This window comes from Streptomyces sp. NBC_01716, from assembly GCF_036248275.1.
Lineage (GTDB): Bacteria > Actinomycetota > Actinomycetes > Streptomycetales > Streptomycetaceae > Streptomyces.
Window position 1 is genome coordinate 4,301,751 of record NZ_CP109181.1, and the last position, 57,671, is coordinate 4,359,421.

Sequence of the window (57,671 nt, forward strand, 5' to 3'; positions counted from 1 at the left end):
AGAAGGGCGCTGTCGCCGCCATCGAACCGGGCACCGGCAAGATCCTCGCGCTGGCGTCCACCCCCTCGTACGACCCCTCGACGTTCGCCGGCAACTCCCTCGACTCGGACACCCCGGCGTGGGAGAAGCTCAAGGACGATCCCGACAAGCCGCTGCTGAACCGCGCGCTGCGCGAGACGTATCCGCCCGGCTCCACCTTCAAGGTCCTCACGGCCGCCGCCGCCCTGGAGCACGGTGTCGTCGACGACATCGACGCGAAGACCGAGTCCCCGCTCCCATGGATCATGCCGGGGACGACGACGCCTCTGGAGAACGAGGGCAACATCCCCTGCAAGAACGCGACGCTCAGGGAAGCGCTGCGGGTCTCCTGCAACACCGTCTTCGGCAAGCTCGGCTTCAACGTCGGCAAGGAGAACATGCTGGAGACCGCGAAGAAATTCGGCTTCAACGAAGAACAGTTCGTTCCGGTCCGCGCCAACGCCTCGATCTTCCCCGAGGAATTGAACGATTCGCAGACCGCGCTCTCCTCCATCGGGCAGTTCGACACCCGTACCACCCCGCTCCAGATGGCCATGGTCGTCTCCGCCATCGCCAACGACGGCAAGCTGATGAAGCCGTACATGATCGACCAGCTCGAAGCCCCGAACCTGGACGTCATCAAGAAGACCGAGCCCGAGGAGATGGGCCAGCCCGTCAGCCAGGAGCACGCGCAGATGCTCCAGGAGATGATGGAGACGGTGGTCAACGAGGGCACCGGTACGAACGCCAAGATCCCCGACGTCACGGTCGGCGGAAAGACCGGCACCGCGCAGCACGGCGAGAACAACAGCAAGAACCCGTACGCCTGGTTCATCTCCTACGCCAAGGGCGAGAACGGGTCGCCGGTGGCGGTCGCCGTCGTGGTCGAGGACAGCGACGCGGTCCGCGACGACATCTCCGGTGGCGGTCTCGCCGCCCCGATCGCCAAGGACGTCATGAAGGCCGTGATCGACAGCAAGAAGTAGTCAGGACATTCCGTAATGGCCCGGACAGTTGTCGAAGCTGTCCGGGCCATTGTCGGACCCGGCGGGGAACCGCCGGCGGAAACCGGAGAAGTTTCCCTCTACACCGAACTCGGCTGGAGGTGACGGCGGAATGCCGGCGGAATCGGAATTCGGACGGCAATGTCCCACCGGTGACTTACCTCACCGCCGAGGCCAGGTGCGTTAACGACCGATATGTGGCCATTCAAGTACCAGTCCTGTATCAGCTACCAGGGACGGTCGGACCGGATGCGGCGTGCCCGGTAGCGTATGCGCGAACAGCACACCGCCGGACCGCACACCGGTGCGGTCGGGACAGACGGAGAGGGCTGGAACAGTATGGAAGAGCCGCGTCGCCTCGGCGGCCGGTACGAGCTGGGCTCGGTGCTCGGCCGTGGTGGCATGGCCGAGGTGTACCTCGCGCACGACACCCGGCTCGGCCGCACCGTCGCTGTGAAGACGCTGCGGGCCGACCTCGCCCGCGACCCGTCCTTCCAAGCCCGGTTCCGCCGAGAGGCCCAGTCGGCCGCCTCGCTCAACCACCCCGCGATCGTCGCTGTCTACGACACGGGTGAGGACTACGTCGACGGGGTGTCCATCCCGTACATCGTGATGGAGTACGTCGACGGGTCCACTCTGCGCGAGCTGCTGCACTCCGGACGCAGACTTCTGCCCGAGCGCACGCTGGAGATGACCGTAGGGATCCTCCAGGCGCTGGAGTACTCGCACCGGGCCCAGATCGTCCACCGCGACATCAAGCCGGCCAACGTCATGCTGACGCGCACCGGCCAGGTCAAGGTCATGGACTTCGGCATCGCCCGCGCCATGGGCGACTCCGGCATGACGATGACCCAGACCTCCGCGGTCATCGGCACCGCGCAGTACCTCTCCCCCGAGCAGGCCAAGGGCGAGCAGGTCGACGCGCGCTCCGACCTGTACTCCACCGGCTGTCTGCTCTACGAGCTGCTGACCGTGCGCCCGCCCTTCATCGGTGACTCACCGGTCGCCGTGGCGTACCAGCACGTACGGGAGGAGCCGCAGCCGCCGAGCAACTTCGACCCCGAGATCACGCCCGAGATGGACGCGATCGTGCTGAAGGCCCTCGTCAAGGACCCGGACTACCGGTACCAGTCCGCCGACGAGATGCGCGCCGACATCGAGGCCTGCCTCGACGGCCAGCCCGTCGCGGCGACGGCGGCGATGGGCTCGGTCAGTTACGCGGGCGGCTACGGCGGCTCCGACGACCAGCCCACCACGGCCCTGCGCACCGCCCCGCCCGGCGGCGGCCAGACGTCGATGATGCCGCCGGTCAACCCCGACGACGGCGGTTACGGCAACTACGACGACCGTCCCGACCGGCGCCGGCAGAAGAAGTCCAACACCTCGACGATCCTGCTGATCCTCGCCGGCGTCCTGGTGCTCGCGGGCGCCATCCTGATCGGCAAGGCGGTCTTCGGCGGCGACAACAGCGGCTCCCAGCAGGTCACCGTGCCGCAGCTCGTGGGGGAGACGCTGGAGGAGGCGAAGGGGCTGGCGAGCAACGCGTCGGTCGAAGTCGCCCAGTCCGGGACGGACCGGTGCGACCAGCCCAAGGGCGCAATCTGCTCCCAGCAGCCGGCGTCCGGCCAGAAGATGGAGCAGGGCGACACCATCCAGGTCGTCGTCTCCGAGGGCGCGCCGAAGGTCCAGGTGCCCGACGTCGCCGACGAGACCGTCGAGGACGCCACCAAGACCCTTCAGGAAGCCGACTTCAAGGTCGAGACCAAGCAGGTCGAGAGCGACCAGGACCCCGGCACCGTCGTCAGCCAGAAGCCGTCCGGCGGCTCGGAGGCGGAGAAGGGCGCGACGGTCACGCTCTCCGTCGCCAAGCAGGCGCAGGTCCAGGTGCCACCGGTCACGGACCAGGCGTTCGACGCGGCGAAGAGCCAGCTCGAAACGCTCGGCTTCACGGTCGCGCGTACCGACGTGGACTCCGAGAAGCCCGCGAACACGGTCGTCGGCCAGAGCCCGGAGGGCAACACCAAGGCGCCCAAGGGCAGTCAGGTCACGCTCCAGGTCTCGAAGGGGCCGCAGCAGCCGGAGAAGGTGCAGATCCCCGGCGACCTCGCGGGCAAGACTGTCGCCGAGGCGAAGGCCCAGCTGGAGGCTCTCGGCCTGGCCGTCGCACTGGCGCCGAACTCGCCGGACGACCCCAACGCACGGGTGGTCGCGACCAACCCGGGCGGCAACCAGCCGGTCGACAAGGGCAGCACGGTGACGCTGTTCGTGGCACCGACGGGCGGCAACAACGGAGGCGGCGACAACGGAGGCGGAGGATTCATCGGCGGTCAAGGTGGATTCGGCGGCTGAGGCCGTCCCCTCCTAAGGAGGTGAAGAAGCCCCGGCATCCTCTTGAGGATGCCGGGGCTTCTTCGTGTTCCCGGTGACCCGGTGCCCGCTGCGGTGGCTCAGCGGTGGTTCAGCGGTGGTTCAGCGCAGTTCGTCCGGCTTCGTGCGGTCCGCGTCGACCTTCTCCGTGCGCTCCAGCTCGGCCCAGACGATGTAGCGGTAGTCGGACGTGTAGATGGGCGTGCACGTCGTGAGCGTCAGATAGCGGCCGGGCTTCTTCTTGCCCGACTCCTTGGGGACCGGCCCCAGCACGTCCACGTTGTACTTGGAGGTCTGCGGGAGGTCCTTGAAGACCTTGTAGACGTACCAGGTGTCCTTCGTCTCGAAGACGATCACGTCACCGGTCTTGAGCTTGTGGATGTTGTGGAACTTCGCGCCGTGCCCGTCGCGGTGCGCGGCCAGCGAGAAGTTCCCCTCCTTGGCTGAGGGCAGCGCGGACTTGACCGGGTCGGTGTAGTAGCCGGCGACGCCGTTGTTGAGGGACTTGAGGTCGGTGCCCTTCTTTACGAGGACCTCGCCGTTCTTCATCGCGGGCACGTGCAGGAAGCCGATCCCGTTCTTGACGTCGAGGGCACCGGGGCCGCCGCGCCCTTCGGCCCAGTGATCGCGTACCTCGTTGCCCTGTTTCGTGGCCTCGCGGTCGGCGAGCACGTTCGTCCACCACAGCGAGTAGACGACGAAGAGACCGAGCACCAGGCCCGCGGTGATGAGGAGTTCACCGAAGACGCTGACGACGGAGGCGGTACGGCTCCGGGGACGCACCCGGGGCGCGGGCGGAACGGGCTCGGGCTCCGAAGGCCCGGCCGCGGGCTCCGACGCCGCGGGCTCCGATGCCGCCGGCTCCGGCTCAGAAGGCCCAAGCTCCGGATCGGCCACCCCAGTTGTCGCGGATGTATCGATTTTCCCGGCCTCTTCGGGTGTGCTCGCGTCCCCGCCGTCGTGCTCTCTCGCCGCTGCCACAGCACCCGTCCCCTGGTCCCTGTCTCCGTCGCGATCCGGCCGGCCGGGTTCAGCCGACGAGAGCGTCAGGCTTTCCCTTACCGCGTGGCCGTTCCTCAACCATCTTGCCCCACACGATCATTCGATACGTACTGGTGAATTCCGGCGTGCAGGTCGTCAACGTGATGTATCGCCCCGGCTCCGCGAACCCGGAGCCGGGCGGCACCGGGCCGATGACGCCCACGTTCGACGGCGCGGTCTGCGGGAGGATGCTCGCCATGTCGTACGTGTAGTACGCGTCCTGCGTCTCCACGATGATCTTGTCGCCGGGCTCCAGGCGGTTGATGTAACGGAACGGCTCACCATGGGTGTTGCGGTGTCCCGCGACCGCGAAGTTCCCCTGCTTGTCGGAGGGCATGGCCGTCTTGAGCCTGCCCTCCGAGTAGTGGCCGACCATGCCCCGGTCCAGGACCTTCGCCTTGTCGATGCCCTCGGCGATCGGCACGACCACGTCCAGCTTGGGGATGTGCATGATCGCGAAACCCTGGCCGGGCTCGAAGACCCCGGGCTGACGGCCCTTCGCCCAGCCGTCCTGGATCTTGTCCGTCTGCTTGCCCGCGTACAGATCGGCCTGGATGTTCGTCCACCACAGCTGGTACGTCACGAACAGCAGCATCAGGACACCGAGGCTGATGAAGATCTCGCCGACCGCGCGGCTGAGAATCACCCCCGGGCTGTCCTTGAGAGCGCGGGCGGCACGCCGCGCCTCGACGCGGGAGAGCGGCCTGCCGGACGCTGAGGCCCCCGGGAGCCCCGCGGGGCTCCCGGCGCCCCCCGGGCGCCTGTGGCCGCCTCCACGGCCGCCCTTGGCCGCCTTACGCCGCTCGGCGCGGCCCCCGGTGGCGGATTCGGACCGCACCGGCGGGTCCTGGCCGGATTCGGAGACGGTGGGCAGGAGCGCCGTGGCTTCCCCGGCGACCTCGGCCGCCTCCGTACGGAGGCCGGTGGCCGGGTCGCCCTGGACAGGAACGTACGGCGCACCGGGATCGGGCTCCGGTACGGAAGGGGGCATCGGTCCCGGCTCCGGTACGGGAGCGGGCGCCGGCACCTGTGGGGGAATGGGCACCGCCACCGGTTCCGGCGCGACCTGCGACGCCCAGTCCTGCCCGTACCCGGCGGGCGCCTCCGTCGCGTACGGATACGGCCCGTACCCCGACCACTCCCGCTCCGCCGGCGGCTGCCCCGATATCCCGTCCCCCGCCGCCCAGGGACCGGCGGGCGGCGCGGCGGGCGGCGGCACGGGAGCCTGCCCGGGAAGCGGATCGTTCAGCGGATCCGCGAGTCCGTCCACCGCCGCCTCGAACGCGGCGGCTTCCTCGTACGGTTCACGCTGCCCGTACGAGGCGCCGTATCCCGCGTCGTGCTCGGGGCGGAGTGCGGTCACGCGACCGCCTTGCCCACCACCGGCGCCAGGCCCGCCGACCGGCCTACGGCGCCCGGATCACCGCACTGCGCGAGCCAGTTGGCCAGCATCAGATGGCCGTGCTCGGTCAGTACGGACTCGGGGTGGAACTGCACGCCCTCGACGGGCAGTTCACGGTGGCGCACGCCCATGATGATGCCGTCGGCCGTACGCGCGGTGACCTCCAGCTCGTCCGGCAGGTCTGCGGGCTCGGCCGCGAGCGAGTGGTAGCGGGTGGCCGTGAAGGGCGAGGGCAGCCCGGCGAACACGCCCTTGCCCTCGTGCGTGACCAGCGAGGTCTTGCCGTGCAGCAGTTCGGGGGCGCGGCCGACCACGCCGCCGTACGCCACCGCCATCGACTGCATGCCGAGGCAGACCCCGAAGACGGGAACACCGGTGGCCGCGCAGTGGCGCACCATGTCGACGCAGACACCGGCCTGTTCGGGCGCGCCGGGACCGGGGGAGAGCATCACCCCGTCGAAGCCGTCCTGGGCGTGCGCCGTGGACACCTCGTCGTTGCGCAGCACTTCGCACTCCGCGCCGAGCTGGTACAGGTACTGGACGATGTTGAAGACGAAGCTGTCGTAGTTGTCCACGACCAGGACGCGGGCGCCGCTCATGTCCTGCCTCCCGCGCCGGTCACCGTCGCGTCCCCGAACGGGAGGATCGGCTCCGCCCAGGGGAAGACGTACTGGAACAGCACAAAGACGACCGCCAGCGCCAGCACGAGCGCGACGACCGCACGCACCCACACGTTGCCCGGCAGATGCCGCCAGATCCAGCCGTACATGCTGTCCCTTCCGTTCCGTACCCGTTCCCCGCCCCGCGCCGCCGCAACGGCGTGCGCGAACCAGACTAAGGGGCCGGGGGGTCACGTGGGCGGCGCATGGGCCAGGTGTGCCGTGGGCCTCTTTCTTCTGGAGGAGGGCCGGGCGGACCGAACCGCTCCGCCCGGCTACTTCACGGGCTCCGCGTAGTGGAGATCCACCGCGCCCGTGTAGCCGGGGAGCGTCGTCCCGCCGTGCTCGTCGACCTTCCAGCCGAGCCCGTACGCCTGTACGTACAGCTGGTAGTTCTGGATCGCGGGCGAATCGTCCAGCGCCTTCCGCAGCCTGCCCTGGTCCCCCACGGCCGTGATCTTGTACGGGGGTGAGTAGACCCGGCCCTGGAGGATCAGGGTGTTGCCGACGCAGCGCACCGCGCTGGTGGAGATCAGCCGCTGGTCCATGACCTGGATCCCGCGCGCGCCGCCCTGCCAGAGGGCGTTGACGACGGCCTGGAGATCCTGCTGGTGGATGACGAGGTCGTTGGGCTGCGGTTCGGGGTAGCCCGGATTGGCCGTGGCGTCCGGCGGGGCGTCGTCCAGGGTGACGGTGAGGGCCCGGCCCGAGACCTTCTTGGTCCCCGCCGCGTCCTCCAGTTCACGCAGTTCGGCGTCCTCCGCCTTCGTGGAGCCGTCGTCGCGGTTGGCGAGCCTGTCGACGTCCTTCCGTACGGCCCCGGTCGACTCCTCCAGCTCGCCGTTCTTGTCGCTGCGCTCCTGGATCAGGTCCGAGAGCTTGAGCAGGGAGTCGTCCGTACGGAGGTTGGTGCCCTTCGCCGTGTTGAAGCTCGTGACGAAGATGAGGCCCGCGAGGGCGAAGACACCCGCCGTGAGCAGCCGGACCGGCCGCCAGACCCTTCGGCGGACCGGCCCTTCGGGGGAGTCGGCAGAATTGCTCAACGTACCCTTATCTCCTTAGGCGCCACGGAAGCACTACGCTAACGGACGCCCGGGGGAGCCAGTGTTCCCCCTGCTCCTCACCCCGGCACACCGTTTCAGTTACCTGCGCGGTCACGCAGCGCATCGACAGGAGAGTCCCTCGTGCCGAAGTCACGTATCCGCAAGAAGGCCGATTTCACTCCGCCCCCCGCGGCGAAGCAGTCGACCACGATAAACCTGTCCAACCGGAGCTGGGTGGCGCCGGTCATGCTCGCCCTGTTCCTCATCGGGCTGGCCTGGATCGTCGTCTTCTATGTGACCGAGGGATCGCTGCCGATCGACGCCTTCGGCAACTGGAACATCGTGGTCGGCTTCGGTTTCATCGCCGCCGGCTTCGGTGTCTCCACGCAGTGGAAGTAGCGACGGCCGCCGGCGTCAAGCTCTGCCCAGAGACTTATCCACAGTGCTGTCCACAGCCGGGGGAAAAGGTCTGACGATCTGTGGATAACTCCACGGCAGGTTGACGCCGGTGTGACCGGCTCACCCGCTTCGGCCGATGTGATGAAGCGTCTCGCCCCTTGTCCCTGCTGGGAAAACCCAGATCAGCGACAAGGGGCACTGATGTTCCCCACAGAATGCACAAGATCCGACACACGCTGTGGACAACTGTGTGCTTCAGGGTCTCCGACGGCCCTCGGGGCCGCGGGATCCCGGGCTCCCCAGGGGCTCAGGTGAGCTGAGTCGTTCTGATCACGATGACCGCCACGGTCGCGAGCAGCACCACCGCGCAGGTGCCCCACTGGACCAGCGCCCTGTGCTCACGCGGCGCGTGCACGAAGCCCACCGCGATCGCCGTGCCCGCGACCAGACCGCCGAGGTGCGCCTCCCAGGCGATCCCGGACCAGGTGAACGTGAAGAGCAGGTTCAGCGCGAGCAGCGCGAGGACCGGCCTCATGTCGTAGTTCATCCGGCGCATCAGAACGGCCGTGGCGCCGAGGAGACCGAAGATGGCACCCGAGGCACCGAGCGACGGCTGGTTCGGCGCGGCGATCAGATAGGTCAGGGCGCTGCCGGCCAGACCGGAGATCAGATACAGCGCGACGAAGCGCACGCGTCCGAGCGCGGCCTCCAGCGGGCCGCCGAGCCACCACAGCCCCAGCATGTTGAACGCGATGTGCCACACGGCCTGGTGCAGGAACATCGCCGTGAACAGCCGGTACCACTGCCCGTCCGCGACACCGACGATCTCGCCGATCTCCGGGTTGAAGGCGTGCCCGATGAGATCCAGCTCACCGACGACGCGCTGTTCGGCGGCGAGGACGGCGACGAAGACCGCGAGGTTCAGCCCCAGCAGGATCTTCGTGATCAGCCGGGGGTCGGCCGAGATGGTGCCGCCGGTGATCGTGCGCGGGCGGGTGGAGGTCGGGGACATGCCCGATCCGTTCCCCTCCCGTACGCAGTTCGGACACTGGAATCCGACGGAGGCGCTGATCATGCAGTCCGTGCAGATGGGGCGCTCGCAGCGGGTACAGCGGATGCCCGTCTCACGGTCCGGGTGCCGGTAACAGTGGGGTGTCGCGTCGGCGGCGGGCCGCTCCTGGCCCCCGGGCTGCTGGTCCATCTGTCCCCTCGGTACTCGTTGCGGCGGAAGGGCGCACAGCACACCGCCCTCCCCGTCCGGTATGTAACCACTACGGACGGGCAGGGCGGGAGGTTCCCCGAACGGGAATCCGAGACCTGGGACGGGTCTCAGCGGGACTCGACGAGAACCGACTCGATCCGGACTTCTTCCACCGGGCGGTCGGTGCGCGGGTTGGTCTTGGTGGCTCCGATGGAGTCCACGACCTTCTTGCTCGCCTCGTCGGTGACCTCACCGAAGATGGTGTGCTTGCGGGTCAGCCACGCGGTGGGGGCGAGGGTGACGAAGAACTGCGAGCCGTTGGTGCCCGGTCCCGCGTTCGCCATGGCCAGGAGGTAGGGCCTGTCGAAGGAGAGGTCCGGGTGGAACTCGTCCTCGAACTCGTAGCCCGGTCCGCCGGTGCCGTTGCCCAGGGGGTCCCCGCCCTGGATCATGAAACCGCTGATGACCCGGTGGAAGACGGTGCCGTCGTACAGCTGGTCACTGGACTTCTTACCGGTCGCCGGGTTGGTCCATTCACGCTCGCCCTTGGCGAGCTCCACAAAGTTCTTGACCGTCTTCGGCGCGTGGTTCGGCAGGAGCCGGATCTCGATATCGCCGTGGTTGGTCTTCAGGGTGGCGTAAAGCTGCTCGGCCACGATCTGCCTTCCGTGAGTCTGCTCTGACCCTGTCGATCCTCGCACGGACGGTGGTCGCGCCGCCCGCCCCCACCCGGATGCCCGCACCGCATGCCGGTCCGGCGGGCGGCAGGCATGATTTCGAGCTGGATGGACAGGCGGAACTTTGTCCAAATAACGGGGGAAACCCCAAGCCCCTGACCGCCACCGAGGAGGAGGATCCTGTGACCCGCATGGACAGCGTGCGCGCCGCTACCGATTCGGCGAGGGAGAGCGTGCTGCACGCCGCGGAAGCGGTGGCGCCCTACGCCGACACGGCCAAGGAACAGGCCGCGTTGTACGCCGAAGAGGCCCGCGTCCGGCTCGCACCCAAGGTGTCGAAAGCCGCGAAGCAGGCTCGTGTTCAGTACGGCGTGTATGTGGCGCCGCGTGTGCCGCCGAACCTCGACATGGCCGCACAGCGTGCCGCCGCGCGGACGCGCAAGGCGGCGCGTCAGGCAGCCGGCTACACGGTGCCGCGCGTCGAGCACGCGGTCTCCGTCGCACAGCCGGTGGCCGGGGAGGCGGCGGCACGTTCCGCTGCCGCCATCGCCGCGCTGCGCGGTCAGATCACGGTGAAGGAGGTCCAGAAGCTTGTGAGGAAGCATGAGCGGCGGGCCAGGTGCGGACGGCTCGCCAAGGGCCTGGTGGTCCTCGGTGTGCTGACCGGTGGCGCTGTCGCCGCGTGGAAGTGGTGGGACAAGCAGGCGAATCCCGACTGGTTGGTGGAGCCGCCCGCCGCTACCGAGGTCTCCGCGCACAACTCGTCGCTGTCGTCCGTCGACGGCAGCCAGGGTGCGCTGGACCCGGAGGTACAGGCGAAGCAGGCCAAGAACAAAGGGGCGAAGGATCGCGACGACCGCAAGTGAGTGACGGGCGGCCGGTGATCCGCGGGGTGGTGATCGGTAAGGCGGTGGTTCTGGTGTCGCGCGTGGTGTGAGCACCGCGTGTGGCACCGGTCTCGTGTGTGTCACAGGTGACACGGATACCGCTGATGACGCTGCTGATGCGGGCGGCGCGGATGGCGCTGCTGACGGTCATGACGCAGGTGCTGCGGGTGGCTCTGGTGAAGCGGGTCACGCGGGTCACGCGGGCGCCGAGTGCGCCGCGGATGCCAGGAGTCCTGAGGGAATCCCGGTTCCTCACGCCGCCGCCGAAAGCGCCGCGTCGGCGGCCGACTTGTTGTCACGCGCGACATCGGCGTCCGTACGGGTGTCGACGGGCATCCGGCGGACCGAAGGTGACGAACCGTGCGCTTCCGCGCGGATACGCTGCTCGATGGTCGGCGGCCGGGACGTGTCCGCCGGCCGCGCGCTCTGCGGCAGTGCCCGTTGCACCGCGGGTGCCGTCACACCTCCGACCCGCGCGACGCCTTCGCCCCGCGTCACGCCACCGCCCCGCTCCTCGGCGGCGACCGGCGGCTGACCACCCTTCGCGGGCTGCTCGGCGGGCTGCTGTACGGCGGCGTCCGCCGCCGCAGCGGGGGCGGTCAGCCCCAGGGTGGTGAGTACCGCGAAGAACGCGGTCAGGAAGGCTGTCCACAGATTCTTGACCTTGAAGGCGGCCATGGCCCCTCGCTTTCAGGTTGCGCTCGGGTTGAGCGATCTACATACCTTCCTCATGATGTGTACGCATCTTGGGAATCGAGGGACCAACGCCGCCACTGCGCAGTTCTTCTGATGAACACCACCCGTACGGTGCAACGGGCGCCGTCAATCGTTTCTCATGCCCGGTCAGGCGGCCTTCGGGCGCCCCCTCATCACCTTGAACAGGCTGGTGAAGCTGTCGTCCGCGTGGCCCTCCGCGACGCCTCGCCTGAACAGTTCCAGGACCGCCGCGGGCAGGGCGGTGTCGACCCCGGCCGCCTCGGTGGTGTGCACGACGTGCTCGATGCTGGCCACCCCCATGGCGAGTCTGTCGACATCGCCGGGAAACTCGCCGATGTCGATCCGGGGCGTGTAGAACTCGAAGAACCGGGACATCCCGCGCGTGCTCTCCGACGCGTACGGCAGGATCTCGGCGGCCGGGATGCCGTTGGCGTCGGCGATAGCCAGGGCGTGCACCCAGCCGAGCATCGAGGTCCAGAACAGGTCCATCCCGATCTGGTAGTACAGCGCGGCCAGCCCCTGGTCCTCGCCCCGGTAGTCGGTGGTGGTCAGCACCTCCAGGGTCGGCGCCAGTTCCTCGAAGAGGTCGCGCGGGCCGCTGTAGTATGTGAAGACCTCCCGCGTGCCGATACCGGAGGGCGGCGTGTTCACCCCGCCGGTCAGCTGCCGTGCGCCATGCCCCTCGAACCAGAGCGCGGCGGCCCGTGCCCGCTCGGGGGTGTCCGAGGTCAGATTCACGACCACCCGTCCCGGCAGGCTCGCCGCGGCCGGTTCGAGGATCGCGTACATCGCGTCGTAGTCGGTCAGGCTGAGCACGACCGGCCCGCCGGCTGCGAGGGCCTGACCGACCGAGGGGGCCAGGGTCGCGCCCCTGGCCACCAACTCCTCGGCCTTGCCCGCGCCGCGGTTCCAGAGGGTCACCTCGTACCCCTTGTCGAGGTACGCGCCCGCCATCGCCCGCCCCATGGGTCCGAGCCCGATCACCGTCACCGCGGGCGCACCCGTGCCCGTACTCGCATGCGTAGTCATCACGTGCCCCACTCCCACTAGAACGAACGCTCTATCCAGTGGAGAACGTAGCACGCCGCTAGAGCGAGCGTTCTATTCAGTAGACTTGCCGCTGTGAGGACGGCGGAGCAGGACCCCACGAAGGAAAGCGAACGCCCGGTCGGCACGCGCGAGAGGATCGTCCGGGCGGCCTCGCTGCTGATGCAGCGCCAGGGCTACGACGGCACGGGGATCAAACAGATCTCGACCGAGGCCGGGGCCACACTCGGGTCGGTCTACCACTTCTTCCCCGGGGGCAAGCAGCAGCTGGCCGTCGCCGCGATTGGGCACGGCGAGCGCGAGTTCGCCGACGAGCTACGCCTCACCCTCGACGGCGCGGCCGACCCGGCCCAGGCGGTGATCGACTGCGCCTACCGCCTGGCGGAGGGGCTGCGCGAGTCCGACTGGGTCGAGGGCTGCCCGGTCACCTCCACCGCCCTCGGCACGGCGGGGCGCGCCCCCGACATCCAGGAGGCCGCGGCTGCCGCGTTCGCGAACTGGCGCGACCTGGTGTATGCGCGACTTCGCCGCGCCGAAATCGCGGAGGACGACGCCCGCGATCTGGCCCATACCGTGATCAGCACCCTCGAAGGCGCCGAACTGGCCTCCCAGGTCTCCAGAAGTGATCGCCCCCTGCTGACAGCCGGCCGTCACCTCGCCCAACTGATCAACCTCTACGGCCCGACGACGGATTCCTGAGGGCACGTCGGACCATCCGGGTGAGCGACGTCCTCAAGCCGCCCTCAAGCCGCCCTCAAGCGGCGGTCGAGCCGGAGTCGAGCCATGATCCAGCGGGCGTCCAGCGGCGCCTGAGCCGGAGTCGAGGTGCGGAAGGGAGAGTCGGGACCGAGGGCACGGCAGCCCCGGGGGCCGTGATTCCGCACGGGCGCCCGCCACCGGCTCAAGGGGGACTCCCGTGGAACAGCAGGCGAAGCTGACTCCGCAGATGAAGCATTACGAGGATTTCGCGGGCGCGGACATCCGCTGGATGCCGTACGTCATGTTCTACAACCGGACCGACTACCGGTCTCCCGCGATCAACACCGACTCCGCCGGCTTCCGGATAACGGAGACCGACAAGGGCCCTGTATCGCTCGGCGAACCCCTCCCCGAAGGGGAGGTGAGCCTGATCCTCGGCGCCTCCACCGCCTTCGGATTCGGTGCGACCGCCGACGCCCACACCATCCCCTCACTGCTCTCGCAGGGCGAGGGCACGGTGCCATGGCTCAATCTCGCGGCCCCGGCGTTCAACTCCACCCAGGAACTGATCGTCTTCCTGATGCACCGGCACAGCCTGCCCCGGGTCCGGGACATCGTCGTCTTCTCCGGGCTCAACAATCTGGTGGTCTCCGGGCTCCCCGGCGCGGACGAGGGGTACGGGCAGTTCTTCTTCTCCGGGCCGTTCTTCCGTCAGCTGGGCATCATGACCGACCAGTTCGAGAAGCCCGGCCAACAGCCCGGGAAGCTCGCGCGGGCCGCCCGGCGTATCGGGCTCGGCGGCGGGGCGGACAAGGCGAAGGACACCGACAAGCCGGTGCTGGCCGACCCGGACGCGCGGATCGAGGTCGCGCTCCGCAACGCGCTCCGCGATCTCGACACCCTCCAGTACCTGGCCGTGCCGACCGGGGCGCGCGTGCGGTACGTGCTCCAGCCCACCGCGTCCTGGTGCGGAAAGTCCCTCACCGCCGAGGAGAAGCTCCTCATCGAGGAGAACTACACGGAACGCGGCGGGGTGTGGGATCTCTTCCGGCAGATCCTCGAACCCTCGGTGCACGCCGTCTACTCGCAGGCGCTGGCGGACGCGTGCAAGACGCGCGGAATCGACTTTCTCGACCTCAACGCCGCCTTCAAGGTGGCGCCGAGCAGGGACTCCTGGCTGTTCACCGACCAGCCGCACCTCAACGACGACGGAAACCGCGTGGCGGTGGACATCATGAACGCCGAACTGGGTCTCAACGGGCCGGCGTGACAGAGACCACGGGAATGAGGTGATCAGCCGTGCTCAAGAAACTCCTGGCGCTCTTCCGGCGACGCAAGAAGAAGCCTCGCAAGGACAACACCATCTACCCGATGTTCTGAGCGGAAGGAACGCGAACGCCATGTACCGCGCCCTGTATCTGCGAGCGCTGGCCCCCGAGGGCCCGCTGCCACTGTCCGCCCGGGACGTGGAACTCGTACGGGCCGCTCTGTCGGCACCTGATACGAACGGCGCGGCGGGCGACGCGGCCGGCGCGGGCGAGCAGACGGGCGCGAGCGGGCATGGGGACGACGCCGCTCTTCCGGATCTGATGGAGACGGTCCGGCGGTGGAGCGGCGAGGAGGCGGACCGGTTCGCCTTGGTGCTCGAAGGGCCGGAGGCCGTACGCGGCGTGCTGCGCGACTGCGCGCCGCTGGCCCTCTCCGCCGGTGCCTGGCTCCAGTGGATCCCCAGTCCGGGCAACTCCGAGACCGAACCGGTCCTCAGGGTGCTCACCCTCTACGCCTCCGATGTCGGCGCCGGGCTGCCGCTCTCGGATCGCGGCAGCGCGTACCGTGCCCTGCTCCGTCGGCACCGGATCGCCGAGGAGCAGCCGGGGGTACGGCTGGCGAGCAGTGAGTACGTCGAGACCGCCGGCTTCCGGCTGATCGCGCTGCTGCTCGCGATGAGCAGGCTGCCCGGCGAGTTCCTGCCGGAGATCCTCGGGGCGGACCTCTGTCTGCGGGCGGTGGGGACGCCGCCCGCGGTCGCGGCCGTGCTCGGGTCGGGCGGTGCCGAGGGCGACGACCTGGAGAGCCTGGACATGGGCGGGGCCCGGCCGGGCGCCGCGCCCACCGCACGGGAGTTGTCGCTGGCCGCCGCCCGCGCGTACATCGAGGAACGGTCCGCCCTGGCGGGCCCGGCGGGCGGCCAGGAGGCGGAGCGCCGGCTGCGGCTCGGCTTCCACTGGGCCGCGCGCGAAGTGCGCTCCTGGAGCGCCCGGCTGCTCGACGAGACGTCGCTGGCCCGCCACCCGGACCACGGCGTCTGGCGGCTGATCTGCCGCCGGGCCCGTCAGGCGGCCGTCTACCACTCCGACTACGAACTCGACGGCCGTCCGCTCTCCGACTGGTTCGCCGACGTGGACGCCGGGCCCGGGCCTTTCCTCACCGCGCTGGCCCGGAGCAGGCTCGTACGCCCGGGGAAACCGGACTCAAGTCCTCTGCTGGGTGGGCTCGTAGCGCCCGACGGGCCGATGTTCCGGATCTTCACGGAGGAAGACATCGCGGTGCTCCGCCGGTGGATCGCGCATCTGCCGCCGGAAGGCGCGGAGCCGCATCCGGAGGACGGTCTTCCGCCCGCCCACCACGAGGCACTGCGCGAGGCGCAGCGCGCCTGGCATGCCCAGGACGCGGACCTTGACACCGGCCTCGACCCCGCACGGGACGCCGGTGAGGATGCCGGTCGCGCGGATCCGGAAGCCGGGTCCACCACTTCTCCGGTGCGTCCCGGACGCCGCCGTACCTCCGCCGCACGCTCCCGCCCCACGGCCCGCGGCGCTTACCGAAGCCTCCTCAGCCGTGCCGATTCCCCGGCCCTGCGCGAATTCGCGTACTCCTACGCGACCCGCTGGTTGGCCCGTTCCCGTTACGCACCGCACCGCGCGCCCGAGCGACTGCCCGTGCACTGGGACGCGGAGCACGGACTGCGTCAATGGCTCACCCGCGCGCACGACCGGCACGCCGAGACCTTCCAAGAAGGCGACGTCGAGCTGCCCTCACGCGAAGAGCTGATCGACTCCACCCTCCAGCTCGCCCCGCTGATCATGATCGACGGAGGCTGGCTCCAGGGCTTCACCGACTATCAGCACGCCTCGTCCCGCTCCGGCCATCTGCTCTTCCGGACGTACTGGGACGAACTAGGCAACGGCGAGTCCGACCTCAACCATCCACGCATCTACCGCGCGCTGCTGAGCGAGATGGGCATCGATCTGCCCGCCACCGCGTCGCCGGAGTTCAGCGCCTGGCCGGACTTCCGTGACGAGGCGTTCTCGATGCCGGTCTACTGGCTGAGCATCTCGCGCTTCCCCGAGACCTTCATGCCGGAGATCCTCGGGCTCAACCTCGCCATGGAACTGTCCGGTGTCGGTGGCAGCTACCGCAGTGCGCGGGTGGGGCTGAAGCACCACGGTTTCAGCACCCAATTCGTGGATCTGCACAACACCATCGACAACGTCGCCACCGGGCACTCCGCCTGGGCCGCGGACGCGATCGACAGCTATCTGGCCGATCTGCCCGGAGTCCTCGGGCCCGGCAGGACCCACGACATCTGGGAGCGGATCAAGGTGGGCCACCGCTCGCTCAATCCGCCGAGCGGCCGGGCGGCGGAGCTGTACGCCGCGTTCCACACCCGGCGCGCGAATCGCGCCCGGCGCCCGAACCACCCGGCGCATCGGGCCCCCGAGGCACACCAGGACCGCCCGCACCGGCCGGCACACCCGGACCGCCTCGATCTGAGGAGCTGACCCATGGCCATGCGTACCCCGGCCACCACCGTTCTCGGCCTCTCCGCCTACTACCACGACAGCGCCGCCGCCCTGGTCGGCAAGAACGGCATCATCGCGGCTGCGCAGGAGGAGCGGTTCAGCAGGCGCCGGCACGATCCGTCCTTCCCCGAACTGGCCGTCCGCTACTGCCTCGACGAAGGCGGCGCGAAGCTCGGCGACCTCGACCGGATCGCCTACTACGAGCAGCCCACACGTAAATTCCGCCGGGTGCTCGCGACATATCTGGGGACCGCGCCCCGTACCTGGAGCTCCTTCCGCGAGGTCGCGCCCGCCTGGCTGGGGTGGAAGCTGCGTACGGCCTCCGAGGTCCGCGACCGGCTGGCGGAGCTGGGGCTCGGCCCCGTACCCGACATCGAATGCTTTGAGCACCACGAGTCGCACGCGGCGTCCGCCTTCCTGCCGAGTCCCTACGAATCGGCGGCCGTGCTCTGTGTGGACGGCGTGGGTGAGTGGACCACCACCTCCATCTGGCACGGCACCGGTGACCGCGTCGCGCCGGTGGCCGAGCTGTCCTTCCCGCACTCCCTGGGGCTGCTCTACTCCTCCTTCACCTACTTCTGCGGCTTCAAGGTCGACTCCGGCGAGTACAAGCTGATGGGCCTCGCGCCATACGGCAAGCCCGTCTACGCGCCACTGATCCGTGAGCACCTGATCGACCTGAAGGACGACGGCTCGTTCCGGCTCGACACCCGGTTCTTCGAGTTCCTGCACGGCCAGGTGATGACCGGGCGCCGCTTCGAGCAGCTCTTCGGGGGGCCGCGCCGGGAGCCCGAAGGACCGCTCACGGAGCGGGAGTTCGACCTCGCCGCGTCGGTGCAGCAGGTCACCGAGGAAGTGATGCTCAAGCTGGCCCGTACGGCACAGCGGCTCACCGGCGAGAGCCACCTGTGCATGGCCGGGGGTGTGGCGCTGAACTGCGTGGCCAACGGGAAGATCGTGGAGAGCGGCCTCTTCGAGGAGGTCTGGGTGCAGCCGGCCGCGGGGGACGCGGGCGGCGCGCTCGGCGCCGCGCTGCTGGCCAGGCGGGACGGACCCGGCACGGAGCGTACGCATACGCGCGAGTCCCGTGACGCCATGCGTGGTTCGCGCCTCGGGCCGGGTTTCGACAGCGACGAGATCAAGGCCTTCCTGGACGCCCGCTCGCTCCCCTACACCCGCCTCCGTACGGAGGAGCTCTCGCGCAGGGTCGCGGGGGAGCTGGCTGAGGGGAAGGTGGTGGGGTGGTTCCAGGGGCGGATGGAGTTCGGGCCGCGGGCCCTCGGCTCCCGTTCGATCCTCGGGGACGCGCGGAATCCGACGATGCAGTCGGTCATGAACCAGAAGATCAAGTTCCGGGAGTCCTTCCGGCCCTTCGCCCCGATCGTGATGGCCGAGCACACCGAGGAGTACTTCGACCTGCGACAGCCGAGCCCGTACATGCTCGTCGTGGCGGCGGTCGCCGAGCGGCAGCGGATCGAGGCCGATGTCGCGGCCGACGCGACAGGGCTCGACCGCCTTCGGGCGCGCCGGTCGACGGTCCCGGCGGTGACGCATGTGGACCACTCCGCGCGCGTCCAGACGGTCACGGCCGACCACGACCCGCGACTGCACCGGTTACTGGGCGACTTCAACGAACTGACCGGCTGCCCGGTCCTGGTCAACACGTCCTTCAACGTGCGCGGCGAGCCGATCGTGGCGACCCCCGAGGACGCCTACCGGTGCTTCATGCGTACGGACATCGACACGCTGGCGCTCGGTGACTTCCTGCTGGAGAAGACCGCCCAGCCCGCCTGGTCGGAGAAGGACGACTGGCGCGACCTGATACCGCTGGACTGAGGGACTGAGACCGAGGGACTGAGGACAACGAGAGGACATTGCCCATGAGCGGGATACGGCACCTCGCCGCCTCCGTGCTGCTCGCCGCCGTCTATCTGCTGGTGATCACTCCGATCGGGCTCGTGGCACGGGTGGTACGTGATCCTCTACGGCGTCGGCCCGACCGCGGAGCGCCCACCTACTGGAACCATCGCGACCGAATCGCGCCACGGGGCGAATGATTCGGGCCCACGCACCCCACGGGTTTCAGAAATTGGCTGATAGTCGGCTGCGACGGATCATGGGGTCGCATTACCGTGACCCACATCGCTGGGTTGACCAGTGAGCCAAGGGGGATTACGGGGATTGGTCAGCGAAATGCGGCGCACCCACGGCCGACCACCGTGGTGGAGTTACGGAAAGTAATTCCGGAATGCCGCATTCTCGTCTGATGGGCTTGTCCGGCCGCAGGCATGGGCCGGGCGCGGCATGGGCTGCTCCGCACCGGACGACCGGTGCCGACGACCCGCGCCGCCGGGGCACCTCTTGGTTCATGCGTGCGGCCAAGATGTTGCCTATTCACATACGGAGGTGCCGTATGGATATCGAAGTGCTGGGTCCTCTGAGTGTCCGGATCCATGACAGGTCGATCGTGCCGAGGGCAGGCAAACCAAGACAGTTGCTCGCCCTTCTCGCCCTGCGCGCGGGTCGCATGGTTCCGGTTTCCACACTCATGGACGAGATATGGGGCGACCGCATTCCACGGAGCGCCCCGACCACCTTGCAGACGTATGTACTGCAACTTCGACGACTCATCGGCGACGCCTTGCCCGCGGACTCGCCGCTCTCCCCCAAAGACATTCTGACAACCCATTTCGGCAGCTATCAACTGAACGCGCCCGCGGTCACCTGCGACGTGAACACCTTCACGGACATGAGCGCCACGGCCGGCGAGGCGCTGGCGCGGGGCGACGACGCCGCGGCGTCCTGGATGCTGGGCGAGGCTCTCGCCCTGTGGCGCGGGGCGGCCCTGGCCGACGTCCCGGCCGGCCGCGTGCTGGAGACGGAGGTGCTCGGCCTGAACGAGCAGCAGACGCGTGCGCGAGAACTCCGTATCGAAATCGATCTGCGGCTCGGCCGGCACAACGAGATCCTGAGCGAACTGCTGATGCTGACCGCGCAGCGCCCGCTCGACGAGAATCTCTGCGGCCACCTGATGACAGCCCTGCACCGGGCGGGCCACACCTGGCGGGCGCTTGAGGCCTTCCAGCGTCTGCGGACTACTCTGGTCGACGAACTCGGCGTCGAGCCGTCCGCACGCGTACAACGCCTCCACCAGCATGTACTCGGCGGGAGACCGATCCCGCAGGGCCGCGCGGCCTGATACGGAAGAAGGCCCTCCGACCACGTTTCCGCAGTCGGAGGGCCCTCAAGAGGTGTGGAGCCTAGGGGAGTCGAACCCCTGACATCTGCCATGCAAAGACAGCGCTCTACCAACTGAGCTAAGGCCCCGGGAGGGGTGAACGGCGGCTCCGTACGACATTCCGGTGACCGCCTGGAACAGAGTACCGGGTGTCCCCCGTGATCTCGCAAAAGGATTGGGACTCCCGGTGCGCGACCCCGCTCCGTAGGATGCCCCAGAGGTTCGCAGCAGCGAAGCTGCCGCCTGGGGAAGCGATGGGGAGACGCGAATGGACGCCGCACAGCAGGAATCGACAGCAAGAGCCCGGGAACTTCAGCGCAGCTGGTACGGAGAACCGCTGGGAGCCCTCTTCCGCCGGCTGATCGACGACCTGGGGCTGAATCAGGCCAGGCTCGCCGCGGTGCTCGGTCTGTCGGCCCCGATGCTCTCCCAGCTGATGAGCGGCCAGCGCGCCAAGATCGGAAATCCCGCCGTGGTCCAGCGCGTTCAGGCGCTCCAGGATCTGGCGGGCCAGGTCGCCGACGGCAGCGTCAGCGCCGCCGAGGCCACCGCCCGGATGGAAGAGGTCAAGAAGTCGCAGGGCGGCTCCGTTCTCACCGCCACCAGCCAGACGACCAACAGCACCGGCGCACCGACCGTGCGGCGGGTCGTCCGCGAGATCCAGTCACTGCTGCGGTCGGTCGCCGCCGCCGGTGACATCATCGACGCGGCGGACTCCCTCGCACCGAGCCACCCCGAGCTGGCAGAGTTCCTCCGGGTATACGGAGCCGGGCGCACCGCCGAGGCGGTCGCGCACTACGAGGCGCACCAGAACTAGGCCGGAGCCGGGCACGGGTGGGACCGCGGCCGAGGGCGACGGTCCGCCGGACACGACGACTGGGAGCGAGCGCGGCGCAATGGGTGAGGTCTTCGCTGGTCGGTACGAGCTGGTCGACCCGATCGGACGTGGCGGTGTGGGCGCCGTCTGGCGTGCCTGGGACCACCGGCGCCGCCGGTACGTCGCGGCCAAGGTGCTGCAGCAGAGCGACGCGCACACGCTGCTGCGTTTCGTACGCGAGCAGGCCGTGCGGATCGATCACCCGCATGTACTCGCACCGGCCAGCTGGGCCGCCGACGACGACAAGGTCCTGTTCACCATGGACCTCGTCGGCGGCGGATCGCTGGCCCATGTCATCGGCGACTACGGGCCGCTGCCCCCGAGGTTCGTCTGCGTCCTGCTCGACCAGCTGCTCGCCGGTCTCGCGGCGGTGCACGCCGAAGGAGTCGTACACCGCGACATCAAGCCCGCCAACATCCTGCTGGAGGCCACCGGGACCGGCCGGCCGCATCTGAGGCTGTCCGACTTCGGCATCTCCATGCGCAAGGGCGAGCCGCGTCTGACGGAGACCAACTACGTGGTGGGCACGCCCGGTTACTTCGCGCCGGAGCAGATGACGGGCGCGGAGCCGGACTTCCCCGCCGACCTCTTCGCCGTCGGCCTGGTCGCGCTCTACCTGCTGGAGGGGCAGAAGCCCGACGCCACGGCCCTGGTGGACTATTTCACCGCGCACGGCACCCCGGGAGCGCCCCAGGGCATTCCCGAGCCGCTGTGGCAGGTCCTCGCCGGGCTGCTCCAGCCGGACCCGAACGCCCGATTCCGTACTGCCACGGGGGCACGCAAGGCCCTCACGGCGGCCGTCGAGATGCTGCCGGAGCCGACGGACGACGACGAACCCGTCGAGGTCTTCGACCAACTCGGGCCGCTGCCACACCCGTTCGGCCCCGACGGGCCCGTCGCTGCGGCCGATCCGAACCGGCCATCGGCGGCCCCTCAGCCGCCCTCGTACGGAAACCAGCACACGGGTGGAGTCACCGGGGGAGTGACCGGCGGGCTCACGGGCGGGGCCGCCGCAGGAATGACGGGCGGGGCGACCGGCGGGACGGCTGGCGGGACGACCGCCGGGCAGCAGCCACAGAGCGGGCAGAACGCCCCCTGGACGCCCGACGCCCCCTCCGCGCACCAGCAGCCCGCCACCGGAACCTCCATGTCGGAGACGGGCAGTTTCCATCTCCCCCCGCCGCCCCCGGCCGAGCGGCAACAGTCACCGCAGCACCAGCCTCAGCAATATCAACCCCACCAACCGCCCCCCGGGCCACACCCGTTGCAGCCGACCCCGCCCACCGCCTCGTACTCCGCGCCCACCCATCCGCTCGCTTCCTCTCCCCCCGCGGCGCCCGACCTGTCGCAGGCGCCCACCACCGCCGTGCCGCACGACGACTTGCAGCACACCCGTAGATACACCGCTCAGCAGCCCGGGGTTCCCACCCAGTACCCGCCGGCCCCGTACGCCTCCGGCGCCCCGGCGTCCGGCGCGCACACCCCGGCACACGCGGCCCCGGCACACGCCACGCGGAAGCGGCCGGGACCGCCGCCCAAGGTGACGATCCCGGTTCTGCTGCTCGCGCTGGTCTGTTTCGCCGTGGGGTTCTGGGCCCTCTCGCAGATCTGACGGCCCACCCCGCCCGCGCCCGGTCCGCTACCGCCCCGTGCGCCGCCGCCGCGCGAGCAGCATCCACCCGCCGAGCCCCAGCACCAGCACCGTCCCCGTACCGATCCCGCCCGCGGCGACCAGCCTCATCGTGCCCGTGTCCTCGGCGGCTCCCGCGGTCCTCCCGCCGTCCGCCCCCGCGAGGCCGTCGTCCGGCACACTGAACTCGCCGGCCGGACCGTCGTACGCCGGCCCGTCCTTCGCCGTACCGTCGACCGTCACCCGCAACGTCAGATCGTGCGGCGCCTGCCCGAACTTCTCGCCCACCTCCGGGTTGAGGCTCACCCGCACGTAATACCAGCCGGCGAAGCGCATCGCCTTCTCGTCGCCCGCGGCACTGAAGCGGTTCGCGTAGTCCACCGGCGGCGCCGGATCCGTCGCCAGCGACTTCTGCTCGCCCTTGTACGTCAGCGATTCGGTGCCGTCGACGAGCCCTCTCGCCGGGTTGTAGACGGCGAGGGCCAGCGCGCCGGTGACGAAGCCGTCCCCCTGCGAACTGCCCAGCTCCGCGCTGGTGAACAGTTGCTGCCCCCAGTCGACCGGCACGCGGTAGTAGAGCGACTCCCCGGGATCGATCTTCGTCGTCCACTCACCCTGCCCCACGCTCGCGGCGTCGGTGAATCCCGCGCCGCCCTCCCGCGCCTCCGACCCGCCCGACGGCGGCCCGGGGGAGTCGCTCGGCCAGTCCTCGGGCGCCTCGGTGGGGCCGGCGGCCGTGAGCCCCGGCTCGGACAGAAAACGCAGTTCCAGGTCCCACGCGTCCTGCGTGGACGTGGCTTTCGACTCCCGCTCCACGATCACGTAGTACGTACCGGCCTCGCGGCAGGAGCCGTACTTCTTCCCGGCGAGAGTCCGGGTCGCGTACGCGGTCAGCGGGTGCGGGTAGTCGCTGGCCGACAGGACGCGGGCCTGTCCGGATTCGCAGTCCCTGCCGTCGCTGTCCTGCACCGTGACCTGGAGCTTGTCGCCGTAGTCCACGCTCGACCCCAGCTCCGGCACGGCGGTGGCGGACACGTACGCGTTCTCCGTGTCGTCCAGATCCAGCCGGTAGAAGAGCTTCTTGCCCGGCTCGATCGAATCGCGGTACGTGGAGCCCGCTTCGAGCTGCTCCGCGGCGCTGGTGCCCGCCGCGCCCTGGACGCGCCCGGCCTGCGGATCGAAGGCGTACGGACTCGGCCCCTCCGCCGCGCGGGCCGTACCAGCCAGTCCGGGCAGGCCTGGCAGCCCCGGCTGCGCCGCCACCGCGCACATCGCCGCCGCCGCGACCAGCGCGACCCGGCCCCTGTTGCGCAGCCTCTTCACGAGCTTCCCCTTGTCGTCCCGGCGACTGAGCCGCCCGCCACCAACAGCCCGCACCCGCCGCCCCCACGGGGTCAGGGTGCCGGTCCATCCTGCCCCGCCGATCCCGCGCCTGTCTGCGCGGGCCGCCGATCCGTACCCGTCCCCACACGCCCACCGGACCAGAACTTCACAAAAGCAACCAAAATCCTTCGCCAAGGCCCGGCGAGACGAACCAAGGCGAACGAAGTGGACCGACCACGCCCCCACAAAGCGCGAAGCCCCGGTCGCCTCAGCGACCGGGGCCCGCGTACCGACTACTGGGTCTCACACACCCGAACCTGCGGGCACGGAGTCGGTCGCCTCCGTCCACAGATCCTGCTCGGCGCGATCCGCCTGGATCTGGCGGTACACGAGGAGCCCGCCGATGGCGGCCAGTGCGACCAGGAGAAGCTTCTTCACCGCGCGACCTCGTCTTTCCTTGTCTTGGGGGGCCTTCTGGCGCCCGACTATACACACCGACCGATACCGATCGGTGACCTACATGCGCCCCCCAACTCGGGGGCCACACCCTCCAGTCAACACCCGCGCAAGGGAAAGCGATCCGCCCGGACAGAAGACTCTCTGTCCGGGCGGATCGACGCTTGCGGGTCCCGCACGATGCCGCGGGAGGGGCGAGCCGTCACCGTCCTGGCCAGGGACGGTTCGGCGCCTGCGCTGTCTCGCTGACCGAGCGGGAGGGCCGGCTTTACTCGCCGCTGAGGATCTCGCCGACCTTGTCCGACAGACCGGTCGCGATCTCGTCGGCCACACCGGAGCCGACGATCGCGGCGATGATCAGCGCGACGAGGACGATGACGCCGACGTACTCGACCGCGCCCTGGCCCTTGTCGCTGCGGCGCTTCATGGCGGCGACGGCGGTGTTCGCCCAGGTGCCGACGTAGAGCTTGGCGTTGGTGGCGGCCTTCAGCGTGACGTTCGACATGAGATTTCCCCTTGTGTGTCGGCCGGCCGACTCCGGCCGACTCGTGCGAGTCCGTGGTGTCCCCCGCGTTCCCGGCTTCCTCCCGGCCGGTCCCGCTGGCGACATGAGAAACATACGGCGGCACCAGGCACCCCGGCATGGGCCCCAAGACCCAACCCCAGGCCCAACAAACGTATTGGGCCCTCACTCCGTACGTCAGGGGATATCCACAAGTCACGGAGCAATAACGGGATATCAAGCCGGCACAACAAAAACCCGGCAGCTCCTGAGAGCTACCGGGCCTCTGACCTGCGGTCCAACTGCTGTGGGGCTAACAGGATTTGAACCTGTGGCCTCATCCTTATCAGGGATGCGCTCTAACCAACTGAGCTATAGCCCCGCGCTGCCCCTGAAGATTAGCGCACTCCAGGGCCAGTCCCAAAATCGATACCGGGGCCCGCTCTCCCCCGGCCGCCCCCCGTCCGGCCTGCTGAGAGGGGCTCCTACTCGTCCTCCGCCAGCGTCAGCTCGACGCCGCCCACGAAGCCCGCCGACAGGTTGTAGATGAAGGAGCCGAGCGTCGCCAGAGCCGTCGCCAGCACCACGTCGATCACCGCGATCACCGACGTGAAGATGAGCACGCGCGGCAGCGAGAGGAACGACTGGAGGTCGAAGCCGTTGCTCTCGTTCGAGCCAGTCGCCTCGCTGATCGTCCCGCCCACCGTCGAGAAGACGCCCATCGCGTCCATGACCATCCACAGCACCGCGGCCGCGATGACCGTGCACACACCGAGGGCGATGGAGAGCAGGAAGCTGACCTTCATCACCGACCACGGGTCGGCCTTCGCCACCCGCAGCCGTGCCTTGCGTGTGCGCGGTGTCGTACGCGCCCCCGTGCGCGGCAGGCGTACGCCCGTCGTCGAGGGCTGCCGGCCGCCGCCGGCCTGATATGTCTGTGCCGGCTGCCCCGGACTCACGCCCTGCCCCTGTCCTTGGCCCAGCTGTACGTGCGGCTGCGCCTGAGCCTGCGCCGGCTGTGGCGCCGGCCGCTGCTGTCCGCCCTGTGTCCCCCCGCCCGACGGCGTCGGATACGCCTGCGGCGGGTGGTACGGCTGCGCCGCCTGCTGCTGCGGCTGCTCGGATCCGTACGTCTCGTAGGGGGGCTGCTGCCCCCGGGTGTCGGTCACCGTAACCCCCTGGGAGTCCGTGGCAGGGCCACGGGCACCGTTCGCTCCGGAAGCGGCCGAGCCGGCGCCCGTGGCTCCACTCACGCTGTCTACTCCTCGTGCTCCGCGACCGAGGGCTGGGTGCCCTCAGCGTCCTCGGCAAGCGCGGCTCCTTCGGTCACCGGACCCTCGTCGCCATCCTCGCCGACGACCCCTTCGACCTCTTCAGCCTCACGACCGGCCTCGGCGTTACGAGCGATGCCCACCACGGCATCGCGCTTGCCCAGGTTGATCAGTTGAACGCCCATGGTGTCACGGCCCGTCTCCCTGACTTCGTTGACTCGCGTACGAATCACGCCGCCGCCCAGGGTGATGGCGAGGATCTCGTCCGTCTCCTCCACCACCAGCGCACCGACCAGCGACCCGCGGTCCTCCACGATCTTCGCGGCCTTGATACCGAGGCCGCCACGCCCTTGGACGCGATACTCGGCGACGTTGGTCCGCTTCGCATAACCGCCGTCGGTAGCAGTGAACACGAACGTACCGGGCCTGACGACATTCATCGACAGCAGTTCGTCCCCTTCGCGGAAGCTCATCCCCTTCACACCCGATGTCGCCCGCCCCATCGGCCGCAGAGAATCGTCCGTCGCGGTGAAACGGATCGACTGCGCCTTCCGGCTGATGAGCAGCAGATCGTCCTCCGCCGACACCAGCTCCGCACCGATCAGCTCGTCGTCCGCGCCCGAGTCCGTCTCACGGAGATTGATCGCGATCACGCCACCGGAACGGGGCGAGTCGTAATCCTTCAGAGACGTCTTCTTGACCAGACCGGCCTTCGTCGCCAGCACCAGATACGGCGCCGCCTCGTAGTCCCGTACGGCGAGGATCTGCGCGATCTTCTCGTCCGGCTGGAACGCCAGCAGGTTCGCCACATGCTGGCCGCGCGCGTCACGTCCGGCGTCCGGGAGCTCGTACGCCTTCGCCCGGTACACCCGGCCCTTGTTCGTGAAGAACAGCAGCCAGTGGTGCGTCGTCGACACGAAGAAGTGGTCGACGATGTCGTCCGACTTCAGCTTTGTACCGCGCACGCCCTTGCCGCCGCGCTTCTGCGAGCGGTAGTCGTCGGTCTTCGTACGCTTCACATAGCCGCCACGCGAGATGGTGACGACGATGTCCTCCTCGGCGATCAGGTCCTCGATGGACATGTCACCGTCGAACGGCACCAGCTTGGAACGCCGGTCGTCACCGAACTTGTCGACGATCACCGCCAGTTCCTCGCTGACGATCTGCCGCTGCCGCTCGGGGGAGGCGAGGATCGCGTTGTACTCGTTGATCTTCGCCTGGAGCTCGTCGTGCTCGGCGACGATCTTCTGCCGCTCCAGCGCCGCCAGCCGGCGCAGCTGCATCTCCAGGATCGCGTTCGCCTGGATCTCGTCGATCGACAGCAGGCTCATCAGGCCGCCGCGCGCCGTCTCGACGGTGTCGCTGCGCCGGATCAGCGCGATGACCTCGTCGATCGCGTCCAGCGCCTTGAGCAGACCACGCAGGATGTGCGCGCGTTCTTCGGCCTTGCGCAGCCGGAAGCGCGTACGCCGGACGATGACCTCGATCTGGTGCGTCACCCAGTGCCTGATGAACGCGTCGATCGACAGCGTGCGCGGCACACCGTCCACCAGGGCCAGCATGTTGGCGCCGAAGTTCGTCTGGAGGTCGGTGTGCTTGTAGAGGTTGTTCAGCACGACCTTGGCGACCGCGTCGCGCTTGAGCACGACCACCAGCCGCTGCCCCGTACGCGAGGACGTCTCGTCCCGCACGTCGGCGATGCCGCCGACCTTGCCGTCCTTCACCAGGTCGGCGATCTTCTGCGCGAGATTGTCGGGGTTGGTCTGGTACGGCAGCTCCGTGACGACCAGGCACTGCCTGTTCTGGATCTCCTCGACCGCGACGACCGCGCGCATCGTGATCGAGCCACGGCCCGTGCGGTACGCCTCCTCGATGCCACGCCGGCCCACCACCAGCGCGCCGGAGGGGAAGTCCGGGCCCTTGATGCGCTCGATCAGCGCGTCCAGCAGCTCCTCGTGCGAGGCCTCCGGGTGCTCCAGCGCCCACTGCGCACCCGCGGCGACCTCCCGCAGGTTGTGCGGCGGGATGTTGGTGGCCATACCGACGGCGATACCGGCCGAGCCGTTGATCAGCAGGTTCGGGAAGCGCGCCGGCAGGACCGTCGGCTCCTGGTTACGGCCGTCGTAGTTGTCCGTGAAGTCGACGGTCTCCTCGTCGATGTCCCGGAGCATCTCCATCGACAGCGGCATCAGCTTGCACTCGGTGTACCGCATGGCGGCGGCCGGGTCGTTGCCGGGCGAGCCGAAGTTGCCGTTGGAGTCCACCAGCGGCATCCGCATCGACCACGGCTGCGCGAGGCGGACCAGCGCGTCGTAGATCGAGGAGTCGCCGTGCGGGTGGTACGTGCCCATCACGTCACCGACGACGCGGGCGCACTTGTAGAAGCCCTTCTCCGGCCGGTAGCCGCCGTCGTACATCGCGTACAGCACCCGGCGGTGGACGGGCTTCAGACCGTCCCGTACGTCGGGCAGCGCACGCGACACGATGACGGACATCGCGTAGTCGAGGTACGAGCGCTGCATCTCCGTCTCGAGCCCCACGGGCTCGACACGCATGCCCACGCCTTCCACGGCGGGCACCTCTTCGGGCATCACAGGAGTGTTGTCGTCGGCCATTGCTGGTCAAAGTTCCTTTCGGCCAATTCGATGGCGGTCAGCGGGGGACCGACTCAGATGTCGAGGAAGCGGACGTCCTTGGCGTTGCGCTGGATGAACGAGCGCCGGGCCTCGACGTCCTCACCCATCAGCACCGAGAACAGGTCGTCGGCCTGCGCCGCGTCGTCGAGCGTGACCTGGCCGAGCACGCGGTGGTCGACGTCCATCGTCGTGATGCGCAGCTCCTCGGCGTTCATCTCACCGAGGCCCTTGAAGCGCTGGATCGAGTCTTCCCTGATCCGCTTGCCGTTCTGCTTCCCCAGCTCGACCAGGGCGTCGCGCTCCCGGTCCGAGTACGCGTACTCGAAGTCATCCCGGCCCCACTTGATCTTGTAGAGCGGGGGCCGCGAGAGATACACGTGCCCCGCCTCGACCAGCGGGCGCATGAAGCGGAAGAGGAACGTCAGCAGCAGCGTGTTGATGTGCTGACCGTCGACATCGGCGTCCGCCATCAGAATGATCTTGTGATAGCGGAGCTTCTCGATGTCGAAGTCCTCGTGCACACCGGTGCCGAACGCCGAGATCAGCGCCTGCACCTCGGTGTTCTGGAGGATCTTGTCGATCCGCGCCTTCTCGACGTTCAGGATCTTTCCGCGGATCGGAAGAATGGCCTGATACTGCGGGTTGCGGCCGGACTTCGCGCTGCCGCCGGCCGAGTCGCCCTCGACGATGAAGATCTCGCACTTGGACGGGTCGTTCGACTGGCAGTCGCTCAGCTTGCCCGGCAGCGACGCCGACTCAAGCAGACCCTTGCGACGCGTCAGATCCCGCGCCTTACGAGCCGCGACCCGGGCCGTGGCGGCCTGGATCGACTTACGGATGATGTCGGCCGCCTCGTTGGGATTGCGGTCGAACCAGTCCGTCAGATGCTCGTGCACGATCTTCTGTACGAAGGTCTTCGCCTCCGTGTTGCCCAGCTTGGTCTTCGTCTGGCCCTCGAACTGCGGCTCGCCCAGCTTGACCGAGATGATCGCCGTCAGACCCTCGCGAATGTCCTCGCCCGCCAGGTTGTCGTCCTTCTCGCGCAGGAACTTCTTCTCGCGCGCGTAGCGGTTGACCAGGCCGGTCATCGCCGCGCGGAAGCCCTCCTCGTGCGTACCGCCCTCATGCGTGTGGATCGTGTTCGCGAAGGAGTACACACCCTCGCTGTACTGCGAGTTCCACTGCATCGCGATCTCCACCGAGAGCATCCGCTCCTTGTCCTCGGCGTCGATGTCGATGACCGTGGGGTGGATCAGCTCGCCCTTGCGGGAGTTGAGGTACTTCACGAAGTCGACGATGCCGCCCTCGTAGAAGTACGTCACGCTGCGCACCGGCTCCTCGCCGGGCTTCTCGGCCGAGTCCGCGCCCGCGATGTCGGCGCCCACGACGGCCTTCGCCGACTCGCGCTCGTCGGTCAGCTTCAAGGTCAGGCCCTTGTTGAGGAAGGCCATCTCCTGGAAGCGCCGCGACAGCGTCTCGAAGGAGTACTCCGTGGTCTCGAAGACGTCCGGGTCGGCCCAGAAGGTGACCGTCGTGCCCGTCTCGTCCGTCGCCTCGTTGCGCGAGAGCGGCGCCGTCGGCACCCCGAGCTTGTAGTCCTGCGTCCAGCGGTGGCCGTCGGTCTTGACCTCGACGGCGACCTTCGTCGACAGCGCGTTCACCACGGAGACACCCACGCCGTGCAGACCGCCGGAGACGGAGTAGCCGCCGCCGCCGAACTTGCCGCCCGCGTGCAGCACCGTCAGCACGACCTCGACGGCCGGCTTGCCCTCGGACGGGACGATGCCCACGGGGATGCCACGGCCGTTGTCGACCACGCGTACGCCGCCGTCGGCGAGGATCGTGACGTCGATGGTGTCCGCGTGCCCGGCCAGAGCCTCGTCGACGGAGTTGTCGACGACCTCGGTCACCAGGTGATGAAGCCCACGTTCACCGGTCGAACCGATGTACATACCGGGACGCTTACGGACCGCGTCCAGGCCCTCCAGCACCGTGATCGCACTGGCGTTGTACGAGGCCGTCACCTCGCCGTTCTCACCAGTCACCACGGACGGAGTCTTCTCGTTGGGGTTGCCGGAATCGGCCACGAAGCGCCCTTTCTGGCACAGCACAGGCCGTTCTCCGGGCAGGCGGGAGCGGCTGCGTCGTTCGGCTTGCGACAGTGTTTGTCAGTCTTGGTAAGCGACTCCCGCCGACGAGGCGGGATTCTCGACCAGTCTACCGGTAGCCGCGACCCGAATGGGGGTTTGCCGGTACCTGAGTCCGCATGTGCCGCCCTGAACCGGCGGCTGCCGACTCCCCATATTCGGGCAGGGGCTCCAAGAGGCTCACGCGGGCTTTGAGCGCTTCGGGCTGTCAACCCCCGGCTACCGTGAGGGACAGCTCACACCGCGCAGCCGTAAGAGGAGGTCACAGCGGTCTCCGGGGTGCCCCGGAGAGACGGGGTGGCACACGTGTGAAGTGGCGCCCGCCGAGGGGCTGTTGGGGCTCTCGCGGCGCTCCTGACGACCCGTCGAAGCGGCTCTTCGCGGTGGTGCGGTCAACCGTGAGGCGCCCCCGTCAGCCGTACGTGGAGCGGCCGGGAGGGCTCGTGGGGAGGTTTCGGGAGGTCACGGCGGGGGCGCGGGCGGGGCGCTGTCCGGACGTACGGAGCGTGGCCGTTCGGTCACCGTACGCTCCTCGTTCGCCGACGTACGCCTCCGGGAAGCAGTACGCGAGGGCGTACGCGCGGCCCGCCGCCGGCGCCCGGCCGGGACCGGACCGCCGCGCTCAGCCGTACGTGTCCCCCGGGCCCTTGCTGCCGGGCGCCCGCAGCCCGCCGAAGCGCCGCGGCGGACCGCCCGGCCCGCGCACCTTGATCACCTTCACCGTGCCGTGCCCCAGGTCCTCGTTCAGCCGGGCCACCAGCCGCGGGGCCAGCAGCCGCAGTTGTGTCGCCCACGCCGTCGAGTCGCAGACCACCGTCAGGATCCGCTCGTCCTCCTCGTACCGCTCGGGCACACAGTGCTTGGCCAGGTCGTCGCCCACGATCTGCGGCCAGCGGCCCATCACACCGCCCACGGCGGCGGGCTTCTCCCAGCCGCGCTCGGTGATCAGCCGGTTGATCGCGGCTCCCAGCGACAGCGGATCGCGGCCGTCGGCCCCCGAGCCCGACCGCAGGCCGCCGCCCCGTCTGGCCTGCTTCTTCTGCTGGGCGGCGGCGCCACGCGCCCGCGCCTGCTCCTTCGCCGCCCGCAGCGCGACCCGCGCCAGGTCGACACCCGACGCCTCGACGGGCGCCGGCTCCGACGCCCCCTGCGACCCCTCGTGTCCCTCCGGGCCGCTCATGTCCGCTCCACCGTGCCGTCGGCCACCGTGTACCGCACCCCGGCCAGGATGTCCGGCACGTCGTCGTCCACCGCCGCCGTGACCAGCACCTGCTCGCCCGGCGCCACCAGCTCCGCCAGCCGCTCACGGCGCCGCGCGTCCAGTTCCGCGAAGACGTCGTCGAGGACCAGCACCGGCTCGTTGCCCTCGGCACGCAGCAGGTCGTACGAGGCCAGCCGAAGCGCCAGCGCGTACGACCAGGACTCGCCGTGGCTCGCGTACCCCTTGGCCGGCAACTGGCCCAGCTTCAGCAGCAGTTCGTCCCGGTGCGGACCCACCAGCGTGACCCCCCGTTCGATCTCCTGCTTGCGTGTCCCCGCCAGCGCGGCCATGAGCTGCGCGTACAGCTCCTCGCGTGACCGCGGCACCTCGGCGCCCGGCCCCTCGGAAGCCGCGCCCGCGTCCGCGCCCACCGAGCCTGCGGAGGAGGAGCGGTACTCCAGCGCCACCGGCCCGCCACCGGGCGCCAGTTGCTCGTACGCCTTGTCCGTCAGCGGCTGCAGCGTCTCGATCAGCTCCAGCCGCCGCACCAGCAACTCCGCGCCCACCTGGGCCAGATGCTGGTCCCACACGTCCAGCGTGGACAGATCCATCCCGCGCCCGCCGTGCCGCCGCGCCATCGCCGCCGACTTCAGCAGGGTGTTGCGCTGCTTGAGCACCCGGTCGTAGTCCGAGCGCACACCCGCCATGCGAGGGGAGCGCGCCGTAATCAGTTCGTCGAGGAAGCGCCGGCGCTCACCGGGATCGCCCTTCACCAGCGCCAGATCCTCCGGCGCGAACAGCACCGTCCGTACGATCCCCAGCACGTCGCGCGGCCTGACCTGCGACGACCTGTTGATCCTCGCTCTGTTCGCGCGCCCCGGGTTGAGTTCGAGCTCGACCAGCTGCGAGCGCTCCCCCTGGGTGACGGCCGCCCGGATCACCGCGCGCTCGGCGCCCATCCGCACCAGCGGGGTGTCCGAGGAGACCCGGTGGCTGCCGAGCGAGGCGAGATAGCCGACCGCCTCGACCAGATTGGTCTTCCCCTGCCCGTTGGCCCCCACGAAAGCGGTGACGCCCGGATCGAGGGGCACCTCGATCCGGGCGTACGAACGGAAGTCGGCCAGCGAGAGATGCGTGACGTGCATGGGCGTGACCCGACCTCCCCGGTCCTGCGCGCCGCCCAGCGAGGGCGGAGGACTACTTCTCGTTCTTGGGACCGGCCGGCTTGGGCTTGCCGGGCTTGCCCGGCGTGCTCTCGTCCGCCTGCTCGACCGCGTGGCCACCGAACTGGTTGCGCAGCGCGGCGACCATCTTCATCTGCGGCGAGTCGTCCTGCCGCGACGCGAACCGGGCGAACAGCGACGCGGTGATCGCGGGCAGCGGCACCGCGTTGTCGATGGCCGCCTCGACCGTCCACCGGCCCTCGCCGGAGTCGTCGGCGTACCCCCGCAGGGCGTCCAGGTGCTCGTCGCCGTCCAGCGCGTTGACCGCCAGGTCCAGCAGCCAGGACCGGATGACCGTGCCGTCCTGCCAGGAGCGGAAGACCTCGCGTACGTCGGTGACCGAGTCGACCTTCTCCAGCAGCTCCCAGCCCTCGGCGTAGGCCTGCATCATGGCGTACTCGATGCCGTTGTGGACCATCTTCGCGAAGTGGCCGGCGCCGACCTTGCCCGCGTGGACCGCGCCCTTGTCGCCCGAGGGCTTGAGGGCGTCGAAGATCGGCTGGACCTTCGCGACGCTCGCCGTCTCACCGCCGTACATCAGCGCGTAGCCGTTCTGGAGGCCCCAGACGCCGCCGGAGACACCGCAGTCGACGAAGCCGACACCCTTGATGCCGAGCTCCACCGCGTGCTTCTCGTCGTCCGTCCAGCGGGAGTTGCCACCGTCCACGACCACGTCGCCGGGGGACAGCAGCTCCGCCAGCTCGTCAATCGTCGACTGCGTCGCCGCACCCGAGGGGACCATCACCCAGATGACCCGGGGGCCCTTGAGCCTGCTCACCAGCTCTTCGAGGCTGTGGACGTCCGCGACGTCCGCGTTCCGGTCGTATCCGATGACGGTGTGGCCTGCGCGGCGGATGCGCTCGCGCATGTTGCCGCCCATCTTGCCGAGGCCGACGAGACCGAGCTCCATCAGTGGTTCCTTAAGCGTTGAGCCGACATTCGTTCAGGCGCGGGACGGCGGCGACGGTGGCGCGCGGCCCGGGGCCCGAGCCTACGCCGGGCCTGGTGGGACGGCCCGGCGGGCCGACCGCGGGAGTGACACCCGGCGGCCCGGCGAAGGCGTGGTCAGCCCGACAGCCGCACCGGCATGATCAGGTACTTGTACGCGTCGTCGGCCTCGGCATCCAGAGCCGGCTTCCCACTGAGGAGCGCCGGCTTGGTGGACGTCGTGAAGGAGAGCTGCGCGACGGGCGAGTCGATGGCGCTGAGGCCGTCGAGCAGGAACGTCGGGTTGAACGCGATCGAGATGTCGTCGCCGTCGAGCTTGGCGTCGACCCTCTCCACAGCCTGTGCGTCGTCGCTGGAACCCGCTTCGAGGATGAGCACACCCTGCTCGAAGCTGAGCCGCACCGGGGTGTTGCGCTCGGCGACCAGCGCCACGCGCTTGACGGCCTCGACGAACGGCGCGGTCTCGATCACCGCGATCGAGTTGAACTCGGTCGGGAACAGCGTGCGGTACTTCGGGAGGTCGCCTTCGAGCAGCCGCGTGGTCGTCCGCCGGCCCGCGCCCTCGAAGCCGATCAGCCCCTCGCCGGCGCCTGAGCCCGAGAGCGCCAGTGTGACCGTGTCGCCGCTGGTGAGGGCCTTGGCGGTGTCCAGCAGCGTCTTGGCGGGCACCAGGGCGACCGCGGAGATGTCGGAGACCTCCGGCTTCCACAGGAAGTCGCGGACGGCGAAGCGGTAGCGGTCCGTCGAGGCGAGGGTGACCGTGTCGCCCTCGATCTCGATCCGTACGCCGGTGAGCACCGGGAGCGTGTCGTCGCGGCCCGCCGCGATGGCCACCTGGGCGGCGGCGGAGGCGAAGACCTCACCGGGGACGGTGCCGGTGGCGGTCGGCATCTGCGGCAGTGCCGGGTACTCGTCCACCGGCAGGGTGTGCAGGGTGAACCGCGAGGAACCGCAGACCACCGTCGCCCGTACACCGTCTGTGGAAATCTCCACCGGCCGGTTGGGGAGCGCGCGGCAGATGTCGGCGAGCAGCCGGCCGGAGACGAGGACCGTGCCGTCCTCCTCGACCTCGGCGTCCACCGAGACCCGGGCCGAGACCTCGTAGTCGAAGCTGGAGAAGCTCAGCGCGCCTTCCTCGGCCTTCAGCAGAAGGCCCGCAAGAACGGGCGCCGGCGGACGGGCCGGGAGGCTACGGGCCACCCAGGCCACCGCCTCCGCCAGTACATCGCGCTCCACCCGGATCTTCACCGGAACCGCCTCCTGCTGTTGCTGACTCGTCCTGCCGGCCTTCTTCGTCATCGGCATGGGCTCACTCCGCCGTGGGCAGGGTGAGGTTGCCGGGGAACAGTCTGACGTACGGCACCGACACTCGGTGCTGCTCGGGGTCAAGTCGAGACAACCGGGCGGAGGCGGTCCGGCGCCGAGTTGTGCACAGCACCCACTTCGAATCGGATTCCCAGGTAACTCTAGGTGTTAGTAGTAGTAGGGCCTGTGGATTCCGTGGATAACGTCGTTTTCGCAGGTCAGACCTACTTTTTTGTCCACCGGTCCTGTGGGCGCCACCGGTGGACAACCCCGTCGTTCTGTGGACGGCCGAAAGTTCTGCACAACCGGTGCACAGGGCACCCCGACTTCTCCCCAGGGTCGTCCCCAGCTTTTCCGACGTTCCCCACAGGCCCCGAGGCAACCTCGGTGTGACGCCTTTCACTCGGCTCGGTGAACAGTCGTGTTCCGTTGCCGAACAGTGGACAGCGATGTGGAGAAGCGGCCCCAAGCTGTGGGCAACGGCCCGTTGCCTGTGGGCCGCCGGTGGACAACGGGACTCGGTGCCTGTGGGCGAAAAAACTGTCCACAGGCTGTGGAGAAGAGTTGGCCACAAATCCCCAGGGGTCTGACCTGGCATGATCCACTTCCGGCCGGCCGGCCTGTGGACGCAGTCTGGACAACTTATCGATCCCCAGGGTGTGGACGGGAGATCGGGCCGATTTCTGTGGAGAAGCCGCCCTCGGCGACCCGTATTCGAACAGCCGTTGAGCGTGTGTCATGTACCGGCGGCCCTCCGGACATGACGAAGGGCGCCCCGGGAGGTGTCCCGGAGCGCCCTGGAAGTGCCTCGAAGCGTCTTCGAAGCGGCCGCCGACGCGCGGCCGGCTCGGTCAGCCGTTCTTGATGCGGTTGGTGAGTTCGGTGACCTGGTTGTAGATGGAGCGCCGCTCGGCCATCAGCGCGCGGATCTTCCGGTCGGCGTGCATCACCGTCGTGTGGTCGCGGTTGCCGAACTGCGCGCCGATCTTGGGCAGCGACAGATCCGTCAGCTCACGGCAGAGGTACATCGCGATCTGCCGCGCCGTCACCAGCACCCGGCTGCGGGACGAGCCGCAGAGGTCCTCCACGGTCAGCCCGAAGTAGTCGGCAGTCGCCGCCATGATGGCGCCCGCGGTGATGTCGGGGGCCAGGTCCTCGCCCCCGGGGATGAGGTCCTTGAGCACGATCTCGGTCAGCCCGAGATCCACCGGCTGGCGGTTGAGCGAGGCGAACGCCGTGACCCGGATCAGCGCGCCCTCCAGTTCGCGGATGTTGCGCGAGATCCGCGAGGCGATGAACTCCAGCACCTCGGGCGGTGCGTTCAGCTGCTCCTGTACGGCCTTCTTACGGAGGATCGCGATACGCGTCTCCAGCTCCGGCGGCTGCACATCGGTCGTGAGGCCCCACTCGAAGCGGTTGCGCAGCCGGTCCTCCAGGGTGATCAGCTGCTTGGGCGGCCGGTCCGAGGACAGCACGATCTGCTTGTTCGCGTTGTGGAGCGTGTTGAAGGTGTGGAAGAACTCCTCCTGCGTCGACTCCTTGCTCGCCAGGAACTGGATGTCGTCGACGAGCAGGATGTCGACGTCCCGGTAGCGCTTGCGGAAGGTGTCGCCCTTGCCGTCCCGGATGGAGTTGATGAACTCGTTCGTGAACTCCTCCGAGCTCACGTACCGCACCCGCGTACCGGGATAGAGGCTGCGCGCGTAGTGCCCGATGGCGTGCAGCAGGTGCGTCTTGCCGAGTCCGGACTCGCCGTAGATGAAGAGCGGGTTGTACGCCTTGGCCGGTGCCTCGGCGACGGCGACGGCCGCCGCGTGCGCGAACCGGTTGGACGCCCCGATGACGAAGGTGTCGAAGAGGTACTTGGGGTTGAGTCGCGCGTGCGGCTCCCCCGGTCCCGGCGGCGGCGAGGCCTGCGCGCCGAGCGGCCCGGTGACCCCGCCCCGGCCGCCGTGCCGCGACTGCTGGGTGTCCAGGTCGTGCCGCTCCGGGCGCTGCTGGTCGTAGGGCCGGCCCTCCGGTGGCTGCGGCGGCCGGTAGTCGTGCTGGGGCTGCTGCGGCCTCCCGCTCGCGTACGGGTCACGGTCCTGGAAGCCGAGCCGCTGCTGCTGCCAGGACAGGTCCTCCTGCGTCCGGGGCCAGGAGCCGGGTTCGGGGCGCTGCTGCTGGTAGTCGGGGTACGCGGGGCGGGCCGTCGGCATGTCGTCGTCGGAGGGGCGGCGGCCGTAGGGGTGGTAGCCGCCCTCGGAGCGCGGGTCGTCGTGCCGGGAGTCGTCCGGCCGCAGCTCGTCGTGGCGCATGTCGTCGTGCCGCATGTCGCCATGGCGCGGACCGTGGAGGTCGCGGCCGTCGTCGTGCCGCTCGTTCTGGTAACGGTTCTGCTGCTGCGGCAGCGGCAGCGGATCACCGGCCGAGTCGTCGACGGTGATCGCGATCCGGATCGGCCGGCCGCATTCGCGGCTCAGGGTCTCGCTGATGAGCGGGGCGAGGCGGCCTTCGAGCACGCGCTTGCCCCACTCGTTGGGCACGGCCAGCAGTGCGGTGTCGGCGACCAGGGCGAGCGGCTGGCAGCGCTCGATCCACTGTTTGTCCTTGGGCTCGACTCCCTGCTGGCCCTCCCTGAGGAGCTGCTCCAGCACTCGTGGCCACACTGCGGCAAGATCGGCAGGTACGTCAGCCACAGGGCACGCTCTCTCGCAGGTCCCACGAATATGTGGTTCTCGGGACGGGGTGGGAAGACCGGCGGAAAAGAATCCGGAGTTCGGCCACGGTAGTCAGGGCACCCACGTGGTTCAAGTTGTTGTCCACAGGCTGTGCATAATGGAACGTGACGGCTGGCTGGTTTGACCGTATGGCGTAGCCGCGCGTACCGTGACCAGGTCGAGTTGTCGATGGCTGCTGCCGCCTGCCTCCGATGGGCAAGGATCACGATCTGTGGTTGTGAAGCGGTGCACTCGGGCGTTATCGCGAGCTACTCGTGGGCGCACGGTGACAGCCAGGCGATGTCCCGCCCTTCCGATCATCATTTCTGGAGCCCTCGAGTGAGCAAGCGCACCTTCCAGCCGAACAACCGTCGTCGTGCCAAGACCCACGGCTTCCGGCTCCGTATGCGCACCCGTGCCGGCCGCGCGATTCTCGCGAACCGCCGTGGCAAGGGTCGCGCCAACCTGTCCGCCTGATCGCCACCAGGTTATGACGTGCTGCCTACCGAGAATCGGCTGAGGCGGCGCGAGGATTTCGCGACCGCGGTACGCCGGGGACGCCGGGCCGGACGCCCGCTTCTTGTCGTACATCTACGTAGCGGTACTACGGGCCCGCACGCGCCGGGGGAGAGCGATCCCCCGACGCGGGCGGGTTTCGTCGTAAGCAAAGCCGTGGGCGGGGCCGTCGTACGGACGCGGGTGAAGCGCAAGCTTCGTCACCTCATACGGGATCGGCTGTCCCGGCTGGCCCCCGGTAGCCTGGTTGTCGTACGTGCGCTGCCCGGTGCGGGCGACGCCGACCATGCACAGCTGGCCCGAGACCTGGATGCCGCCTTTGAGCGGCTGCTGGGAGGGGGCGCGCGATGAAGTACCCGCTACTGGCTCTGATCAAGCTGTACCAGTGGACGATCAGCCCTTTGCTGGGGCCCGTCTGCCGGTACTACCCGTCGTGTTCCCACTACGGCTACACGGCCATCGACCGCCATGGCGCAATCAAGGGCACCGGTCTGACGGCCTGGCGCATTCTGCGGTGCAATCCGTGGTCGCCGGGCGGTGTGGACCATGTGCCGCCACGCAAGCGTCCGCGGTGGCATGAACTGCTGCGCAACGCGTGGCGCGGCACCAAGGGCGGGCAATCCGCCGCCGGCGTGCCTTCCGGGGGTTCGGCCTCGGCCCCCGAAACCCCGAGTCCGGCCGCAGAGACCTCGTCCAAAGCTCAAGGAGCCTGATTAGTGGACACGATTGCCAGTTTTTTCAGTTTCATCACCACGCCAGTCTCGTGGGTCATCGTCCAGTTCCACACGGTGTACGGGGCGATCTTCGGCCCTGATACGGGCCTGGCCTGGGGACTGTCCATCGTGTCCCTGGTGATCCTCATCCGGATCTGTCTGATCCCGCTGTTCGTCAAGCAGATCAAGTCGACCCGGAACATGCAGGTCCTTCAGCCCAAGATGAAGGCCATCCAGGAGCGCTACAAGAACGACAAACAGCGCCAGTCCGAAGAGATGATGAAGCTGTACAAGGAGACGGGCACCAACCCGCTCTCCTCGTGTCTTCCCATCCTGGCGCAGTCACCGTTCTTCTTCGCGCTCTACCACGTGCTCTCCAGCATCGCCTCGGGCAAGACGATCGGCGTCATCAACCAGGGGCTGCTCGACAGCGCCCGCCAGGCCCACATCTTCGGCGCCCCGCTGGCCGCCAAGTTCACGGACAGCACCGCGAAGGTCGCCTCCCTGGACGCCTCGCTGACCTCCGTACGTATCGTCACCGCGATCATGATCGTCCTGATGTCGGCGTCGCAGTTCTACACGCAGCGCCAGCTGATGACGAAGAACGTCGACCTCACGGTCAAGACGCCGTACATGCAGCAGCAGAAGATGCTGATGTACATCTTCCCGGTGATCTTCATGGTCATGGGCGTCAACTTCCCCGTCGGTGTCCTCGTCTACTGGCTGACCACCAACGTGTGGACCATGGGCCAGCAGATGTACGTGATCAACCAGAACCCGACTCCGGGCAGCAAGGCCCAGGACCAGTACCTGCAGCGTCTGCTCAAGAGCATCGCCACGCACAACGAGGTCCGCTCCAAGCGCAGGCGCAACATCGTCTCGGCGATCGTGGCCAAGGGGCCCGACCGCAACGACAATGAGCGTAAGTTCATCACCAGCCTTTCGAAGACCGGTCTGGTCGCGCAGGCGGACGGCACGGTGATCAAGGGTGAGGCCCTGCCCGAGGGCGAGTCGCAGGCGCCGAAGCGGCAGCAGCCCAAGCGCCAGCCCAAGTCGAAGCGACAGGCCGGCGGTCAGCAGACCCCGTCCAGGGCTTCGACGGCCAAGCCTTCCGATGACGCCACCGATGAGCCGTCCAAGCCGTCGCTGCAGAAGAAGGACGAGCCGCAGGACAGCAAGCCCAGGCCCCCGGGAAAGAGCGGCAACGGTGCCGCACGGGCCAAGGCCGGGCCGCGCAAGGGCCAGCAGCGGCCCAAGCACCCGAGCAAGAAGTAACCGCACGCCCCGTAGCCCGTAGCCAGCCGTAGTACGAAGGAGTCCATCCGTGTCGGAAGGCACCATCTCAGCCGCCGCCGAGGGCAGCGACACCCTCACCCGTCTTGAGCAGGAAGGCGAGATCGCGGCCGACTATCTCGAAGGTCTGCTCGACATCGCCGACCTCGACGGCGACATCGACATGGACGTCGAGGCCGACCGGGCCGCGGTTTCGATCATCAGCGATGTGAGCGGCCGTGATCTGCAGAAGCTCGTCGGGCGGGACGGCGAGGTACTCGAAGCGCTCCAGGAGCTGACGCGGCTGGCGGTGCACCGGGAGACCGGCGACCGCAGCCGGCTGATGCTGGACATCGGGGGCTTCCGGGCGAAGAAGCGCACGGAGCTCGCCGAGTTGGGTGCCAGGACGGCCGACGAGGTGAAGAGCACCGGTGAGCCGGTGAAGCTGAACCCCATGACGCCCTTCGAGCGCAAGGTCGTGCACGACGCCGTCGCGGCGGCCGGACTGCGCAGCGAGTCCGAGGGCGAGGAGCCGCAGCGCTTCGTCGTTGTGCTCCCCGCCTGAGCGCTCCCCCTGTTCTCGGCCCCGTCTGTCCGCAGACGGGGCCGAACTTTGTCAGCCTGACAGTGACTGTGAGCCACGGTCTGGTGGTTCTGAACGGAAGGACGGTTCCCGTGACGGGGTCAGAAGAGCTTCCCGCCGCGCCGGACGAGGCGAGGACGGTGTTCGGGGACTCCTTCCCGGCGGCCGTCCGGTACGCGGAGCTCCTCGCCGACGCGGGGGTCACCCGCGGTCTCATCGGGCCGCGTGAGGTGCCGCGGCTCTGGGAGCGGCACCTGATGAACTGCGCGGTGCTCTCCGAGGTCGTGCCCGAGGGCGTGAGCGTCTGTGACGTCGGCTCGGGCGCCGGGCTGCCGGGGATCCCGCTGGCGCTCGTACGGCCCGATCTGCGGATCACGCTGCTGGAGCCGCTGCTGCGGCGGACGAACTTCCTCCAGGAAGTCGTCGAGCTGCTGGGTCTGGACCATGTGACGGTCGTACGGGGGCGGGCCGAGGAGGTGCTCGGATCGCTCCAGCCCGTCCATGTGGTGACGGCGCGCGCCGTGGCGCCGCTGGACCGGCTGGCCGGCTGGGGCGTACCGCTGCTGCGCCCGTACGGAGAGATGCTGGCCCTCAAGGGGGACACGGCCGACGAGGAGCTGAAGAACGCCCGGTCGGCGCTGAGCAAGCTCGGGGTGATCGACTCCTCGGTGCTGCGGGTCGGCGAGGGGCTGGTGGATCCGCCGGCCACGGTAGTGCGCGCGGAGGTCGGGGAGAGTCCCGGTGGGGTCAGGTTCGCCGCGAAGCGTGCCAAGGCGGCCCGAGCGGACCGGGTGCGCCGTCGTCGGTAGGGCCGCCTCCGGCCCGTGGTGAGTGCCCCCGCCCGTGATGCTCCATCGAAGGCCCCAAGACCATCCACTGCGGAGTGTCGTGACGATCTAGCCCTGCGGCGAGTGCATCGTGTTTCACGTGAAACGTCGCTCACTGCTGCAGGGCATCATCGATCGAGGCCGCGCCGCTCCCACTTCGCGGGGCAGGAAACCCCTCGTAAGGGGTACCGGGTTGGCCAAAGATGTGGATTCATCCACAGAACCACGGGCCTCGCTGGTTCCCGACCCCGAAAGCATGGCAGGCTCTCCTCATTGCGAGCCTGAAGTCGAGGAGAGTGAATCCTTGCGGTCCGACGCCAACATCGCGGGACCGATGACCGATCCGGTCCCCGGCCCCCGTTCCGAGTCGTCGGGCGGCGATGTTTCACGTGAAACATCGCCGCCCCCGATGGACGACACCCCCATCGGTCGTGCTGCCCAGCTGGCCGTGGAGGCACTGGGCCGCGCCGGTGAAGGCCTGCCACGTCCCGAGCAGACGCGGGTCATGGTCGTCGCCAACCAGAAGGGTGGCGTCGGCAAGACCACCACCACGGTCAACCTCGCCGCCTCGCTCGCGCTCCACGGCGCGCGCGTCCTCGTGGTCGACCTCGATCCCCAGGGCAACGCCTCCACGGCGCTCGGGATCGACCACCACGCCGAAGTCCCCTCGATCTACGACGTCTTGGTGGAGAGCAAGCCGCTCTCCGAGGTGGTCCAGCCCGTCGTGGACGTCGAAGGTCTCTTCTGTGCGCCCGCCACGATCGACCTCGCCGGTGCGGAGATCGAGCTGGTGTCGCTGGTCGCGCGGGAGAGCCGGCTCCAGCGGGCGATCGAGGCGTACGAGCAGCCGCTGGACTACATCCTCATCGACTGCCCGCCGTCGCTCGGCCTGTTGACCGTCAACGCGCTGGTCGCCGGCGCCGAGGTGCTGATCCCGATCCAGTGCGAGTACTACGCGCTCGAAGGACTGGGGCAGTTGATCCGGAATGTGGACCTGGTGCGGGCGCATCTGAACCCCGCGCTGCATGTGTCCACGATCCTGCTCACCATGTACGACGGCAGGACCCGGCTCGCCTCCCAGGTGGCCGACGAGGTCCGCAGCCACTTCGGTGAGGAGGTGCTGCGGACGAGCATCCCGCGGTCGGTACGTATCTCGGAGGCGCCGAGCTACGGGCAGACGGTACTGACTTATGATCCGGGTTCCAGCGGCTCGCTGTCGTACCTCGAAGCCGCTCGTGAAATCGCCCTGCGTGGGGTCGGCATGAGCTACGACGCCAAGCACGCCCACGCGATCGGCACCAGTCAGCAGAGCATTTCGGAGGGGACGCAGTGAGCGACCGACGTAGGGGTTTGGGGCGTGGGCTCAATGCGCTGATCCCCGCCGCTCCGCAGGAGAAGCAGGGAGCCTCTTCCGGGGAGGCGGCCTCCTCGGGACAGACACCCGTCCTGACGGCGGAGCGGGGTGTCGCGGCGGCCAAGGTGACGACCCTGCCGCAGGCGCCAGCGCCGGCGACGGCGGAGATTCCCGCACAGGAGACACCGGCCTCGGCCGAGGTGACCGCGCCGGAAGGCGTGTACTTCGCCGAAGTACCGATGGACTACATCACGCCCAACCCCCGGCAGCCCCGGGAGGTGTTCGATGAGGACGCGCTCGCCGAGCTGGTCACCTCGATCAAGGAGGTCGGACTCCTCCAGCCGATCGTCGTACGGCAGTTGGGCCCGGAGCGCTTCGAGCTCATCATGGGCGAGCGGCGTTGGCGGGCCTGCCGGGAAGCCGGCCTGGAGCGTATTCCGGCGATCGTCCGCGCCACCGAGGACGAGAAGCTGCTGCTGGACGCGCTGCTGGAGAATCTGCACCGCGCGCAGCTCAACCCGCTGGAAGAGGCCGCGGCCTACGACCAGTTGCTCAAGGACTTCCACTGCACGCACGATCAGCTGGCCGACCGGATCGGGCGTTCGCGTCCGCAGGTCTCCAACACGCTGCGGCTGCTGCGGCTCTCGCTGCCTGTGCAGCGCAGGGTCGCCGCAGGAGTGCTCTCCGCCGGTCACGCCAGGGCGCTGCTCTCGGTGGACGACTCCGACGAGCAGGACCGGCTGGCTCATCGCATCGTGGCCGAGGGGCTCTCCGTACGCGCCGTCGAGGAGATCGTGACCCTGATGGGCTCACGGCCGAAGAACGCGCCCCGGGCGAAGGGCCCCCGGGCCGGCGCCCTGCCGTCGCCCGCGCTCAACGATCTCGCCTCCCGGCTGTCGGACCGCTTCGAGACCCGGGTGAAGGTCGACCTCGGTCAGAAGAAGGGGAAGATCACCGTCGAGTTCGCCTCGCTGGTCGATCTGGAGCGCATCCTCGGCACTCTCGCCCCCGGTGAGGGGCGCGTCCTGGAAGGGGGACTCGCCGACGAGGAGGCGGACGACACCGAGGGCGCCGAAGGCATCGAGGGCACCGACCGGTCGAACGTGTCGGACCGGTCGAACGGCCTGGAGCCCGACGAGAACTGACGCCCCCGCACCGCCATCAGGGCGGGCCTTGTCCGATGCGTACCGGGACACGGCCCGCCCTTTGCCGTCCCCCGGTGTGCGGCGCACCTCTGGGTGGATACGATGCGTTCTGGTATGGCGCATCCACCTTGATCCACCTCAGAGGAAGGGCGGGGCCATGCAATTGGTGAGCCGCAGCCAACTGGTGTCAGCTGGACTCGGCCTGGGGATCGTGGGCGGCTTCGTCGGCAGCCTGATTCGGGAGCACAGTGCGCTGACCGCGGCTCGTGACGCGGCAGGCGTAGGAAGTGAGGAACGGCCTCGATGGGGCGTCGGCTCGTACCGCTCACGCTGGACAACCTTCCCGACCTCCCCCAGCGATGCAGGGAGTGCGTCTTCTGGGAGCTTGATCCGGTCAGGGGAGAAGCGGCGGTAAAGGCCGGCAGGGCCCGCGAGGAGAAGGAAGCCTGGATCTCGGCCGTCCTGCTGGAGTGGGGGTCGTGCGGCCGGCTGGCCTATGTGGACGACGTGCCCGTCGGCTTCGTGCTGTACGCGCCTCCGGCGTATGTCCCCCGCGCCACGGCCTTCCCGACGAGTCCGGTCTCCCCCGACGCCGTACAGTTGATGACCGGCTGGATCATGCCGGGTTATCGGGGGCAGGGGCTCGGCCGGGTGATGGTGCAGACCGTCGCGAAGGATCTGCTGCGGCGGGAGTTCAAGGCGATCGAGGCGTTCGGGGACGCGCGCTGGAAGGAACCGGCCTGTGTGCTGCCGGCGGACCATCTGCTGGCCGTGGGGTTCAAGACCGTACGGACGCATCCCGCGCACCCGCGGCTGCGGCTCGAATTGCGGACGACGCTCTCCTGGAAGGAAGACGTCGAGCACGCGCTGGACAGGCTGCTGGGTGCGGTCAAGAAGGACCCGGCGCTCAGACCGCTCTGAAACGAACAGGCCCGCCCCCTCGCAGAGGGGACGGGCCTTGTTTCACGTGAAACATCGCGCGTGGTGCGTGGTTGTGCGTGGTGCCGCGCCCTTAGCCGATGAAGCTCTCCAGGTCGCGCACGATGGCGGCCTTGGGCTTGGCGCCGACGATGGTCTTGGCGACCTCGCCGTTCTGGTAGACGTTCAGCGTCGGGATGGACATGACGCCGTACTTGGCTGCCGTGGCCGGGTTCTCGTCGATGTTGAGCTTGACGACCTCGATCTTGTCTCCGTGCTCGGCCGCGATGGCTTCGAGCGACGGAGCGATCTGGCGGCACGGTCCGCACCAGGCGGCCCAGAAGTCCACCAGTACGGGCTTGTCGCTCTTGAGGACGTCCTCGTCGAACGAGTCGTCGGTCACGTGCTTCAGGTCGCCGGCCACGGCGGCCTCCTTAACTTCGTGGGGTGTGGGTGGGAACTGCTGGTCAGACGGAGGCGGTCTTCTCCGGCTCGGCGGCCTTCTCGCGGTCGCCGAGCGCGGAGAGGAAGCGCTCGGCGTCGAGGGCTGCGGAACATCCGGTGCCCGCGGCGGTGATCGCCTGGCGGTAGGTGTGGTCGACGACGTCGCCGGCGCCGAAGACACCCGTGAGGTTGGTGCGCGTCGAGGGCGCCTCAACCCGGAGGTAGCCCTCGTCATCCAGGTCGAGCTGGCCCTTGAAGAGCTCGGTGCGCGGGTCGTGGCCCACGGCGATGAACAGCCCGGTCACGGGCAGCTGCGACGTCTCACCGGTCTTGGTGTTGCGCAGGGTCAGACCGGAGACCTTCTGGTCACCGTGGATCTCCTCGACCGCGCTGTCCCAGGCGAACCGGATCTTCGGGTCGGCGAAGGCCCGGTCCTGCATGGCCTTGGAGGCCCGCAGGGTGTCACGCCGGTGGACGATCGTGACCGACTTGGCGAACCGGGAGAGGAAGGTCGCCTCTTCCATCGCCGTGTCGCCGCCACCGACGACCGCGATGTCCTGGTCCTTGAAGAAGAACCCGTCACACGTCGCACACCAGGAGACACCGCGTCCGGAGAGGGCGTCCTCGCGGGGCAGCCCGAGCTTGCGGTGCTGAGAGCCGGTCGTGACGATCACGGCCTTGGCGCGGTGGACGGTGCCCGCCGTGTCGGTGACCGTCTTGATCTCTCCGGTGAGGTCGACCGTGATGATGTCGTCCGGGACGAGCTCCGCACCGAACCGCTCCGCCTGCGCCCGCATGTTGTCCATCAGGTCCGGGCCCATGATGCCGTCGCGGAAGCCGGGGAAGTTCTCCACATCGGTGGTGTTCATCAGCGCGCCGCCCGCGGTGACAGCCCCCTCGAACACGAGAGGCCGCAGCGAGGCGCGTGCGGTGTAGAGCGCGGCTGTGTACCCCGCCGGACCGGAGCCGATGATGATCACATTACGGACGTCGCTCACGGGTTTCTTCCTCGTCTCTGCAGACTGCCTGCTACTGCCAACGGGGCGGTTCAGGACTCCCACCCCACCCAACGGATCCTACGGGCCTGGCATTCCCGCGAGGTCCCGGCGGCGCCGGGCGGTGTCAGGGGCGAGGGTAGGTCTGCGTGAGGAGAAGTTCACCCTTGGTGGGAGGGACGACGTCGACGCACGCGGCGTCGACGACATACGCCCGCACCAGGCTGCCGTCGGCGGGATCCGACAGGACGACAAGGAAGGCTTCGGTGCCTTCGTACGTACCCCTCTCGGCGGCCAACGGGGTGTCGGGGCGGCCTATTCCCTGCTGGATGCAGGGCGGCAGCTGGGGCACCAGCTTGGGCGACGCCGTGGTGGAGGGCGCGTTCCTCGTGGACTCCTCGCTGCCGGCGACACGCGGTTCGCCGGTGGCGGGCGTGGACGCGAGCAGTGAGCCGACCCTCTCGCGGATGGCGGTCCCGGAGAACACGTCACCGCCGCCGTCGGCCTGGCTCGATCCCGCGTCGCTCCGGTAGGAGGTCGCGTCCTCGCCCGGGGACGACGTCTGGAACAGCAGAACGCTGACACCGATCGCCGCTGTTCCGAAGACGGCGCCGAGGATCGCACCACGGCGGCGGCGCACCTGCCGGGCGCGGCCGGGGCCGGTGGCCGCCCGTGAGCGTCCGGCGGGGCGGTCCGCCCGTGGAGCGTCGGGGACGGCGGCGCCGGCCCCCGTGGCACCGGGGGTGACGGCGGCGGGGACGGGCGCGGGCTCCCGCTCGGGCTCGGTGCTTTCTGGTGTGTCGGTGGTGCTGTCGTCAGTGTCGTCCGTGCGCGATGTTTCACGTGAAACATCGGCGGTCGCGTCCGCCGCGAGCGGATCCGGCGCGGTCGCGTTCAGCAGCGCCTCGGCGGCCAGAGCGGCGTCGACCCGGGCTGCCACGTCGGCGGGCATGCGCGGGGGGCCGGGCAGCGAGCCCAGCAGTCCGCGGATCTCCTCCAGCGACTCGTACACATCGGCGCAGAGCGAGCAGCCGTCGAGGTGTGCGCGTACTTCGACGCTCCGCGTGGGGGAGAGCAGGCCCTCCGTGAGGTCGGAGATCTCCGAGACGTCCGGGTGCTCGGTCGTGCCGGTCGTGGTTGTCACGCGCGCCCACCTCCTCCCTTCACGGCGGCAGGACCTTGTGGTCCCGCGTCTGGTCCGGTGTCCGGTCCCGCGTCCGGGGCCCTGTCCGGGCCTCTGTTCTGTGGTCCCGGCTCCGATGGGACGGATGTCCCCGGCGTCCGGTTCCTTTGGGGGCCAAGACCGCCTCTCGCGCCGGTGCCGCCGTCGCTCTCCCGCAGATGGGCGAGCATCGGCAGGAGTCTGGCCCTGCCGCGCGCGCAACGGCTCTTTATCGTGCCGACGGGCACGTCCAGGACTTGCGCGGCCTCGGCCACGGGATACCCCTGCATGTCGACGAGGACCAGGGCGGCCCGCTGATCGGCGGGCAGCTTGGCGAGAGCGACGAGAAGCTGGCGGTGGAGGTCCTGGCGCTCGGCCGGGGCCTCGGCCGACTCGTGCGGTTCGAGGAGCTGCTCCAGGCGGTCCGTGTCGTCCACGGGCGATGTCTTGCGGGAAGCGGCTTTCCTCGCCCGGTCGAGACAGGCGTTGACGGTGATGCGGTGCAGCCATGTCGTGACGGCGGACTGGCCGCGGAAGGTGTGGGCGGCGCGGAAGGCGGACACGAGCGCGTCCTGCACGGCGTCGGCGGCTTCCTCGCGGTCCCCGAGCGTGCGCAGCGCCACCGCCCAGAGGCGGTCGCGATGGCGTCGTACGAGCTCACCGAAGGCGTCGGGATCTCCCTCGACATGACGTGCCAGGAGGTCCTGGTCGTCCACGCCGGCGAGTGTGGCGTCTTCCAACGGTGAGCCCCCTCCCCCTGGTCCGCAGGGTCAGCCTATGACCTTGATCTCCGAGATTCCGCCGCGGAACTCGTTCGCCGAGGAGGCCGGGGCGAGTTCCGTGATGTGGATCAGTACGTACCGGGTTCTGACGGGCTTGTCCAGGGTCGCCTTCAGATTGCCGCCGGTCTGCCCCAGTTCGGTGATGCGCCGGGGGAAGTCCGACAGGGCCGCCGGGGCCGACGCGTCCTCGTCCGCGGCGAGGACCTGGGCCTTCTGGCCGGCGCGGTACATGGCGACATCGACGCCGTACACATCCTGCACGCTGCCGAGATCGACGACTATTCCGCTGCCGCCCCGGCGGTTGGGCAGGTTGCCGTAGTTCGCGTAGCCCTTGTACGTCCCGGTGATCCAGGCCGTTGCCGGGTCGCCGTCGGTGGCCAGAGGGACGTCCTCCGCCTGCACGCCGTCACCGTCCGGGGCGAACACCGAGGTCTCCTCGATCTTCAGATCCTTCGGGACCCGGGGCTCGGGCTTCTGCTGATTGCCGTCCACCGACTGGGACTGCGTCGTGTCGTCGGAGTTCGTGCGGTTGAGCATGTGGTCGGCCACCTGCCAACTGGCCAGCCCCAGCGCGGCGATGAGGAGCGCGGAGACCGTCCACTTCAGTGCTTTGCCCGTACGGCTCTGGAGGGGCGGCGGCGGGAGCGGCACGGGCTGCGCGGCGGGCTGTCCGACCGGACGGGTGGCGGGGCGGGCGTACGAGCCCTGCTGGTAGGTGGTGCGCTGGTACTCGGGCGGCGCGGCGAACGTGGGCTCCGGGGGCCGGACGCGCGGCATCTCAGCGACGGCCTTGGCCAGTTCGTCCGGGGTGGTGCAGGGCGGGTCCTGACGCGAGGCGGTGGCGCCCTCGTTGACGAGCGCGCGCATCGCGAGCTCGGACAGTCCGCGGTGCACCCCCGCCCGTACCTGGTCGGGGGCGATCAGGCCCACGCCCTTCGGTAGCCCCGCGAGGCCGTACGCGTCCGTCTCGTACGGCCAGCGTTGTGTCAGCGCCGCGTACAGGAGCGCGCCGATCGCCTCGGTGTCTGCACGCTGGGGGCGTTCCGCGCCGATGCCGCGCAGGGCGGCGTTCACGGCGAGGCCGCGGATCCGGTACTGGCCGGTGGAGCTGCGCAGTACAGCACTGGGCGTCAGCTTCAGATGGGCCAGGCCCTCGCGGTGCGCGGCGGCCATCGCCTGGGACACCTGGCTGACGAGCTGGTAGGCGTCGTGGGCCTCCATGGGGCCCGCGGCGAGGATCGCGGTGAGTTCCGTGGCGTCGGGCAACCATTCGTGGACGACGTAGACGAGGTCGTTCTCCTCGACGGCGTCGAGGACCTGGACGAAGCGCGGGTCCCCGAGGAGCGCGGAGGAGCGGGCCGCCGCCAGTACGGAGCGGGCTCTCGGATGGTCGGCGGGCAGGAGGTGCACACCGACGGCGCGGCGCAGCTTCTCGTCGACCGCACGCCAGCTGCTGAATCCGTCCAGACGGGTGACGCACTCTTCGAGCCGGTAGCGTCTGGCGAGCTTGTGGCCGCTGTGGAGTTCGGGTGGCGTCACGGCCTGGCGGGCCTCCTGGCGCTTTCCGTCCTCCGGCCCCGCCGGGTCGTCGGCCCCGGACTTCGCAGGCTTCCCGGCCGCGGAATCAGCCGATTTCTCGGGTCCGGGCTCACCGGCCTTGCCGTCTTCTGTCTTCTGGGCTTTCGCCACCCCGTCGGTGGTGGCCTTGTCCGCCTGGGCGGCCGGCGGTTCGTCACCGCTGTTGTCGGCCACCTCGACGGCAGCCGTGCTCCGTTCCGCCACCGTCGCTCCTGCCTCCCCATCCGTTGCGCACTGTCCAACAGCCACGCCAATTGTGCCCACAGTTGGACGCTATGCACGACACACGGCGGCCGACGATGGTTGTGCTGGGCCCTAGCGTCCGAGGCGGCCCCGGACCATTCCGACCAACGCGTTCATCTCTTCGACACGCAGTTTTCGCGCGACGACGAAGAAGCCGCCCAGCAGGACGATTCCGCCGACCGCCAGTGCGGCGAACGAGCCGAGAACCTCACTGCCGAGCTTCTGGAGCACGAAGTAGGCGACCGCGCCGGCGGCGATCGTGCCGGGGACGGATGCCAGACAGAGCCTGGCGTACGTACGCAGCACGCGCGAGCCGTCCAGATCGCCTCCCAGCCGCTTCTTGAGCCTGCGCCAGGCGATGCCCACACCGACGGCGTAGGCGAGCCCGTACGAGGCCGCCATGCCCACGACGGCCCAGCGCGAGGGAAGGACGACGAAGCAGAGGGCGGAGGCGGCGGCGTTCACGACGGCCACGATGACCGTGTTGTAGAAGGGGGTTCGGGTGTCCTCGTACGCGTAGAAGGCACGCAGCACCACGTACTGCACGGAGAACGGGATCAGACCGAGGCCGAAGGCCATCAGCATGTAGCCCATGGAGCGTGCCGATTCGATGCCGGAGGAGCCGAAGATCAGGGTGCACATCGGGATGCCGAGGGCGACGAAGCTGAAGGCGACGGGGACGATCGCGACGGCCGAGTTCCGCAGGCCCTGCGAGATGTCGTCGCGTACGGCTCCGGTGTCGCCGTCGTGCGCCGAGCGGGAGAGCCTGGGCAGCAGGGCCGCCATGACCGAGACGGTGATTATGGCCTGCGGCATGCCCCAGATCAGCTGGGCGTTGGAGTAGGCGATGTAACCGGCGCCCTGGGTGCCGGAGTCGACGCCCGCCGCCGTGGAGAGCTGCGAGACGACCAGCACACCGGCCTGGTTGGCGAGGACGAACAGCACGGTCCACTTGGCGAGCTTCGCGGCCTTCCCGAGGCCGTGGCCGCGCCAGTCGAACCGCAGCCGGATCCGGAAGCCGGTCTCGCGCAGGTAGGGGATCATCGCGAGGGCCTGGACGGTGAGGCCGAGCACCACGCCGACACCGAGCAGGCGCTCGGCCTCGGGCGGGATGGACCCGACCGTCATTCCGGAGTCCTCGGCCGTGCCGTACACCCAGATGAACATGACGAGGGTGGCGATGATGATGATGTTGTTGAGGACCGGGGTCCACATCATCGCGCCGAACCTGCCCCGGGCGTTGAGGATCTGCCCCATCACGACGTGCACACCCATGAAGAAGATGGTGATCAGGCAGTAGCGCACGAACGTGACGGCGACGTCGTTGGCCGCCGGGTTGTCGGCGATGCTCACCGACATGAGGCGTACCAGCTGCGGGGCGGCGAACACCGAGAGCGCGGTCAGCGAGCCGAGGATCACGATGACGAGGGTGAGCAGGCGGTTGGCGTACGCCTCGCCGCCGTCCTCGTCGTCCTTCATCGCGCGGATCAGCTGGGGTACGAAGACCGAGTTGAGGCCGCCGCCGATGGTCAGGATGTAGATCATCGTCGGCAGGGTGATGGCGAGCTGGAAGGTGTCGCCGAGGGTGGCGGCGCCGAGCGCGGCCACGATCAGGGCGGAGCGTACGAAGCCGGTGAGCCGGGAGACGAGCGTGCCCGCCGCCATCACCGCGCTGGACTTCAGCAGTCCCGACGCCCGTCCGCCCGCCTTCTTCGCGGGCGGGGGCGCGGCGACGGCCTCCGGTGCGACGGCCGCCGGAGCGCCCGTGCCCTGCTGGTCGCGGAAGAGATGCGCGAAGGCGTCCGGTTCCCGCTCGTCGGTGGCGGACCCGGTGGCGGACCCGGTGGCGAGCTCGTCGACGCCTGTGAACTGCGTGGTCCTCGCGTCGTCCCCGTACGGGAGGTGGTGGGAGGGCCCGTCGGGCTCGGGCGGCGGGGGCTGGTCCCAGACACGCGGATCGGGGGCGTACTGCTGCACCGGCGGCTGCTGGTGCAGCGGCGGCGTCTGCGGATAGGTGCCGGGGGCCTGCGCCTGCGGGCGGTAGGGATCCTGGTGGTAGGCGTCCTGAACGTACGGATCCTGGGTGTGGGCGCCCTGCGCGTACTGGTCCGGGCTGTTGTACGGGGTCTGGGCGTACGGACTCGGGGCGTAGGGGCCCTGGGCGTGCGGAGGCCCCGGGTGCGGGGCCTGGGGTGCCTGCGGGGTCTGGGCGTGCGGGCCCTGCGGGTACTGGTCCGGGTACTGGGGGCCCTGGCCGTAGTGGCCCTGTGCCTGGTCGGGTGCGGGGGCGTGGGGGTCGGCGGTGGGTGGCTGCGGCGGAACATGCCCTGCGGGATCGCCGCCTGCCCCCTGGCCGCGGTCACCGTCGTACGGCGCGTTCATGGTTACCCCACCTCATCGTCCCGGGCCGGCCGGCCACGACATCGCTCAACGGTCCACTTTCTCACCCATGCCCGACGGGTCCCCGCTTTCCGGACGGGTGTCCGGGGTCGGGTCACTCGGCTGCCCGGGTTCGGAGCCGGCGCTGTCGGCGCCTTCCTCGGCGTCTCCGGCCCCGGTTTCGGCGGTGGCCTCCGCCGTCGCCTTGTCCTCGGCCGCCTTCGCCGCCACCGCCCGCTTGCGCTGGCTGTACATCCTGACCCCCGCCAGGACCAGGAGCAGCACACCGCCGGCGATGACGAGCATCACGGTGGGAGTGAGCTCGGAGACCCTGACCTGGAACGCCATGGGGCTGCCGTACGGCCGCCCGTCGGTCGTGTAGAGCTGCGCCGTGAGCTCCACCGGACCGTTGGCGTTGGCCGCGCCGGTGAACTTCACCACCTGGGTGTGCCCGCCGTCGACCTTGATCGGCTGCTCGGCGACGGCGCTGCCGTCGTCCAGCTTCAGCCGGGTCGCGTTCGTGGAGTGCAACCGCAGGACGAGATCGTCGACGCCTTGCAGCAGCTGGTTCTGGACGGTCACCGGGATGGTCGCGCTGCGCCCGGACAGGGTCAGCTCCGACTTCTGGATGAGCTGGACCTCGCTGGCGAGGCTCACCAGATAGCGGTTCACCGAGTGGCGGTACTCCCTGGCGCCCGTCGCGTCGCCCCGCCAGGAGGTCGAGACCGCCCTGTTCACGGCGTTGGCGAACGGTGTCGCCACCCGGTCGGGAAGGGTGAGGATGGCCTTGAACTTCCCGAGCCGTTCGTCGATCCTTTTGAGCTCCTCGAACGCCGACGGGGGAAGCTCCTGGTCCCGGAGCTTGTCCGGATACCGCGAGGCGCGGGGCACCTTGGTGGTGGCGTTCGTGTCGGGCTTGCCGGCGGCGGCGTGGACCAGGTCGGACGACTGGGTCCAGCGCTCACCGTCCAGCCCCCGGAGGGCGCGCGCCATGGACTGCGCCTGGCCGGCCGACGGGGTCCGCTGTGGGGCGACGACGATCTCGCGCTGCTTCGAGGAGTCCTGGAGAGTCACGGCCAGCGACTGGGCGAGGAACTTCTGGACCGAGAGCGTGGAGCTCGCGGCGGTGGACACGTCGCCCTCGAAGGCGGTGGACAGCCGGGTGTCGGCGACCACGGCCGTCGTACCGCCGCCGATGGGCCGTGCCGCGCTCGCCGTGTACGGCAGGTTGTCCTGGATGCTGTCGCTGCGGGAGATCACCTTGTCGGCGCCCGCGGAGGTCGCCACATCGACGATCGACGGGTCGACGGCGCCGTCGACGGGCCACGCGAAGTCGGTGGCCGGCGGTACGTGGAGGATGGTCTCGACGGTCTTCGCGGCGACCTCGCTGGAGCCCTGGAGATGGCCGAGGGTGCCCGAGACGTCGTCGCCGCCGTGTGCCAGCGACGCCAGGTCGGGGTCGCCGAAGGGCAGGGTGACGACGTTGCCGTTGTCCTGGACGGCCTTCTCCAGCGAGTTGAGCCAGGTCCGGGCGACGAGCTGGTTCGTGCCCGCGACCGTGGTGTTGCCGTCCTTGACGCGGTACGTGTCGGCCATCGCCTCGACGGTGGCGAGGAGGTCAGGGTCGACGACCCAGGTGACGGGAAGCTGGCTGCCGAGGGAGACGAGCTGCTCCAGCCGGCCGCCCGGGGCCAGCTCCTCGGCCAGGTCGTCGTTCTCGAAGACCGGGGTCTGCCGCTCGTCCGAGCCGGTCTCGGCGGAGACGTGGGAGGTGGAGATCAGCGGCCAGAGATAGGTGAACTTGGTCTTGGTGTCCACCGAATCCGGCTGCCACGGCAGGAACGTCCGCCGGATGCCGAGGGTGTGGTCGTACGGCTCGGCCTCCGTACGGCCGGTGAGCGACACCCCGAGCTGATAGACCCCGTCACCGCCGAGAGCGAGCTTGCTCACCGGCACCGACAGCGCGAAGTCGTAGCTGATGCCGGAGGCGAGCTTCGCGAACTCGACCTTGTACTTGCCGCCCACCGGCGGCGGATCGTTCGTCGTGTCGTTGGAACGCTCGTCGGCGTCGTCGATGGCGGTACGGCCGACGAGCTGCGGGCCCACCCTCAGATCGACCTGCGCGTCGGTGACCGGCTTCTTGCTCTTGTTGGTCACCGTGCCGGAGATCGTGAGGGTGTCGCCCTTCTTCGGCGCGCTGGGCGCCAGGGTGTCGAGCGCGACGGACACGGTGCTCGACCCGGAAGGTTCCGCGGTCGCGCTCGCCGGAGACGCCGTGGTGGCCCCTGTGGCGGCCGTGGAGCCGGTCGAGGGTGCGGCGGTCGCCTGGGGAGCCGCGAGGCCCCCCAGCAACCCGGCCAGGAGCGGCACCCCCGCGGCCACGGCGGCGCTGCGCCCCAGCCATCGGCGGGCAGGAGAGTGCTTCATCCCCTGGATGTCTGCCGCCTCGGCCACGCGTCCGCCCGTTCCTCGTCGTCGTCAATGGTCGTCGTCGGTTGTGCGTCCACGCATGGTAACGATGTGCGCTGTGGCGAAGTGCCGGGGACCGCCTCCCCATGATCGGAAGAATCTCATGGGCGGGCAAACCGGTGCACCGGAAACCCGGGCGCCGGGGCCGGCCGGGGCACGTACCCTTTTCTGTTGTGCCGAACGCCAACGAAGAGACTCCCCATGCACTGAGTCAGGTGCAGCGCCGCGCGGTCAGCGAACTGCTGCGGGTGTCCCCTGTCGCCGACGACCTCGCGCGCCGATTCCAGGAGGCGGGCTTCACCCTCGCCCTGGTCGGAGGCTCGGTGAGGGACGCCCTCCTCGGTCGCCTCGGCAACGACCTCGACTTCACGACCGACGCCAGGCCCGACGACGTACTGAAGATCGTCCGGCCCTGGGCGGACTCGGTGTGGGAGGTCGGGATCGCCTTCGGCACGGTCGGTGTCCAGAAGGCGGGGCGGGTCGGCGACGGCCGGCAGGACTTCCAGATCGAGATCACGACCTACCGCTCGGAGGCGTACGACCGCACGTCACGCAAACCCGAGGTGTCGTACGGGGACTCCATCGAGGACGACCTCGTACGCCGGGACTTCACCGTCAACGCGATGGCGGTCGCCCTGCCGCAGAAGGAGTTCATCGATCCGCACGGCGGTCTCCAGGACCTCGCGGCCGGTGTGCTGCGCACGCCCGGCACCCCCGAGGCGTCGTTCTCCGACGATCCGCTGCGCATGCTCAGGGCCGCGCGCTTCGCCGCGCAGCTCGATTTCGAGGTCGCGCCGGATGTCGTCGCCGCGATGAAGGCCATGGCGGAGCGCATCGAGATCGTGTCGGCGGAGCGCGTACGGGAGGAGCTGAACAAGCTGATCCTCTCCCGGCATCCGCGCAAGGGCCTGGCGCTGCTCGTCGACACCGGACTCGCGGAGCGCGTACTGCCCGAGCTGCCGGCGCTGCGGCTGGAGAGCGACGAGCACCACCGGCACAAGGACGTGTACGAGCACTCGCTGACCGTTCTGGAGCAGGCTGTCGACCTGGAGGAGAACGGGCCGGACCTGGTGCTGCGGCTGGCCGCGCTGCTCCATGACATCGGCAAGCCCCGGACTCGGCGCTTCGAGAAGGACGGCGGGGTCTCCTTCCATCACCACGAGGTGGTGGGGGCGAAGCTGACGAAGAAGCGGATGGCCGAGCTCAAGTACTCGAACGAGCTGGTGAAGGACGTCTCGCGGCTGGTGGAGCTGCATCTGCGCTTCCACGGGTACGGCACCGGCGAGTGGACCGACTCGGCGGTGCGGCGGTACGTACGCGACGCGGGCCCGCTGCTGGACCGGCTCCACAAGCTGACCCGTTCGGACTGCACCACCCGCAACAAGCGCAAGGCGGCGGCGCTCTCGCGCGCGTACGACGGTCTTGAGGAGCGGATCGCGCAGTTGCAGGAGCAGGAGGAGCTGGACTCCATCCGGCCCGATCTGGACGGCAACGAGATCATGGAGACGCTGGGCGTCGGTCCGGGGCCGGTGATCGGGGCCGCGTACAAGTTCCTGCTGGAGCTGCGGCTGGAGAACGGGCCGATGGAGCGGGACGACGCGGTGAGCGCGCTGAAGGAATGGTGGGCCAAGCAGAACTGAGTCCGGGCCGGCCGCCGGCTCGCCGTCGATGTTTCACGTGAAACATCGGCGGGGTTCACGGGGTGCGCTGTGAAGGGGAGCGATGTTTCACGTGAAACATCGCCCCCCCTTCGTGCGCTACCCGTCCTTCTTCTTCGTGAGTTTCCTCCAGCGGAACAGCCCCACCGCGACGACCGCGTAGACCACCGCGACGCCCAGCACGAGCGGCACCGAGCGCCCGTCCCGCGG

General features: G+C 69.3%; 50 protein-coding genes and 2 tRNA genes (2 of these 52 cut by a window edge). 22 read left to right on the forward strand and 30 right to left on the reverse strand.

What is annotated here, in order from left to right; all coding sequences use genetic code 11:
• Positions 1 to 1,004, forward strand: the 3' portion of a protein-coding gene (locus tag OIE74_RS18700) for a peptidoglycan D,D-transpeptidase FtsI family protein (protein WP_329384928.1). The gene continues 460 nt to the left of window position 1, outside the view; 1,004 of the gene's 1,464 nt are visible here — the last part of the coding sequence; the start codon falls outside the window, past its left edge; it ends in the stop codon at positions 1,002 to 1,004.
• A gap of 357 nt (positions 1,005 to 1,361) precedes the next feature.
• Positions 1,362 to 3,371 carry a Stk1 family PASTA domain-containing Ser/Thr kinase gene (gene pknB / locus OIE74_RS18705; RefSeq protein ID WP_329384930.1) on the forward strand — a complete coding sequence of 670 codons (2,010 nt, stop codon included), beginning with the start codon at positions 1,362 to 1,364 and terminating at the stop codon, positions 3,369 to 3,371.
• 120 nt (positions 3,372 to 3,491) lie between these two features.
• Here the strand turns inward: pknB and OIE74_RS18710 are convergent, their stop codons facing one another.
• The 5 genes from OIE74_RS18710 to OIE74_RS18730 form a co-directional block, all read right to left on the reverse strand.
• On the reverse strand, positions 3,492 to 4,172 hold the full coding sequence (locus tag OIE74_RS18710) for a class E sortase (protein ID WP_329384932.1): 681 nt from the start codon (positions 4,170 to 4,172) through the stop codon (positions 3,492 to 3,494).
• A 247-nt stretch (positions 4,173 to 4,419) separates the two neighbouring features.
• On the reverse strand, positions 4,420 to 5,793 hold the full coding sequence (locus tag OIE74_RS18715; RefSeq protein ID WP_329384933.1) for a class E sortase: 1,374 nt from the start codon (positions 5,791 to 5,793) through the stop codon (positions 4,420 to 4,422).
• Positions 5,790 to 6,431 (reverse strand): aminodeoxychorismate/anthranilate synthase component II, encoded by a 642-nt coding sequence (locus OIE74_RS18720; protein ID WP_329384935.1) that lies wholly within the window; start codon positions 6,429 to 6,431, stop codon positions 5,790 to 5,792. Before OIE74_RS18720 ends, OIE74_RS18715 begins: the two co-directional genes overlap by 4 nt.
• Positions 6,428 to 6,601 carry a hypothetical protein gene (locus OIE74_RS18725; RefSeq protein ID WP_329384937.1) on the reverse strand — a complete coding sequence of 58 codons (174 nt, stop codon included), beginning with the start codon at positions 6,599 to 6,601 and terminating at the stop codon, positions 6,428 to 6,430. The genes OIE74_RS18720 and OIE74_RS18725 overlap by 4 nt, the downstream gene beginning before the upstream one ends.
• A gap of 165 nt (positions 6,602 to 6,766) precedes the next feature.
• Positions 6,767 to 7,534 (reverse strand): DUF881 domain-containing protein, encoded by a 768-nt coding sequence (locus OIE74_RS18730; protein WP_329384939.1) that lies wholly within the window; start codon positions 7,532 to 7,534, stop codon positions 6,767 to 6,769.
• A gap of 141 nt (positions 7,535 to 7,675) precedes the next feature.
• Between OIE74_RS18730 and crgA the strand changes: the two genes are divergently transcribed.
• A complete protein-coding gene (gene crgA, locus OIE74_RS18735) occupies positions 7,676 to 7,933 on the forward strand; it encodes a cell division protein CrgA (RefSeq protein WP_329384941.1) in 258 nt (85 codons plus the stop codon).
• A 307-nt stretch (positions 7,934 to 8,240) separates the two neighbouring features.
• Here crgA and OIE74_RS18740 read toward each other — a convergent pair whose 3' ends face one another.
• Complete coding sequence (locus OIE74_RS18740; RefSeq protein WP_329384943.1) at positions 8,241 to 9,134, reverse strand: rhomboid family intramembrane serine protease; 894 nt, start codon at positions 9,132 to 9,134, stop codon at positions 8,241 to 8,243.
• A 128-nt stretch (positions 9,135 to 9,262) separates the two neighbouring features.
• The gene (locus OIE74_RS18745; protein WP_329384944.1) at positions 9,263 to 9,790 is read right to left on the reverse strand and encodes a peptidylprolyl isomerase; all 528 of its coding nucleotides are present in this window, start codon (positions 9,788 to 9,790) and stop codon (positions 9,263 to 9,265) included.
• Positions 9,791 to 9,993: 203 nt separating this feature from the next.
• Between OIE74_RS18745 and OIE74_RS18750 the strand changes: the two genes are divergently transcribed.
• Positions 9,994 to 10,677, forward strand: a complete 684-nt coding sequence (locus OIE74_RS18750) for a DUF5324 family protein (RefSeq protein WP_329384946.1) — start codon at positions 9,994 to 9,996, stop codon at positions 10,675 to 10,677.
• Between the two features lie 273 nt (positions 10,678 to 10,950).
• Here the strand turns inward: OIE74_RS18750 and OIE74_RS18755 are convergent, their stop codons facing one another.
• Positions 10,951 to 11,376, reverse strand: a complete 426-nt coding sequence (locus OIE74_RS18755; protein WP_329384948.1) for a DUF6344 domain-containing protein — start codon at positions 11,374 to 11,376, stop codon at positions 10,951 to 10,953.
• A 165-nt stretch (positions 11,377 to 11,541) separates the two neighbouring features.
• A complete protein-coding gene (locus tag OIE74_RS18760; RefSeq protein WP_329384950.1) occupies positions 11,542 to 12,444 on the reverse strand; it encodes an NAD(P)-dependent oxidoreductase in 903 nt (300 codons plus the stop codon).
• Positions 12,445 to 12,537: 93 nt separating this feature from the next.
• Here OIE74_RS18760 and OIE74_RS18765 point away from each other — a divergent pair, with 93 nt between their 5' ends.
• The 6 genes from OIE74_RS18765 to OIE74_RS18790 all read left to right on the forward strand — a co-directional run bounded on the left by OIE74_RS18765 (position 12,538) and on the right by OIE74_RS18790 (position 20,163).
• Positions 12,538 to 13,161 (forward strand): TetR/AcrR family transcriptional regulator, encoded by a 624-nt coding sequence (locus OIE74_RS18765; RefSeq protein WP_329384952.1) that lies wholly within the window; start codon positions 12,538 to 12,540, stop codon positions 13,159 to 13,161.
• 217 nt (positions 13,162 to 13,378) lie between these two features.
• On the forward strand, positions 13,379 to 14,431 hold the full coding sequence (locus OIE74_RS18770) for an IopA (protein ID WP_329384954.1): 1,053 nt from the start codon (positions 13,379 to 13,381) through the stop codon (positions 14,429 to 14,431).
• A 130-nt stretch (positions 14,432 to 14,561) separates the two neighbouring features.
• Positions 14,562 to 16,943, forward strand: a complete 2,382-nt coding sequence (locus tag OIE74_RS18775; RefSeq protein WP_329384956.1) for an iron-containing redox enzyme family protein — start codon at positions 14,562 to 14,564, stop codon at positions 16,941 to 16,943.
• Positions 16,944 to 16,946: 3 nt separating this feature from the next.
• On the forward strand, positions 16,947 to 18,800 hold the full coding sequence (locus OIE74_RS18780; protein WP_329384958.1) for a carbamoyltransferase family protein: 1,854 nt from the start codon (positions 16,947 to 16,949) through the stop codon (positions 18,798 to 18,800).
• 44 nt (positions 18,801 to 18,844) lie between these two features.
• The gene (locus OIE74_RS18785; protein ID WP_329384960.1) at positions 18,845 to 19,021 is read left to right on the forward strand and encodes a hypothetical protein; all 177 of its coding nucleotides are present in this window, start codon (positions 18,845 to 18,847) and stop codon (positions 19,019 to 19,021) included.
• 356 nt (positions 19,022 to 19,377) lie between these two features.
• Positions 19,378 to 20,163, forward strand: coding sequence for an AfsR/SARP family transcriptional regulator (locus tag OIE74_RS18790; RefSeq protein ID WP_329384962.1), 786 nt, complete (start codon positions 19,378 to 19,380; stop codon positions 20,161 to 20,163).
• A 55-nt stretch (positions 20,164 to 20,218) separates the two neighbouring features.
• Here OIE74_RS18790 and OIE74_RS18795 read toward each other — a convergent pair.
• A tRNA-Ala gene (locus OIE74_RS18795) sits at positions 20,219 to 20,291 on the reverse strand.
• Between the two features lie 179 nt (positions 20,292 to 20,470).
• Here OIE74_RS18795 and OIE74_RS18800 point away from each other — a divergent pair.
• The gene (locus OIE74_RS18800; protein WP_189106179.1) at positions 20,471 to 21,019 is read left to right on the forward strand and encodes a helix-turn-helix domain-containing protein; all 549 of its coding nucleotides are present in this window, start codon (positions 20,471 to 20,473) and stop codon (positions 21,017 to 21,019) included.
• A gap of 79 nt (positions 21,020 to 21,098) precedes the next feature.
• Positions 21,099 to 22,691: a serine/threonine-protein kinase gene (locus OIE74_RS18805; RefSeq protein ID WP_329384967.1), complete on the forward strand. Its 1,593-nt coding sequence runs from the start codon at positions 21,099 to 21,101 to the stop codon at positions 22,689 to 22,691.
• Between the two features lie 27 nt (positions 22,692 to 22,718).
• Here OIE74_RS18805 and OIE74_RS18810 read toward each other — a convergent pair whose 3' ends face one another.
• The 12 genes from OIE74_RS18810 to dnaA all read right to left on the reverse strand — a co-directional run bounded on the left by OIE74_RS18810 (position 22,719) and on the right by dnaA (position 38,402).
• A complete protein-coding gene (locus tag OIE74_RS18810; protein ID WP_329384969.1) occupies positions 22,719 to 24,032 on the reverse strand; it encodes a hypothetical protein in 1,314 nt (437 codons plus the stop codon).
• Positions 24,033 to 24,335: 303 nt separating this feature from the next.
• Positions 24,336 to 24,470, reverse strand: coding sequence for a DLW-39 family protein (locus tag OIE74_RS18815; RefSeq protein ID WP_003958712.1), 135 nt, complete (start codon positions 24,468 to 24,470; stop codon positions 24,336 to 24,338).
• Between the two features lie 286 nt (positions 24,471 to 24,756).
• Positions 24,757 to 24,993 carry a hypothetical protein gene (locus OIE74_RS18820; protein ID WP_329384970.1) on the reverse strand — a complete coding sequence of 79 codons (237 nt, stop codon included), beginning with the start codon at positions 24,991 to 24,993 and terminating at the stop codon, positions 24,757 to 24,759.
• A 305-nt stretch (positions 24,994 to 25,298) separates the two neighbouring features.
• Positions 25,299 to 25,372, reverse strand: a tRNA-Ile gene (locus OIE74_RS18825).
• A gap of 103 nt (positions 25,373 to 25,475) precedes the next feature.
• The gene (locus OIE74_RS18830; RefSeq protein ID WP_329384972.1) at positions 25,476 to 26,159 is read right to left on the reverse strand and encodes a DUF3566 domain-containing protein; all 684 of its coding nucleotides are present in this window, start codon (positions 26,157 to 26,159) and stop codon (positions 25,476 to 25,478) included.
• An 89-nt stretch (positions 26,160 to 26,248) separates the two neighbouring features.
• Complete coding sequence (gene gyrA / locus OIE74_RS18835; RefSeq protein ID WP_329384974.1) at positions 26,249 to 28,876, reverse strand: DNA gyrase subunit A; 2,628 nt, start codon at positions 28,874 to 28,876, stop codon at positions 26,249 to 26,251.
• A 53-nt stretch (positions 28,877 to 28,929) separates the two neighbouring features.
• Positions 28,930 to 31,008: a DNA topoisomerase (ATP-hydrolyzing) subunit B gene (gene gyrB, locus OIE74_RS18840; protein WP_329384976.1), complete on the reverse strand. Its 2,079-nt coding sequence runs from the start codon at positions 31,006 to 31,008 to the stop codon at positions 28,930 to 28,932.
• A 658-nt stretch (positions 31,009 to 31,666) separates the two neighbouring features.
• Positions 31,667 to 32,224 carry a DUF721 domain-containing protein gene (locus OIE74_RS18845; protein WP_329384978.1) on the reverse strand — a complete coding sequence of 186 codons (558 nt, stop codon included), beginning with the start codon at positions 32,222 to 32,224 and terminating at the stop codon, positions 31,667 to 31,669.
• Positions 32,221 to 33,390, reverse strand: a complete 1,170-nt coding sequence (gene recF / locus OIE74_RS18850) for a DNA replication/repair protein RecF (RefSeq protein ID WP_329384980.1) — start codon at positions 33,388 to 33,390, stop codon at positions 32,221 to 32,223. The genes OIE74_RS18845 and recF overlap by 4 nt, the downstream gene beginning before the upstream one ends.
• 52 nt (positions 33,391 to 33,442) lie before the next feature.
• Positions 33,443 to 34,378 (reverse strand): phosphogluconate dehydrogenase (NAD(+)-dependent, decarboxylating), encoded by a 936-nt coding sequence (gene gnd, locus OIE74_RS18855; protein ID WP_329384982.1) that lies wholly within the window; start codon positions 34,376 to 34,378, stop codon positions 33,443 to 33,445.
• A gap of 155 nt (positions 34,379 to 34,533) precedes the next feature.
• Complete coding sequence (dnaN, locus tag OIE74_RS18860) at positions 34,534 to 35,664, reverse strand: DNA polymerase III subunit beta (RefSeq protein WP_189106438.1); 1,131 nt, start codon at positions 35,662 to 35,664, stop codon at positions 34,534 to 34,536.
• 908 nt (positions 35,665 to 36,572) lie between these two features.
• On the reverse strand, positions 36,573 to 38,402 hold the full coding sequence (gene dnaA / locus OIE74_RS18865) for a chromosomal replication initiator protein DnaA (RefSeq protein ID WP_329384984.1): 1,830 nt from the start codon (positions 38,400 to 38,402) through the stop codon (positions 36,573 to 36,575).
• Positions 38,403 to 38,762: 360 nt separating this feature from the next.
• Here dnaA and rpmH point away from each other — a divergent pair, with 360 nt between their 5' ends.
• The 9 genes from rpmH to OIE74_RS18910 all read left to right on the forward strand — a co-directional run bounded on the left by rpmH (position 38,763) and on the right by OIE74_RS18910 (position 45,754).
• Positions 38,763 to 38,900, forward strand: a complete 138-nt coding sequence (rpmH, locus tag OIE74_RS18870; RefSeq protein ID WP_014047156.1) for a 50S ribosomal protein L34 — start codon at positions 38,763 to 38,765, stop codon at positions 38,898 to 38,900.
• Positions 38,901 to 38,918: 18 nt separating this feature from the next.
• The gene (rnpA, locus tag OIE74_RS18875) at positions 38,919 to 39,290 is read left to right on the forward strand and encodes a ribonuclease P protein component (RefSeq protein WP_329384986.1); all 372 of its coding nucleotides are present in this window, start codon (positions 38,919 to 38,921) and stop codon (positions 39,288 to 39,290) included.
• Positions 39,287 to 39,652, forward strand: coding sequence for a membrane protein insertion efficiency factor YidD (yidD, locus tag OIE74_RS18880; protein ID WP_329384988.1), 366 nt, complete (start codon positions 39,287 to 39,289; stop codon positions 39,650 to 39,652). Before rnpA ends, yidD begins: the two co-directional genes overlap by 4 nt.
• Before the next feature lie 3 nt (positions 39,653 to 39,655).
• The gene (gene yidC, locus OIE74_RS18885) at positions 39,656 to 40,927 is read left to right on the forward strand and encodes a membrane protein insertase YidC (protein WP_329384990.1); all 1,272 of its coding nucleotides are present in this window, start codon (positions 39,656 to 39,658) and stop codon (positions 40,925 to 40,927) included.
• A 49-nt stretch (positions 40,928 to 40,976) separates the two neighbouring features.
• Positions 40,977 to 41,489, forward strand: coding sequence for a Jag family protein (locus tag OIE74_RS18890; RefSeq protein ID WP_329384992.1), 513 nt, complete (start codon positions 40,977 to 40,979; stop codon positions 41,487 to 41,489).
• Positions 41,490 to 41,599: 110 nt separating this feature from the next.
• Positions 41,600 to 42,316, forward strand: a complete 717-nt coding sequence (gene rsmG, locus OIE74_RS18895) for a 16S rRNA (guanine(527)-N(7))-methyltransferase RsmG (protein ID WP_329384994.1) — start codon at positions 41,600 to 41,602, stop codon at positions 42,314 to 42,316.
• 274 nt (positions 42,317 to 42,590) lie between these two features.
• Positions 42,591 to 43,667 (forward strand): ParA family protein, encoded by a 1,077-nt coding sequence (locus tag OIE74_RS18900; protein ID WP_329384996.1) that lies wholly within the window; start codon positions 42,591 to 42,593, stop codon positions 43,665 to 43,667.
• A complete protein-coding gene (locus OIE74_RS18905) occupies positions 43,664 to 44,833 on the forward strand; it encodes a ParB/RepB/Spo0J family partition protein (protein WP_329384998.1) in 1,170 nt (389 codons plus the stop codon). Before OIE74_RS18900 ends, OIE74_RS18905 begins: the two co-directional genes overlap by 4 nt.
• 303 nt (positions 44,834 to 45,136) lie before the next feature.
• Positions 45,137 to 45,754 (forward strand): GNAT family N-acetyltransferase, encoded by a 618-nt coding sequence (locus OIE74_RS18910; protein WP_329385000.1) that lies wholly within the window; start codon positions 45,137 to 45,139, stop codon positions 45,752 to 45,754.
• A 91-nt stretch (positions 45,755 to 45,845) separates the two neighbouring features.
• On the opposite strand, the gene trxA is transcribed toward OIE74_RS18910, so the two are convergent.
• The 7 genes from trxA to OIE74_RS18945 form a co-directional block, all read right to left on the reverse strand.
• A complete protein-coding gene (gene trxA, locus OIE74_RS18915; protein ID WP_329385002.1) occupies positions 45,846 to 46,175 on the reverse strand; it encodes a thioredoxin in 330 nt (109 codons plus the stop codon).
• 43 nt (positions 46,176 to 46,218) lie between these two features.
• The gene (gene trxB, locus OIE74_RS18920; protein WP_329385004.1) at positions 46,219 to 47,193 is read right to left on the reverse strand and encodes a thioredoxin-disulfide reductase; all 975 of its coding nucleotides are present in this window, start codon (positions 47,191 to 47,193) and stop codon (positions 46,219 to 46,221) included.
• Positions 47,194 to 47,317: 124 nt separating this feature from the next.
• Entirely contained in the window at positions 47,318 to 48,334 is a 1,017-nt protein-coding gene (locus tag OIE74_RS18925; protein ID WP_329385006.1) for a hypothetical protein, read from the reverse strand.
• Positions 48,331 to 49,092, reverse strand: a complete 762-nt coding sequence (sigM, locus tag OIE74_RS18930; RefSeq protein WP_443076159.1) for an RNA polymerase sigma factor SigM — start codon at positions 49,090 to 49,092, stop codon at positions 48,331 to 48,333. The genes OIE74_RS18925 and sigM overlap by 4 nt, the downstream gene beginning before the upstream one ends.
• Positions 49,093 to 49,122: 30 nt before the next feature.
• The gene (locus OIE74_RS18935; protein ID WP_329385011.1) at positions 49,123 to 50,916 is read right to left on the reverse strand and encodes a protein kinase family protein; all 1,794 of its coding nucleotides are present in this window, start codon (positions 50,914 to 50,916) and stop codon (positions 49,123 to 49,125) included.
• A gap of 111 nt (positions 50,917 to 51,027) precedes the next feature.
• Entirely contained in the window at positions 51,028 to 53,337 is a 2,310-nt protein-coding gene (gene murJ, locus OIE74_RS18940) for a murein biosynthesis integral membrane protein MurJ (RefSeq protein ID WP_329385013.1), read from the reverse strand.
• Between the two features lie 45 nt (positions 53,338 to 53,382).
• The gene (locus OIE74_RS18945) at positions 53,383 to 55,788 is read right to left on the reverse strand and encodes a DUF6049 family protein (protein ID WP_329385015.1); all 2,406 of its coding nucleotides are present in this window, start codon (positions 55,786 to 55,788) and stop codon (positions 53,383 to 53,385) included.
• A gap of 188 nt (positions 55,789 to 55,976) precedes the next feature.
• Between OIE74_RS18945 and OIE74_RS18950 the strand changes: the two genes are divergently transcribed.
• Positions 55,977 to 57,443, forward strand: coding sequence for a CCA tRNA nucleotidyltransferase (locus OIE74_RS18950; protein WP_329385017.1), 1,467 nt, complete (start codon positions 55,977 to 55,979; stop codon positions 57,441 to 57,443).
• Between the two features lie 117 nt (positions 57,444 to 57,560).
• Here the strand turns inward: OIE74_RS18950 and OIE74_RS18955 are convergent, their stop codons facing one another.
• Positions 57,561 to 57,671 carry the 3' portion of an MFS transporter gene (locus OIE74_RS18955; protein WP_329385019.1) on the reverse strand. Its footprint extends 1,164 nt past the window's final position, so the window shows 111 of its 1,275 coding nt (coding positions 1,165-1,275); the start codon falls outside the window, past its right edge — the gene reads right to left on this strand; the stop codon is at positions 57,561 to 57,563.

Excerpts from the sequence above, each read along its gene's own strand:
- pknB (WP_329384930.1), top strand. The coding sequence starts at position 1,362 with ATGGAAGAGCCGCGTCGCCTCGGCGGCCGGTACGAGCTGGGCTCGGTG.
- OIE74_RS18720 (WP_329384935.1), bottom strand. The coding sequence starts at position 6,431 with ATGAGCGGCGCCCGCGTCCTGGTCGTGGACAACTACGACAGCTTCGTC.
- OIE74_RS18725 (WP_329384937.1), bottom strand. The coding sequence starts at position 6,601 with ATGTACGGCTGGATCTGGCGGCATCTGCCGGGCAACGTGTGGGTGCGT.
- OIE74_RS18740 (WP_329384943.1), bottom strand. The coding sequence starts at position 9,134 with ATGGACCAGCAGCCCGGGGGCCAGGAGCGGCCCGCCGCCGACGCGACA.
- OIE74_RS18755 (WP_329384948.1), bottom strand. The coding sequence starts at position 11,376 with ATGGCCGCCTTCAAGGTCAAGAATCTGTGGACAGCCTTCCTGACCGCG.
- OIE74_RS18760 (WP_329384950.1), bottom strand. The coding sequence starts at position 12,444 with ATGACTACGCATGCGAGTACGGGCACGGGTGCGCCCGCGGTGACGGTG.
- OIE74_RS18775 (WP_329384956.1), top strand. The coding sequence starts at position 14,562 with ATGTACCGCGCCCTGTATCTGCGAGCGCTGGCCCCCGAGGGCCCGCTG.
- OIE74_RS18780 (WP_329384958.1), top strand. The coding sequence starts at position 16,947 with ATGGCCATGCGTACCCCGGCCACCACCGTTCTCGGCCTCTCCGCCTAC.
- OIE74_RS18785 (WP_329384960.1), top strand. The coding sequence starts at position 18,845 with ATGAGCGGGATACGGCACCTCGCCGCCTCCGTGCTGCTCGCCGCCGTC.
- OIE74_RS18790 (WP_329384962.1), top strand. The coding sequence starts at position 19,378 with ATGGATATCGAAGTGCTGGGTCCTCTGAGTGTCCGGATCCATGACAGG.
- OIE74_RS18800 (WP_189106179.1), top strand. The coding sequence starts at position 20,471 with ATGGACGCCGCACAGCAGGAATCGACAGCAAGAGCCCGGGAACTTCAG.
- OIE74_RS18805 (WP_329384967.1), top strand. The coding sequence starts at position 21,099 with ATGGGTGAGGTCTTCGCTGGTCGGTACGAGCTGGTCGACCCGATCGGA.
- OIE74_RS18820 (WP_329384970.1), bottom strand. The coding sequence starts at position 24,993 with ATGTCGAACGTCACGCTGAAGGCCGCCACCAACGCCAAGCTCTACGTC.
- gyrA (WP_329384974.1), bottom strand. The coding sequence starts at position 28,876 with ATGGCCGACGACAACACTCCTGTGATGCCCGAAGAGGTGCCCGCCGTG.
- OIE74_RS18845 (WP_329384978.1), bottom strand. The coding sequence starts at position 32,224 with ATGAGCGGCCCGGAGGGACACGAGGGGTCGCAGGGGGCGTCGGAGCCG.
- recF (WP_329384980.1), bottom strand. The coding sequence starts at position 33,390 with ATGCACGTCACGCATCTCTCGCTGGCCGACTTCCGTTCGTACGCCCGG.
- gnd (WP_329384982.1), bottom strand. The coding sequence starts at position 34,378 with ATGGAGCTCGGTCTCGTCGGCCTCGGCAAGATGGGCGGCAACATGCGC.
- yidD (WP_329384988.1), top strand. The coding sequence starts at position 39,287 with ATGAAGTACCCGCTACTGGCTCTGATCAAGCTGTACCAGTGGACGATC.
- OIE74_RS18900 (WP_329384996.1), top strand. The coding sequence starts at position 42,591 with ATGGCAGGCTCTCCTCATTGCGAGCCTGAAGTCGAGGAGAGTGAATCC.
- OIE74_RS18910 (WP_329385000.1), top strand. The coding sequence starts at position 45,137 with ATGGGGCGTCGGCTCGTACCGCTCACGCTGGACAACCTTCCCGACCTC.
- murJ (WP_329385013.1), bottom strand. The coding sequence starts at position 53,337 with ATGAACGCGCCGTACGACGGTGACCGCGGCCAGGGGGCAGGCGGCGAT.